This is a genomic window from Paraburkholderia tagetis, from assembly GCF_022213065.1.
Lineage (GTDB): Bacteria > Pseudomonadota > Gammaproteobacteria > Burkholderiales > Burkholderiaceae > Paraburkholderia > Paraburkholderia tagetis.
Window position 1 is genome coordinate 1 of the sequence record NZ_JAKLJA010000015.1, and the last position, 57,671, is coordinate 57,671.

Consider the following 57,671-nt stretch of genomic DNA (forward strand, 5'->3'; position numbering starts at 1 on the left):
GAACCACTTCGCTTAACGGCAAGAGGTGTACTGCGTCACACTGGCGGTGTGAGCCGCTTTCTTTTGCCTACTTTTCTTTGCGGCTGCAAAGAAAAGTAGGTGCCGCCCCGCACAGGGGCAACGCTAATAGACCGACGCGAATACAAGGAAACGCGAAAAAGCCCGCGACGGAAACGCGAAAAAGCCCGCGACGGAAACGCGAAAAAGCCCACAACAAAACCACAATCCCTACTTCGATTGTTTCTTCGGAATTTTGGCGCCCGACTTACGGGCCTGATTCAAAGCGATCGCAACCGCCTGCTTCTGCGATTTTCCCTGCTTCATTTCCGTCTTGACGTTCTTCGAAATGGCTTCGCGTGTTTTTCCCTTGGTGAGAGGCATGATGATTCTCCGTTGAGAAACACCTTCATTCACGCATGACTCGTGCCTGCGCGCGTTACAGCGCGCCACCCACCGACCCGTTACAACTCCCCCCGCGCCGCAAGCACGCCGATCCGGTCCGCCGTGCGGCAGGCAACCGCCTGAATCGTGAGCGACGGATTCACGCCGCCCACGGTGGGAAACACAGACCCATCGCAGATCCACAAATTCGGAATGTCCCAACTGCGGCAATCAGCGTTCACCACGCTCGTGCGCGCATCGCTGCCCATGCGCGCGGTGCCGTTCAGGTGGCAGGTGTCGTCGTCCTGGGTCCAGATGTCGTGCGCGCCCGCCGCGTCGAGCGCGCGGCTCATGTAATCGAGCGCGTGACGCACGAGCCGCCGGTCGTTATCGCACATCGACCATGTCACGCGCGCGATGGGCAGCCCGAGCGCGTCCTTCTCCTCGGCCAGCGTGACGCGGTTGCGCTCCTGCGGCAGGGTTTCGCCCACGACCTTCAGGCCGGCCTGATGGTTGTACAGGCGCATCTCGTCCATCAGCGCGTCGCCCCAGAGGCCGCGGCTCGTCTGCGTCACGGCCCACACGAGCGGCAGCGGCCCCTGGCTCATGTAGCAGTAGCCGCCGTGAAAATCCTTGCCTTTGTCCTCGTAATTCCAGTGCTCCGTGAGCGCGAGCGAGGGCGGGCCCTTGTACCAGCGGATCTCGTCGTCCATCGTGCCCCACGCGGCCTGGTTGGCCTGCACCATCAGGTTCTTGCCGACGAGCCCGGAACTGTTCGCGAGCCCATCGGGATAGCGCGAATTCGCGGAGAGCAGCAAGAGGCGCGGCGTTTCGATGGCGTAGCCCGCCACCACCACGTTACGCGCGCGCTGGAATTGCCAGCGCCCCTCGCGATGAAAATGCACGCCGCTCGCGCGGCCTTTTGCATCCGTTTCGATGCGGCCGACCATCGCGAGGTCGCGGATCTCGGCGCCGGCGCGCACGGCGCGCGGTATCCACGTGACCAGCGCGCTCTGCTTGGCGTTCGTCGAGCAGCCGGTGACGCAAAAGCCGCGATAGACGCACTGGTGCGCGTCGCCGCGCGGCGCGGAGAGCGTGGCGAGCGGCGTGGGCGACCACGGTATGCCGAGCGCTTCGCAGCCGCGCGCGAGCACGAGGCCCGCCGCGTTGATTTCGTGCGCGCGGTAGGGGTAGCGCGGGCGCTTCGGGCCCCACGGGTAGCGTACCGGCCCCGCGATGCCCAACGCCCGCTCGACTTCGGTGTAGTAGCGCCACATCTCGCGCCAGTCGAGTGGCCAGTCCGCGCCGTAGCCGAGCCGCGTGCGTGCCTGGAACCACTCGGGCCGAAAGCGCAGGGACACCATCGCGAAGTGCACCGTGCTGCCGCCCACCGCCTTGCCGCTGTTGTTGCTGCCGAGTTGCAGGGGATTTTCGCCGTCGCAGAGGCGTTCGTCGGTCCAGTAGAGCTTGGCCTGGTCGGTCTCGTCGGAGGCGAATTCCTCGAGCGGGCGCCACCACGCGCCCGCGTCGAAGGCCACCACGCGAAAGCCCACTTCGGCCAGCCGGCACGCGAGCGTCGCGCCGCCCGCGCCGGTGCCGACGATGGCGAAATCGACCGCGTCGTCGGGCGAGTATTCGCGCATCGGCATCCAGCCGCCGCGCCGGAACACGTCGGGTGCGCGGCCGTGTCTGCCGCGCGGCGCTTCGCGCGCGTCAGCGCACACGCTGGTTCTCCCTGCGCACGGCTTCGTAGGCGCTGGCGTCGTCGGCTGGGTCGTTGTCCTTCGTTCCGGGCGCTTCCACGGCCTCCCAGGGGTCGCGCCGGTTGAAGTAAAGGCGCACATAGCCGCGCGGATTCGCGGGTCCGCCAAAGCCGAGTTCGCTCCAGGCCGCGGGATGCGACCAGTACGCGGCGCTCAGGTCATGCAGCACGCGTTTGGCGAAGAACACGCTGGAGGGCATGCCACGCCACGCTGCGCAGCGCAGCTCGCCGCGCTGCATGTGGGCGATCAGCGCGTGGCGGTCCTCCGTACCGAGGCGATGAAATGGTTCGCCGAACGCGGCTTCGCTTTCGGCGTCGAGCGCGGCGAGCCCCGTTTCCCATGCTTCGCGCAATGGCGGCAGGCGCGCGTCGCGAAAGCCGTCGCGGCGGTCCGCGAGCAATTTGCCGTCTAGCAGCGCCGCGAGCGGGACGGCGGGTGCGGCGCTTTCGGGGATTACCGTGCCGGCGGCGTGAGCGGCGTGAGCGGCGTGAGCGGCATGGTCGGCATGAGCGGCATGGTCGGCATGAGCGGCATGGTCGGCATGGTCGGCATGAGCGGCATGGGTGGCATCGGCGGCATGGGTGGCGTGAGTGGCATGGTCGGCATGAGCGGCACTGGTGGCACTGGTGGCTCGGTCGGCACTGGTGGCCTGAGCGGCATGAGCCGACACGCCGTTGAGTGCGGCGCCGTTTCCCGGTTCGCCGTGCTGCGGGATGACGCACGCGCAAAGCGCCAGCAGCGTTTGCCAGCGCGCTGCGTCGAGATGGCGTGGCGCGTGGGGCGTGCCAAGGCGCGCGTCGATCACGGCGCGCGTGGGTGCGTCCCAAGAAGGCGTGTCGCGTTTGGCGAGGACATCGTAGCCGGGGTAGCGCGGCGCTTTGCTCATCGTTCGGTCTCCCGCATGCGCAGCGCGGCGAGGCCGGCGAGCGCCAGCGCACTGAACGACGGCGGTGCGGGCAGCGGCGGCCCGGCGAAGAGATTCTGCGACCAGTTGCGCCAGCCGCCTTGCGCGCGCGCCACGCCTTGCGCATGAAAGCCCGCGCCCGCAAAGCCGAGCGCAGTCGTGATGCGCAGCCACGCGCGCGCGAACGCGCTCGCCCGCGCGGCGTGCCGCGGCGGCGCGAGGGCGGCGTGCATCAGCAGCGCGCCGCCCACGGGCGCGATCGTGACCGGCGCGTACATCGCCGGATGCTGGTAGGCACCGCGAAAATGCAGCAACGCGGCTTCTGCCGCCGTGCCGAACAGGCCCACCCCGGCCACCAGTGCGAGCGCCTTGCCGGCCGGCATGCCGAAGAGCCGCGGGTCGTGCTCCGGCTGGTCGCGCAACTGCTCGGCGACGCTGCCCAGCACCCCGGAGAGCAGCAGTGCGAAGGGCGCGCCCAGCGGCGCGGCGTAAAAGAGGTTGTGCCAGCTCAGCGCGCCGGGGCGCTTCGTGACGTTGTAGAGATGGAACGCGGTGCCCGCCGTGCCGGTGGCTGCACTGCCGATCTGGATGGCGTGGCGCAGATGGTGCGAGTACGCGCGCTGATCCGCGCCGCCGTGCAGCGCCGCGCCAAGCGAGGCGAACGCGACGGTGGGCGCGACATACATCGCACGATTCTCGAAGCCGCCCCGGTAGTGTTCCATCGTGCTATCGGCGAGGGTCGAAAGCGCGAGCAGGGCGGAGCCGTAATTGAACGCGCGCGCGGCGGCCACGTGCTTGCCCGGCGCGTCGGCGTGCCGGGCGTGGCGCAGATTGCGCGTGGTCCAGAACGCGAGCACCGCGCCGGCCGCGACGCTGACCATCCCGGTGGCGACGCGAGTCGCTTGTGACATGGCGCGTTCTCCTGTCGTGGCCTGTCGTGACATGCAGTGACCCGTCGTGACGTGCAGTGGCATGCCGTGACCGGTCCGGGTGAGTCGGTGCGCTTGCCCCCATGCGTCGTCCGAAAAAACGGGCAAGCCCTCGTCGGCACCTCACGTTCCGGCGTGCTCAGCGCGGCAACGCGCGCCGTGCCGTGCCCGCAGCAAGCTGCGTGCCGCGCGTCAGAGCTCGCGGTCGCCGCGTTCGACCGATCCCGGCGATCCCGGCGATCCCGGCGATCCCGGCGATTCGGGCGATTCGGGCGGCACGTCCTCGCCGCGTTTGGCGAGCAGACCGTTTTCCCAGTACCCAGGCGTGCCGTAGTACTCGTGCACGGCCGTGCCCCACTCGAGATCGGCCATTGCGGGCCAGTGATCCTTGTCGAAGCCCGGTGCGTTCTTGACCCGCTCAGCGGCCACGTTCAGCACGAAGCATTTGTGGGTGGTGTCGAGCGTGAGCGCCGACCAGGGCAGCGCGAGCAGCTTGTCGCCGATACCGAGAAACCCGCCGCTCGACATGACGGCGTAGACGATGCGTCCGCTCGCGACCTCCAGCATGATCTCCTTGATCTTGCCGATTTCCTGGTTATCCGAACTGAATACGCGGTCGCCGTCCAGCGTGCTTGCCGCCATGACATAGGGGCCGGGGCCGGCCGCGGTTTCGCTGCCTTTGCCGACGATGCGAGCGCCGGTTTGCGGGGAATCGGGATGCATGGCCATGATGTGCTCCTCAATTGAGCGGTGAGTGGACGCAAAGCGCCCGGGCCGGCAGCCTCCGGATAGCGTGGGCGAGGGCGCCAGGCGTTGCAGCCGGATTTCAGCAACGCGCGGGCCTGGCGGCGCCGAATGAACGTAACCGTGGACGTAACCGCGAACCCGACCGCGGGCGTAACCGCGAACGCAATCGTGCGCGAGACATGAACGCAGGAATGCGCTTCAGAGGAATGGCGGCACGATTCCCGGTGAACGGGCGTGGCTTTTGCGAATGCGCAGTGAGACGCGCGCACGACGCGCGTTGGCCGATATCCGCACGTATGGAGGAGCAACCATGCAACCGGTACAACAGGCGTTACCCGAAACGATGCGCGCGTGGCGCGCCACGCGGTTCGGCGGGCTCGACGCGCTGAATTGCGAGAGCACGTCCGTTCCGCTGCTATACGGCGACGAGGTGCTTGTCGAAGTGCAGGCCGCCGCGCTCAACCCCGTCGATCTGAAGACGTTGCATGGGCTCTACCCGGCCGTCGCGCAGCACGATTTGCCGTTCACGCTAGGGCGCGACGTCGCTGGAGTCATCGCGCAAGGCACGCGGCGCGCGGCGGGGTGGGAGCCGGGCACGCGCGTCTGCGCGTTCGTGGGCCAGGGCCCGGGCGCTCTCGCCGATTATGTGAGCGTCAGCGCAAGCGCGCTCGCCAACGCGCCGCGCGCGGGCGCCGTCGATACGGCGGCAGCCATCCCGCTGGCCGCGCTCACGGCGTGGCAGGGGCTGTTCGACTACGGCAAGCTCGAGCGCGGCCAGCGGGTGCTGATTCACGGCGCGAGCGGGGGTGTCGGACGCTTCGCCGTGCAGTTCGCGCGCCACTGTGGCGCGCATGTGATCGTGACGGCTTCCGCGCCCACCCACGATGCATTGCGCGCGCTAGGGGCCAGCGAAGCAATCGATTACCGGCACGACGGCTTCGAGGATCTCGCGGGCGAGGTCGATCTCGTTCTCGATCTCGTGGGTGGCGCGGTTCAGGCGCGTTCGTGGGGCGTGCTCAAGCACGGCGGCGCGATGGTTTCCGCGCTCGATGAGCCGTCGCAGATTGAAGCCGATTCTCATGGCGCGTTTGCTGCGCGCTATACCGCGCGCCCGGATGGGGCGCAGCTCGAGCATATTGTTGCGCTGTTTGATCAGGGGGCGATCAAGGTCGAGGTTGCCGAGCGGTTTAATTTTGGGGATGTAGGGGGCGCTTTTGAGCGGATGGAGAAGGGGCATCTGCATGGCAAGCTTGTGGTTATGAGGGAGTGGCATCAGGTGGTTTGAAGTGGCCTGGGTTTTTTGTTTTTGCTGGGTTTCTGGTTTTCTGGTTTTCCTGTTTTCGTGTCGGTCTATTAGCGTCGCCCCTGTGCGGGGCAGCACCTACTTTTCTTTGCAGCCGCAAAGAAAAGTAGGCAAAAGAAAGCGGCTCAAACCGCTAGTGTGACGCCGTCCACCTCTTGCCCGTTATCGAAGTGGTTCCGGGGCATCCGTCTCCTCGCGCCACACAACTCAGTGACAAAGGGCTCTTTCATCCGGCGGCGCTTCGCGCGCCGTAGGGCATAACTAATTAAACCGTTGGGGTGCCTGTTCTGTCGGTTGCCCCCCCGCTCCATTTCAAGCGTGACATGTAAGGACTACATAGATGCGCATTCAGCTCGTTCCGGTGGCGCCTTCGACGGCGGGTCGCCTTCGGGCAGCGGTGGCGGTTCGTCGTCCGGTCGCGGCGGCGGGGGCGGAGGCGTGCGTTCTGGGTCGTCCACCGGGTCCGTCGGCGGTAAATGGAGGGATGGGTTCAAGGCGTTCGATACGTTCGATACGTTCGATACCTTCAAGGTGTCAATGGTCGTCATGGCGGGTTCCGGAAATTGCTGGGTGTTCGGTGGCGGGCATCTGCGAAGGCGTTCTCAGATGAGCGGTGTGCCGCCGGTCACGGCGAGCGTTGCGCCGGAGATGTAGCTGCCTTCGCATGAGGCAAGCAGCACATAGGCGCCGGCGAGTTCGGCGGGCTGGCCGGGTCGTTTCATCGGCGTGGCCTGGCCGAACTCGCGCACGTGCTCGGGTGGCATCGTGGAGGGAATCAGCGGTGTCCAGATCGGTCCGGGCGCCACGCAGTTCACGCGTATGCCGCGCTCGGCCACGAGTTGCGCGAGCCCGCCCGTGAAATTCTGGATCGCACCCTTCGTGGCCGCATAGGCGAGCAATGTCGGCTTGGGCCGGTCGGCGTTGATCGACGCGGTGTTGATGATTGCGCCGCCTGGCTTCATGTGCGCGATCGCTTCGCGCGAGATGCGAAACATCGCGCCGATGTTGGTGTCGAAGGTGCGGTCCCATTCGTCGTCGCTGATCGACTCGGCCGATTCGTGTGTCATCTGATACGCGGCGTTGTTCACCAGCACGTCCAGTTTGCCAAAGGTGTTCACGGTGGTGAGCACGAGTTCGCGGCACCATGCGCGATCGCGCACGTCGCCAGGCAGCAGCAGCGAGCGTCGTCCGGCTTCCTCGACCCAGTCCGCGGTTTCCTGCGCATCGTCGTGCTCGTCGAGATACGCGATGGCGACGTCGGCGCCTTCGCGCGCGTAGGCGATGCAGACCGCGCGGCCAATGCCGCTGTCGCCACCCGTGACGAGCGCGATTTTCCCGGCGAGGCGGTTCGAGCCGCGATAGCTCTTTTCGCCGTGGTCGGGCTGCGGATGCATCGGCGCGGTGAGGCCAGGCGTGCGGTGCTGTTGCTGCTCGGGCAGTGGCGGGGTGGAGTGCTTTACGGACATGGCGCTTCCTCGTGATTCTGGATTGGATCTTCAATGTGGCCGCATTAGCTGTGCCACGAATCTGCATGGGCACAGCATGAGCACGCACGAGCACAGCACGAGCACGGCGCGAGCACAGCGCGAGCGCTCCGGGCATCCTCGGGAGCGGCGGTCCGTCCGGGCACGGCATGGACGTTGCGGAGGTTCCGCATGAACCATCAGGAGTGCCATGTCATGGAGCGAACCGAGCGAACGCAGAACAGGATCGTCCTGGTGACAGGAGCCGGTGCCGGCGTGGGACGCGCCGTCGCGGAGGAATTCGCGCGCGCGGGCTACGACGTGGCGATGCTTTCGCGTGAGCCGGAGCGTCTCGCACGCGCCGCCGCGCAGTTGCGCGGCTATGGCGTGCGGGTGCTCGCGATTCCAACCGACGTGGCCGACGCGCAGGCGGTCGAGTCCGCCGCCTCGCGGGTGGAAAGCGAGCTTGGCGCGATCGGCGTCTGGGTGAACGTTGCAATGGCAACGGTCTTTGCGCCGGTCTCGGCGTTATGCGCGCGCGATGTGGAGCGCGCCACGCAGGTCACGTATCTCGGCCAGGTCTACGGCACCATGGCGGCGCTCGCGCGCATGCGCCGGCGCAATCGCGGCACGATCGTGAATGTGGGGTCCGCGCTCGCATCGCGCTCGGTGCCCTTGCAGGCTGCCTACTGCGGCGCGAAGTTCGCGGTGCGGGGCTTCACCGACGCGCTGCGCTCCGAAATTCTGCACGACGGCCTCGACGTGCAGCTCTCGCTCGTCGATCTGCCCGCTATCAATACGCCGCAATTCGACTGGGCGGCCAACCGCACCGGAAAGCGCGCGCGCCCCGTCGCGCCCGTCTATCAGCCCGAAGTGGCGGCGCGTGCGATCCGCTTTGCGGCCGAGCATCGGCGGCGCACGCTGTGGCTCGGCTGGTCGACGGCGCGCGCGATCGCGGCGGACCTGCTGGCGCCTGGTCTCGTCGATCGCTATCTGGCGAGCGCCGGCTATCGCGGCCAACTGACCGACGAGCCGCGTGCGAGCGATGCACCCGATAACCTCCATGCGCCAGTGCCGGGCGACTTCGACGCGCACGGCCGCTTCGATAGCGAAGCGCGCAGCGCCGGGGCGCCGCTCTTTACAGAGCGCCATGCGCAGGCGCTCAAGGGCGGCGTGGCGCTGGGGCTGCTGGGGCTTTTCGCAGCGGCCTTGCTGGGTACGCGCTGGGGTGAGCGCCGCCAGGTGCGGGACCCATCGTGACGTGGCGTGGTACTGGGCCGCACATTGCGAGTCCGACCCAGTTTGTAGCGATTACCTGTAATGCTTGAAGCGCATTTGCGAGGCGTCGAAACCAGTTATGGCACCGCCACGCGATTCAATGCATGCGAGCCGCGCGGGCATGAACCGGAATTGCAAGGCACGACTGTTGCGTAAAGGAAGACGTGGCCATGCGACGCAGATTGATTCGTCCTGGCGGCAGTTTTTTCCGGTTCGGTGCTTGCGCACCGCATTATTCAGGAGCCGACAATGCTTTATTACGCCGTCGTGTTTTTTATCATCGCCGTGATCGCGGCTATCTTCGGGTTTGGCGGGATCGCAGCCGGCGCGGCGAGCATCGCCAAGATCCTGTTTCTGGTCTTCGTCATCCTGTTTATTGTCAGCCTGCTGTTTGGCGCTTTGCGGCGTTAGTGACGTTAGTGACGTTCAACGCAAGCCATCGAGCTTTGACTGTCGAAAGGAGTGAGCACTATGACGGAATCCAGAAACAAAAGCGGTTCGGAAGCAAACTTGACCACCCCGACGGACCTGGGGCAGGACGCCCGCAAGGAGGTGTCGGCGGGTCTCACGAAGCTGCTCGCGGATGTCTTCGCGCTCTTCGTCAAGACCAAGAACTTCCACTGGCACGTGAGCGGCCCGCATTTTCGCGACTATCATCTGCTGCTGGACGATCAGTCCACGCTCGTCTTTGCGATGATCGACCCCGTTGGCGAGCGCGTGCGCAAGCTCGGCGGAACTACGCTGCGCTCGGTGGGCGAGATTGCGTCGCTCAAGCGGATTGCCGATAACGACGAGGCGTTCGTGCAGCCCGAAGCGATGCTCGACGAACTGCGTCGCGACAACGAGTCGCTCGTGCGGTTCATGCGCGAGCTTCATCAGGTATGCGAAGAAAAGGAAGATGTCGCGACGGCCAGTCTCATCGAGAACTGGATCGATCAGACTGAGGAGCGCGTCTGGTTCTTGTTTGAGACCACGCGGCATACTCGGTGAGGTGTGGTGGGGCGCGCGTGTTGCGCTCGCTCGGCGCGCGTTCGAGCCGCCTTTTTTTGCCGCCCGCCGCGCGTCGTGGAAGACCGATGATTTAACGGGGGGCCGGCTGACCCGGCCTATTCGTATTTCGTGGGGACTGGGTTTGTCGCGTTTCCCTTCGCGTTTCCTTGTATTCGCGGTGGTCTATTAGCGTTGCCCCTGTGCGGGGCGGCACCTACTTTTCTTTGCAGCGGCAAAGAAAAGTAGGCAAAAGAAAGCCGCTCAAACCGCTAGTGTTACGCCGTCCACCTCTTGCCCGTGATCGGAGCGGTTCCGGAGCGTCTGCCACCACGCGCCATCCAACGGAGTGACTAAGGGCTCATTCCTCCGGCGGCGCTACGCGCGCCGTGGGGCATAATCAAAAACAATCAGGATGCCTGCTGATCGGTGCTGTTCATGCGTCTTCGAGTGCCCAGGCAGAACCCTTGGTTTCCCATGCAGACCCGACCGCTGCGCGCGTAGCGAGCAGCGGGATGTGCGGGCCCTTTGTCACTCAGTTTGAAGGTGCGAGGTGACGGATGCCCCGGAACCACTTCGATTAACGGCAAGAGGTGTACTGCGTCACACTGGCGGTTTGAGCCGCTTTCTTTTGCCTACTTTTCTTTGCGGCTGCAAAGAAAAGTAGGTGCCGCCCCGCACAGGGGCAACGCTAGCAGACCGACACGAACACAAGGAAACGCGAAAAACCCAGCACCGCCATAGCTTCATGATCGCCACATAGGCAAGCACTGCCACGAGCAAATCGATAGCCAGCATCACCGGGACATAAACATCATCGGCTTCACGCAGACCCAGGCCATTGGCGATACTCAACCATCTAAGTGCATCCCTCTCCGGCATCGGCCCATTCCGACCAATACAGCGCACGGATAGAAGGAACAGGCCGATAAATAGCGCGATCTTGAAAACCCTACGGGCAAGCGTTGCCATACGTGGTGTGCAGTAGTGCGTTACGGATTCTCAGAAAATCGACGCGGCTCGGCAGGGTAATGCAACCGAGCGAGAGCCCATCGCCGCCCATTGGATGAAGCCGAAGCTGTCCGCGCTCAACTCCATTGATCCAAGTGGTGTCGTCGATTTTACCGTCGTCCCGATACAGCGCGAACCATTCAGAATGGTAAGACAGCCTGAACGAATACCACCCGCAGGCCGGTCAACAATCCAATATTTGCCGGCCGGGAGTGGTCCGTTTTCGGGCATCGCAGAACATGCGGCGACGCCGCCGCCGCGACGCGTTCCAGTCGCTCACAGCTCTAACTAATGCGCCTGGCGGTGCGCGTGTTGCGCTCGCGCGGCGCGCGTTCGAGCCGCCTTTTTCGCCGCCGCCGAGCGGCCCGTTGCGCCCTTGGTCTGCACGGCCTTCTTCGCCGCTGCCGAGCGACCCGCGGCGCCCTTCGTTTGCACGGCCTTTTTCGCCGTCGCCGAACGGCTTGCCGGCGTGCGTCGCGCTGCGGCGCTTTGCGCCTGCTTCGATATCGCCTTCTCCGATGCGCCGGCCTTGCTCTCGCGCTTGAGCGCTGCGGTGCTCGCGCGTGCGCGTTTCGCCGGCGACTCGGTGCTGGCGCTGCTGCGCTTCTTGTGCTGGCCCGCAGCGCTGTCCTGCGCGGCCTTCTTGCGCGTTGCCTCGCTGGTTTTTCCCTTGGCAGGCGGCTTCAGGTCGACGCCTGCGCGCCGGGCCTTCGACAGGCCAATCGCCACGGCCTGCTTCGCGGAGCGCACGCCGTGCTTGCCGGCACGCACCCGGTCGACTTCTTCCTTGACGAACTCGCCTGCCTGAGTGCTGGGCGCCTTGCCTGCGCGCTTGTCGGCGCGCGCACGCTCGATCGTTTTGTGCTCGGGCATATGAGGTCCTCCTGCGGAGTGAGTTTCACCGACGATGCGCGCAACCGCTGTGCCGCGCGCTTCGTTCGCGCACTCGTGGGCGGGGTGGCGCATTCGCAGCGAAGGTCACTCGGCGCGGCGGAACAGGCCTTGCGCGCCACGGCGGGGCTATCAGGAAGATGAGGAAGACGGGGGGATGAGGAAGATGCCGATGCATGAGCGCTTGCAGTATCCGGCGACGCTGGACCGCCGCGCCTCGCTCGTCGCGGCGGCCGTGCTGCTGGGCGTGCTCTACGCGGGCAGCACGCTCGTCACGCCGCTCTATCCACTTTATCAGCGCGCGTTTGGTCTCGCCGATCTCACCGCCACGCTCGTGTATGCGACCTACGTGATTGGCAACCTCGGTGCGTTGCTGTTTTTCGGCGGCGTATCCGACCAGGCGGGGCGCCGTTTCGTGAGCCTCGCTGTTCTCGCAATGGCGGGGCTTAGCACGCTGTTGTTTCTGTTCGCCGAGTATCCGGCGCTGTTGTTCGTTGCACGCGCGGCGAGCGGTCTTTGCATCGGCGTGGGCGCGGCCACCGCGACGGCCTGGATCGCGGAGCTGCATCCGGGCGCCGACAAGGCGGGCGCCAGCCGCCTCGCCGCCGCCGTCAATCTGGCGGGCCTCGCGGCGGGCGTGCTGATATCGGGGCTGCTCGCGCGCTATGCGCCCTGGCCGCTTCATACCGTGTTCGCGGTCTATCTGCTCACGCTTGCCGGCACGGCGGCATGGGTGGCCCACGCGCGCGAAACCGTGCAACGAGCGCAAAGCGCGCATCCAATGCAGCGCCGCTTTTCAGGTGAATCCTCCGATGGACGCTCAGGTGGTCCCTCGCGTGCCTCCTCGAATGCACCCTCGAATACCTCCTCGAATGCGCCCTCGAATGCGCCCTCAAATGCGCCCTCAAATGCGCCCTCGAATGCACCCTTGCTCGGCGAGCTCAAGCCCCGCATTGGCGTGCCGCGCGAGCTGAGGGCGGCGTTCGTCGCGCCGGCCGTGACCGCGTTCGCCACCTTCGCGCTGCTGGGCTTCTACGCGGCGCTGTTGCCCAATCTGCTCGCGCGCGATATGCATCTGAGCAGCCCGGCCTGGAGCGCGGTGGTGGTCGCCGAGCTTTTCGCAGCGGGGGCGCTGACTGTCGTGCTGGCGCCCCGTTTCGCCGCGCACGTCACCATGTTCGTCGGCTTGTGGCTGCTGCCGCCGAGTCTCGCCATGCTGCTGTGGGCGCAGGTGGCGGGCTCGCTCGCGCTGCTGGTGGTGGCGACCGCGCTGTGCGGTGTCGCGTCGGCGCTCGGCTTTCGCGGCAGCTTGCAGGAGGCCAACCGGATCGCGCCTGCGAGCCAGCGCGCCGAGCTGCTGGCGGCCTGGCTGCTGTGCTGCTACAGCGGGAATTCGCTGCCCGCCGTGTGCATCTCGCTGCTCGCCCGCCGCATCGGGCCGCTGTGGGCCGATGTGGCGTTCGCGGGCGTCGCCGTTGCGCTGGCGTTCGCGGCGCTCGCCATCGGTGCGTGCCAGCGTCGCCGCGCCCGATAAACTAAATCTACCCGCCCCACGGAACCGCGCCGACCGCAAAGCGACCTCCGGTGCGGAAACGCGTAAATTCGTCGCCAAAGCCGCATCGCCCGCAGGCTTTCGGTGGCGCGCCTGGCCGTAACGGGTCCCATACGTACAGGCTGGAGAGGCGCTGTGCCCATATCCATTGCTTCCGGATTCAACTACGCTGTCCTTAAAGGTGGCTCAACGGACAGGGTCCCGGCGGCGGACACCGGACACCATAGCGGACACGACAGCGGCGGACACGACAGCGCCACAATGAAAAAATATTGTCTCGTGGTATGCGCGGGCATCGGCAATCTGCAGACGGTGCCCATTTGGCGTGGCGTCGTGAAGTTCGGCGTCACGGTATCGGCGTGGCGTGCCCACGTCGACAGAGAGCGGATCGAAGAATCGCTGACGCTCGAACTCACGGGAATCACGCCCGCACGGCTTGAAGAGTTCGTTTCGTATCTTACGGATGGCGACGCGCTGATTCGCGCTTCCATTACTTCCGTTAGCGTCTGATTCGCCGCGCACGCCTCGCACGTCTGGTTTATCCGGCGAATCTGATGTTGCAGGCCCTCTCTCTTGCCCACACGATTTTTTCCGTCTCACGCACGGAGTCAGCATGAACCGCGATAGCCCGGATGTCGTGACCGCCGATGCAGTGCTCGTTACCGAGGACCTTTCGCGCCGGCCCATCGCAATGCGTAACTATCAAGCCGAGTGCGCGGCGTTGAGCGGGCTCGGAAAGCAGATGGCCGTCAATGCGCGGCGCGTCCCGCAAACCGTGGCCGAACTCGCGCTGGACCGGTGCCGCGCGGATTCCGCCGGCGTGACCATGATCGAGCCGCGCATGACGGGTGAGCGGGGCGAGAAGGGTGAGCGGGGGGAAAGAGGCGAACGAGGTGGACGCGGCGGAAGAGATGAGGCGGAAAGCGTTCTGCGCCTCGTCGCGATTGCCGGTCCGCTTGCGTCCTGCGCCGGCCGCGGCGCGCGACTCGACGAGACGCCTTGCGGCACCGCCATCGAGCGCAACACGGTCCTGCTGGTTCGCGAGCCCGCGCGCTACTTTGCGGCGCTGCGCCGCGTCGAGCCGCAGATTCACGAAGCGTTGATCGTGCCCTGCGCCATCGACGGCGAGATCGTGGGCGCGGTCTGGGCGGCCACGCACACGTATGACAAAAGATTCGACGCTCAGGATGCGCGCTTTCTCGGCGACCTGGGCGCGTTCGTAGCCGCCGCGCAGCGAATGACCGGTGCGCTGGAGCAGGTGAACCTCACCCACCAGACCGATCGCCGCAAGGACGAATTTCTCGTGACGCTCGCGCACGAGCTGCGCAATCCGCTGGCGTCGATCAGCAACGTGGCGCAACTCTTGCTGCGCAATAACGCGGCTGCGCCAGCGCCCGAAGGCATCGCCGAGATCCTGAACCGGCAGGTGCATCAGGTGACCCGTCTCGTGGACGATCTGCTGGACCTCTCGCGCATCGCCCAGGGCAAGCTCGAGTTCGACATGCGGCCCACCGCGCTGGCCGATGCGGTGCGCAGTGCGGTGGAGTCGTGCAGGCCGTATTTCGATGAGAACCGGCAGACGCTCACGGTCTCGCTGCCCGAAGCGCCGGTCATGCTGACGGCCGACAGCGTGCGCCTCACGCAGATCATCGCGAATCTGTTGCATAACGCGGCCAAATACAGCGAACCAGGCGCGCAGGCATGGCTGACCGTGACCCGCGACGGCAGCGACCAGGTGCTCATCTCGGTGCGCGACAGCGGCGCGGGGATTCCGAAGGAGCAGCTTGGGCACGTCTTCGAGATGTTCGTGCAGGCGCACCGCGATACGGCGCGAGGCAAACGGGGACTCGGGATCGGGCTCATGATGGTGAAGCAGCTCGTTGAGCATCACGGCGGGCGCGTCGAGGCGCGCAGCGCGGGCCCCGGGCTCGGTAGTGAGTTCGTTGTGTCGTTGCCGGAGCGTTGATGGATTGGAAGGGGTGGCTTTTTCGCTTTTGCTATTGTCGCGTTTCCTTGTGTTCGTGTCGGTCTATTAGCGTTGCCCCTGTGCGGGGCGGCACCTACTTTTCTTTGCAGCGGCAAAGAAAAGTAGGCAAAAGAAAGCCGCTCAAACCGCTAGTGTTACGCAGTACACCACTTGCCTTTAATCGGAGCGGTTCCGGAGCGTCTGCCACCACGCGCCGTATAACAGAGTGACTAAGGGCTCACTCCTCCGGCGGCGCTACGCGCGCCGTGGGGCATAACCCAAAACCATCAGGATGCCTGTGCATCGATGCTGCGCAAGCGTATTCGAGTGCGCAGACAGCACGCGTGGTTTCCCATGCAGACCCGACCGCTGCGCGCGTAGCGAGCAGCGGGATGGATGAGCCCTTTGTCACTAACATTGAAGATGCGAGGTGACGGATGCCCCGGAACCACTTCGATAATGGGCAAGTGGTGTACTGCGTCACACTAGCGGTTTGAGCCGCTTTCTTTTGCCTACTTTTCTTTGCGGCTGCAAAGAAAAGTAGGTGCCGCCCCGCACAGGGGCAACGCTGGCAGACCGACACGAAAACAAGGAAACGCGAAGGAAACGCGAAGCAAACGCGAAGGAGAGCCAAGGAAACCCCACCAATAGGCTCCGGCACGCGCGTTGCGCACTCCCCACTACGCCAAACACAATCCAGGAGGCAACGGCTATGCCCCGGCTATGCCCCCTCATTCCGAGGGCAGTCCGCATCGACAGCAACGCCGGGCACCGCTTCATCAATGTGGGGAAATCAGATTCCGGACCATGAACGGGCTTGCGGGGTCTCGCCCCTGAGCGGCGACGCCACGCGTGGCGCGTTCGCCGTATCGCCCGATATGTCGCCCGACACCGATGCGCCTCATCTGCAGGTCCTGCATGCCGGCGAGACGTGTCGCTCGATTTGCCACGCGGCGCGCTTGCGGCTGCTCGTCGACGCCGCCGATTATTTCGCCGCCGTGCGCTCGGCCATCGTGCGGGCGCGCCACAGTGTGACCATCGTCGGGTGGGACATCGACAGCCGCCTCGAACTGGTGCCCGGCGGCGCCGGCGACGGCTATCCGCAGCCGCTCGGCGATTTTCTGGCCGCTGTCGCCGCCGCGCGCCCGGCCTTGCGCGTGCGCATTCTCGCGTGGGACTTCGCCATGCTCTACGCGCTGGAGCGCGAATGGCTGCCCGCGTTCAAGCTCGGCTGGCGCAGCGGCAGGCGCATGCACTTCCGGCTCGACGGGCAGCACCCGCCAGGCGCTTCGCATCATCAAAAGCTCGTGGTCGTGGACGATCGGCTCGCCTTCGTGGGCGGGATCGATCTCACGCGCTCGCGCTGGGATACGTCCGCGCATGCGCCGCACGATCCGCGGCGCCGCAACGGGACGCGTCAGCCCTATGCTCCGAGCCATGACGTGCAGGTCATGTTCGACGGCGACGCCGCGCGCGCCGTGGGCGCGCTCGCGGCCGAGCGCTGGCGCCAGGCGCAGGTGGTCGGGCGCCACGCCGCCGCGCAGGACATCGACGATCTGCAAGACACCTCGCTTGCGGACGCTGCCGCAGCACGCGCGCAGCACGGATCAGGCGCGCAGGACAACGCGAGCGTTCCGAACCACGGGGGCAACCCGAGCAACCCGAGCGACTCGAACAACCAGGACGACCCGAGCAACCAGGACGACCCGAACAACCAGGACGACCCCAGCGACCAGGCTCTCTGGCCGCCGGCTTTTGCGCCGGACATCGAGGACGTCTGGCTCGGCATCGCGCTCACCTGCGCGCCGCACACGTGCCGCACGGGTTGCCAGCAGATTCATGCGCTCTACCGGGCGGCGATTGGGGCGTCGCGCAAGACGATCTATATCGAGAACCAGTACTTCACGGCGAGCGCGCTGGCCGACGCGCTGCAAGCGCGGCTCGCGCGGCCCGATGCGCCGACGGTGGCCGCCGTGCTGCCCCGCGAGCAGACGGGCTGGCTTCAGTCCGCGACCATGGGGACGCTGCGCGCGCGCCTGTACCGGCGCTTGCGCGAGTCCGATAGCCTGGGCCGGTTGCAACTCTACGCGCCGTGGATCGAAGGGCTCGGCGACGCCTTCATCAACGTGCACAGCAAGCTGATGATCGTCGACGACGAATTGCTCGTGATCGGCAGCGCCAATTTCAACAACCGCTCGATGGTGCTCGACACCGAATGCGATGTCGCGCTCGAGGCGGCGGGCGATGCGCGTGTGCGCCGGGCCATCGCGGCGATGCGCAACGGCCTGCTCGCCGAGCACCTCGGCGTGACGCGCGCGCAGGTGGAAGCCGCGTTCGAGCGCTTCGACGGCGATATTCACCGCGTGATCGCGAGCCTCGGCGGCGGGGCGCGCACTTTGAGCACGCTTGAGCCGAGCGTGTCGCCCGGCCTTGAGCAGTGGGTGCCGGAGAGCGCCGTGGTCGACCCCGAGCGGCCCGCCGTGCCCGATGAAGTGGTGCGCCAGTTCGTGCCGGGGCGCGGCGGCCGTCCGGTCACGGCGCGTCTGCTGCTGCTCGGCCTGTGCGCGCTCTTCGCGGTGGCGATGACGTTGGCCTGGCATTACACGCCGCTCGCGCAGTTCGTGAGCCTTACGCGCGTGGGCGAGGCGGCGCGCGCGCTCGCGGCGACGCGTTTCGGTCCCGTGCTCGTGGTGGGCGCGTATGCGCTGGCGGCGATTGCCTCGGTGCCGGTCACGGTGCTGATCGTCTGCGCGGGGCTCTTGTTCGGTGCGCTGGCGGGCAGTCTCTATGCGCTGGCGGGCTCGCTTCTTGCCGCGCTCGTGAGCTATGCCATCGGCCGCTGGGCCGGGCGCGAAGCCGTGCGGCGGCGCGCGGGTTCGCGGCTGAACCGGCTCTCGAAGCGGCTCGGGCGCCAGGGGCTCGCCGCCGTGGTCGTGCTGCGCCTGCTGCCGCTCGCGCCGTTCGTGCTCGTCAATCTCGCGGCCGGCGCTTCGCATATCGCGCTGCGCGACTATCTGCTCGGCACGCTCATCGGCATGGGGCCGGGCATCGTGCTGGGAACCGCTTTCGCGCAACAGCTCGCCGCCGCGGTGCGCCATCCCGCGCCGGGCTCGGTCGCGATGCTGGTCGCCATCGGCGTTGCGCTCGTGGGGTTTTCGGTCGCGCTGAAACGCTTTCTGGGAGGGCGCCAATGAGGTCCGTGAATGACACCGCACGCGACATCGCAAGCAACACCGCAAGCAACATCGCAAGCGACACCACACGTGACCCGTCGATTCCCGCCACTGCGCGCGCCGCTGTGCGGGCCAAGGCGGCCGCGCCCGATGCTGCGGCCGCGCCGCTGCGCCTCGTCACCTGGAACATTCACGGCGCGGTGGGCACCGACCGCGTGCGCGCGCCCGAGCGCATCGCGCGCGTGCTCCAGGAGATCGACGCCGACGTGGCCGCGCTCCAGGAGGTGCCGCTCGGAGGCGCGACCTCCGCCGCGTCCTCGCCGGTGCTCGCGGCCTTGAGCGAAGCCACGGGTGCCCAGGCCGTGGCCGGCCCGACGCTCGACACGCCCTCGCGGCGCTTCGGCAACGCGGTGCTCACGCACTGGCCGATCACGGAGACCCGCACGCTCGATCTCTCGTTCGGCCGCCGCGAGCCGCGCGGCGCGCTCGACGTGGACATCCTCGTGGACGGCGAGCCGCTGCGGGTGGTGGCGACGCATCTCGGCCTGGGCCTGCGCGAGCGCAGCGCGCAGATCGCGCAACTGCTGGCCGCGTTCGACCGGCCGGGGCTGCCGGTGATTCTGGCGGGCGACATCAACGAATGGCTGCTGTGGCGGCGCGCCTTTCGCATGCTCACCGAGCATTTCCGCGCCGCGCCCGCGCCGGCCACCTTCCACACGCGCTGGCCGCTGCTCGCGCTCGATCGCATCTGGATGCACCCGGTGGCGCGGCTCGTGAGCGTGCGCGCGTATCGCGACGGCGAAGCGCGCGTGGCATCCGATCATCTGCCGCTCGTGGCGGAAATCGCGGCAGCGACGCACGCCGTCGAGGCGGCGCAGGGGGAGGCGATGGCCGATGAGGCGCAGGTAAGCGGCTGAGGGCGGCTGAGGGCGGCGGGGGCGGCTGGGGGCGACTGAGGGCGTCTACGAGACAGGCACGCGCGATGCGTGCGCTGTTGCATTCGACGAACGCACCACTCAACGCACCACTCAAGTTTCGGGGAAGCACCATGGATCTCAATGTCGCTCAGAAACTCATTGAAGCTCACCTCGTGCACGGCCGGATGCAGGCCGGCGAGGAAATCGGCATTTCGGTCGACCAGACCCTGACCCAGGACGCCACCGGCACGCTCGTGATGCTGGAGCTGGAAGCCATGGGGCTCGACTATGCGCGCACCAAGCTGAGCGTTCAGTATGTCGATCACAACCTGATCCAGGAGGACTACCGCAACGCGGACGATCATCTGTTCCTGCGCAGCGCCGCCCAGCGCTTCGGCCTCTGGTATTCGCGGCCGGGCAACGGCGTGAGCCATCCGTGTCATCAGGAGAATTTCGGCAAGCCCGGCTGCACGCTGCTGGGTTCGGACAGCCACACGTGCGCGGCGGGCGCCATCGGCATGCTGGCGATTGGCGCGGGCGGCCTGGAAGTGGCGCAGGCCATTGCGGGCGAACCGTTTTTCACGCGCATGCCCGAGATCTGGGGCGTGCGGCTCACCGGCAGCCTGCCCGACTGGGTGAGCGCCAAGGACGTGATCCTGGAGATGCTGCGCCGCCATGGCGTGGACGGCGGCACGTGCCGGATCATCGAATACCACGGGCCGGGCCTCGACGGCTTGAGCGCGATGGACCGTCATGTCATCGCCAACATGGGCGCGGAACTGGGCGCGACCGCCAGCGTCTTTCCGTCCGACCGCGAAACCCGGCGCTTCCTGCATGCATGGCAGCGCGAGAGCGACTGGCGCGAACTACTCGCGGATCCGCACGCTTCCTATGACATCGAAGAGGAAATCGATCTCGCGTCGCTCGAACCGCTGATCGCGCTGCCTTCGAGCCCCGGCAACGTTCGCGCCGTGTGGCAGGTGTCGGGCGAGCCCGTGCACCAGTGCTATATCGGCTCGTCGGCGAACCCCGGCTACCGCGATTTCGCCGTGGCGGCCGCCATCATGGACGACAAGGTCGTGCATCCGCGCGTGTCGTTCGACATCAATCCCACCTCGCGCGCGCAACTCGAATTGCTGACCCGCGAGGGCTGCGTGCTCGAACTGCTGCGCGCGGGCGCGCGCCTGCATCAGGCCGGCTGCAACGGCTGCATCGGCATGGGCCAGGCGCCCGCCACCGACACGTTTTCGCTGCGCACGGTGCCGCGCAACTTCCCGGGCCGCTCGGGCACGCCCGAAGACAAGGTCTGCCTCGTGAGCCCCGAGACCGCGGCCGCTTCGGCGCTCACGGGCCAGATCACCGACCCGCGCACGCTGGAGATGACCTATCCGCGCATTGCCGACCCCGATGCGCCAATCGTCAACCGCGCGCTGTTCGAAAAACCGCTCGCGCGCGGCGAAGCGGCCACGGTCGCGCTGCACAAGGGCCCCAACATCGCGAGCCTGCCGGAGTTCGACGCGCTGCCCGACGCGTTCGATCTGCCCGTGCTCCTGAAGATGGGCGACAACGTATCGACCGACGAGATCCTGCCCGCGGGCGCGCGCGTGCTGCCGTTTCGCAGCAATATTCCGAGGATTGCGGAGTTCGCATTCGAGCGCATCGACGACGCCTATGCACAGCGCGCGCACGACACCGGCGACCATTGCGTGGTGGGCGGGAGCAACTACGGGCAAGGATCGAGCCGCGAGCACGCGGCGCTGGCGCCACGCTTTCTCGGCCTGCGCATGGTGATCGCGAAGCGCTTCGCGCGCATTCATGCGCAGAATCTCGTGAACTTCGGGGTTCTCGCGCTGACTTTCGCCGATGGCGGCGATTACGACGCGATCGAGTCCGGCGACGTGCTGCACGTCGAGGACATTCACGCGGCGCTCTCGTCGGGCAGTCCGTTGATCGTCAGGATCGCTGCGAAAAATCGCCAGATCGAAGTTCGCCATGCGATGACGCCGCGGCAGGTCGACTATCTGCTGCATGGCGGCGCGCTCAACTGGACGAAAGCGCGGCTGCACGCGGCGTGAAGCGCGAGGCCAGGCCCTGAATGGTGGAAGAAGCACTGTGGTTTTTGGTTGTCGGCGTGCTGTTGATGTTCGTGGCGCTGGCGCGCGGGCCGATCGCACGGCTGCCGCTCACGGGCGCGATGATCTATCTGGCGGTGGGCGTGGTCGTCGGACCGGGCGGCCTTGGCCTCGTGCATGCCGATCTCGCGCAGGGCGTGCGCACGCTCGTCGTGATCGCCGAGGCCGGGCTCGTCATCTCGCTGTTCTCGGTGGGCATGCACCTGCGGGTGCCATTGCGCGACCGCCTCTGGCGTTTGCCGCTGCGCCTCGGCGTGCCGGCCATGGCGCTCACCGTCGCGCTGATGTTCGCGTTTGCCTGGGCGAGCGGCTTGCCGCCCGGCGTCGCGCTGTTTCTTGCGGCGGCGCTCGCGCCCACCGATCCGGTGCTCGCCAACGAACTGCGCGTGCACGAAGCCGGCGACGCCGAACCCGTGCGCTTCGCGCTCTCGGGCGAAGGCGGCCTGAACGACGGCGCGGCGCTGCCGTTCGCCATGCTCGGCCTTGCGCTGTGCGGCGTGCGCGTGAGCGGCATGCAAAGCGTGGCGGCGTTTGCAGGGTCGCTCGCGTGGGGCGTGGCGGGCGCCGTGCTGACCGGCGTGGCGTTCGCCATGCTCTGCGTGCGGCTGGTGTTGCATTTGCGCACGCGCTACGGCGAGGCGGTGGGGCTCGACGGCTTTATCGCGATCGGCCTCATGTCGGTGGTCTATGGCGTGGCGCTGCTCGTGCATGCCTATGCCTTCGTGGCGGTGTTCGCCGCGGGCGTCGCGCTGCGCCACGAGGAATTGCGCGCGACGGGCGCGCAACGCCCGGCCGAGGCGCTCGGCAACGTGCAGCATGGCGAGCGCACTGAAGTCGCGAAAGATCCGCAGCGCGCGCATGCATGGCTCGCGCAGGGCATTACCGACTTCACGCTGGAAATCGAGCGGTTCGCCGAGTTTTCCGTCTTGCTGATTATCGGCTGCGTGGTCTCCGCGCATTGGCGCGAGATGCTGGAACCGCATGCCGTGCTCTATGCGCTGGTGCTCGTGTTTCTCGTGCGGCCCGTGGCCGTGCTCGCGGCCATGACCGGAGCACGCGCGGATGGGCAACAGCGCCGCCTCATGGCATGGATGGGCATACGCGGCGTGGGCGCGTTTTACTACGCGCTGTGGGGGATCGATCAGGCGGGCGAGACGCTGCGCGCGGTGCTGCCCGCCGCGCTCGACGCGATCGTGATTTCCGTGGTGCTGCACGGCTCGACGGCGGGGTATGTGCTGGGGCGTTATCTGCGTGAAAAGCAGAGCGCGCAAGGGGCTGCGCACGCGCGCTGATGGTGCGTATTCAGGCGCTTTTGGGGTGCTTTTCAGCGTTTTCGTGCGCTCGCTGCTTGCCGTTAGTGCGAGGGCTTGCCGACCTGGAGCGCGTTGGTGACCGATGTCACGCCGTCCATCTCCTGCACGACGCTGGCGGCGCGGCGCTTCTGTGCATCGTCGGCTACTGTGCCCGTGAGGGTCACGACGCCGCGATTCGTGGTGATTTGCACGTCGTTTGAGTTCAAACCGTCGGTGCCGAGCAATGCGGCTCGCGCGCGCGCCGTGATGATCGTGTCGCTTGCGTTGGTGCCGGCGGATGGGGCGCCGGCGACCAGGCCGTGTGGTGGTGGGACGTTCGGGTGGGGTGTTCCTGGGCTGGACTGGGCCAGGGCGATTGCGCTTGCGAGCAAGAGGCTCGTGCATGTGGCTGTGACCGCGTAGCGCGGATATCTTGAGATGTAATGTTGCATGTCGGGCTCCTGATTAAAGGGGCGTGTGGTAAGCGCGCATTGGGCGTGCCTTGGGGTGGGTTTTTTTTTGCGCTCGGTGTTGCTTGTAGCGATTACGTGTAGTGCCTGGTTTATTTTTTTCGCGTTTCCTTGTATTCGCGGTGGTCTGCAAGCGTTGCCCCTGTGCGGGGCGGCACCTACTTTTCTTTGCAGCGGCAAAGAAAAGTAGGCAAAAGAAAGCCGCTCAAACCGCTAGTGTGACGCCGTCCACCTCTTGCCCGTGATCGGAGCGGTTCCGGAGCGTCTGCCACCACGCGCCATACAACGGAGTGACTAAGGGCTCATTCCTCCGGCGGCGCTTCGCGCGCTGTGGGGCATAATCCAAAACAATCAGGATGCCTGTGCATCGACGCAGTGCATGCGCATTCGAGTGCCCTGGCAGAACCCTTGGTTTCCCTTGCATACCCTCCCGCTGCGCGCGTAGCGAGCAGCGGGATGCATGAGTCCTTTGTCACTCAGTTTGAAGGTGCGAGGTGACGGATGCTCCGGAACCACTTCGCTTAACGGCAAGAGGTGTACTGCGTCACACTGGCGGTGTGAGCCGCTTTCTTTTGCCTACTTTTCTTTGCGGCTGCAAAGAAAAGTAGGTGCCGCCCCGCACAGGGGCAACACTAATAGACCGACATGAAAACAAGGAAATGCCAACACCCAACGATCCACACCAAAAAACCAACTTCAATACACCGACACCACGATCCGATCAGCCAGCATCCCGAGAATACGGCTCAGCGCGGCGGCCTGCGCCACTGCATCATTACCTGCGATTGGCGTTTCGAGCTTCACCTGTCGCATCAGCGTGGCACTCCCACTTTGCTTCCGATCCAGCACACTCCACGCCGCCTCCAACTTCAATGTCGCGCCCGCATTAGCCTGGGCGCTCAACACTGTGACGATCAGCGTGCGCGTGCCGGCCGGAGCTGGCGCATCCGGAAACACAAACGCACCGGCTGGCAAGCGCATCACGAGGTCTTCGGCGAGCGTGCGCCGTATCATCCTGGCAAGCGGCGCACCCCAGCGGACGTTGTCGTCGATCGTCAGCCGATTGGGCGCGACCTGCGTCACCACTTCGGGTCGATCGAGCTCGGCGGGAATGTGAACCGCCGTCAGTTGCAGCGGCGATATCGTGCGCATGCCGCCAGCCACTTCACCAGGCACTTCACCAGGCGCCGCGCTCAGCGTGACATAACGCGTTGGCGGGCTATGCCCACAGCCCGCAAGCACAAGCATAACCACGAGCATCGCGCTCACCGACGCCGCAGCAACGGCCGCAGCAACGGCGGCAGCCACGTCCGCAGCCACGTCCGCAACAACGGCCACCACGCCGTCCGCGCGTCCCGCCGCTCTCACGAAGCCGCGCATCATGACCGCTACTCCTCGCGCCGGCCACGCACCAGCGCTTCGGGATGACGGTCGAGATAGTCGGCCAGCGCCCGCACCGATCGCGCCGTGTCGGTCAGCTCGCGCAAGGCCGCGGGCAGATCGTCCTGGCTCGATGCATCGCCGCCGAGCGTGCGGTTCGCGGCGGCGACGGTGCTGTCGGCCGCATTCGCGGTCTCGCGCAATTGCGCTACCAGCGGTCCGATCTGCGGCGATACCTGCTGTAGCGTGCGGTCGATCTGCGCCACCGAGCGGTCGATGTGCGTGAGGCTTTCGCGAATTTGCGGCGAGCCGCTCAAGGCATCGATGTGCGCCGCGATGCTACGCACCTGGTCGCCGGTTTCCTTGATCGGCAGCGCGTCGATCTTCGTGATCACGTCGTTGGCCTTCGCCGTGATGCTGTCGAGGTCCGGCGACGCCACGTCCGGAATCACGGGCACGCCGTTTTCGGCCGTGAGCGTGGCGGCGGGCGCGCCGTTCGTGCCGTTCCCGCCGTTCACGATGTCGAGTTCGACCTTGCGCGGCCCGACGAGCGGCGGGTCCTGCGCGAGACGCGCGCGCAAGCCTTGGGCGACGAGGCGCTTGAGCATGCTGTCGACAATCGGCCGCCAGTCGCCGTTGGCAGGTGCTTTGACGCCCACAATGCCCAGTTGCGATGGGTCGAGCTCGATTTGCACGAGCGTGCCCAGCGTGCCCGTTCGAGCGTCGTAGTTCAGGCGCACGCCAGTGACCGTGCCCACGCGAAAGCCCCGCAATTGCACGTCCGCGCCACTTTTTAGCTCGCCGGCGGCGCCCGCAAAGCGCACGGCATAGCTCACCATCGGTCCGTGCAGCGGCGCCAGCGCAGGCCGGCGGTCGCCGCCGTCGAAGTGTGTGGCGGGTTTGCCGGAGCCGGGCTCCATGACGATTTCGGGTCCGGCTAGCAGTGCCTTCATCGACGAGGGGTCGCTCAGATCCACCTGGGCGCCGCGCAGAAAGAACTGCGTGCCGGCGCGCAAATACTGCTTGTCCGTGCGGTCGATTTCGAGTTTCGCTTCCACGCGCCGTCCATCGGGCGTGAGCGCCACGCTGGAGACTTCGCCTATCTTCACGCCGCGCAGCGTGACGATTGTGTCGTCGGCCTTCATGCCATACGCGTTGTCGAACGTGACGATGACGGTTTCCCCCTGGTGCACGAGCGCCCGTATGCCGAGCCACCCCGTTACCGCGAGCGCCGCGATTGGCACCGCCCAGATCCAGCCCGGCCAGGCGCTGCGCCGGACTTCGGCCTGGGTGCGATGCGCTCGCGCGCCCGTCATGACCGGCTCCGGCTATGCACGTCCCACATCATGCGCGGGTCGAACGCGTGCGATGCCGCCATCGTCAGCACCACGGCCAGCGCGAATGCCGTCGCGCCAATCGCGGGCCGTGCCCACGCCATGCCGTCGAAGCGGATCAGCGGCACGAAGGCGGCAATCGTGAAGACGTCGACGTTCGACCAGCGGCCCAGTTCGTCGATCCAGCGATACAGATGCGCTTTCGTCCGCAGATGCCGGCGCGAGCGCCGCCGCACGGAAACGATGAACCAGCCCATGCCGATGACCTTGGCCACCGGAATGATGATGCTCGTGCAAATGATCAGGATGCCGAACGGCCAGAGGCCCGAGTCGAAGAGCTGATAGACGCCGTCGACGATCCGGTGGGCGCCGTGCTGGCCGAGTTGCAGCGATACCGTCATCGGATAGAGGTTGGCCGGCACTGTGAGCACGAGCGCCGCGAGCGACAGGGCCGCCGCGCGCACGACGGCGTCGGGTTTGCGCTTGTGCAGCTTCAGTCCGCAGCGCGGGCACGGCTGGTTTTCGTGCGTGACGGGCATGACCAGATCGCAGACCGTGCACGACAGGGCACGCTCGCCCGCGCGCAGCGTGTGTTCCGCGCCGAGCGCGCGCCAGAGCGTGCGGCGATCGAGCGTGGCGCGCGTGAGCATCGACATCAACGCCGCGACGATGAAGCAGTAGCCGCCCGCGCCGATTGTGCCGGTGAGGTTTTGCGTCACGCGCGCATAGCCGACGAAGCAGCCCACGAGATACACATCGGGCATGGACCACGCGTCGAGCCGGATCGTCCAGCGCAACAGCCGCCCCATGCCCCTGAAGCGCCAGCCGAAGCGTACCGCGGCCAGCACGAGCGCGAGGCCGCCGAAGCGCACGAAGGGCAGGACGATGCCGAACGCGCCGAGCAGCAGGGCCAGCATGAGCCAGCCGTCGCGCCATATCGACACGATTCCGGAAGCGAGGAGCGATGAGCGCTCCGCGCCCAGCATATGAACCGTCATCAGCGGCGCGAGATTGGCCGGAAACAGCAGAACAAACGTGGTGGCCGCGCAGGCGAGGGCCGCGTCCACGCTGCGGCCGCTGCGCCGCTCGAGCGGATAGCGGCAGATGCGGCAGCGCGCGACGCTGCGCGGCGCGAGCGGCGCAATGTCCTGGAGTGCCCCGCACTCGGGGCAGCCGATCGTCATGCGATTTCGTCCTTTGGCGGTGGCGCTTCAAGCTCATGCCCGCGTCGAGACCGGCGTGGCTTCGCGGTTTCACTCGTCCGAGCAACGAGTGTGCCCGCGTGGCACAATGCCCAACGTACACAGGAGCCGTTCAATTGGGCGGTACAGCGGGTTGTACAGTGGGTTTTATAGCGGGTCGCACAGCGGGTCGCACAGCGGGTCGCACAGCGGGTCGCACAGCGGGTCGCACAGCGCGCGCGGAATGCGCCGCTTTCGGCATGCGCGGAATGGCGCTTGCGCTCGAACCTCCTATGGCACGCGTGCCGGTCGTCGGCCGGACGACACCCCATCGTGGATCACCCTCGCCGGATCCGCCAACGGCGCGAATCGCACGGTGAATGAAGGCGATCAAGGAGAATCGCATGAACCAAGCATGGCCCGAGCGCGAAAACTGCTGGGAGAGGGCACTGGTCGCGAGCGTTTCCGAGTATGCGATTTTTCGCTTGACGAAGACCGGCGAAGTGGCGAGCTGGAATGCTGGCGCTGAGCGTATCAAGGGCTACGACGCAGCCGACATTATCGGGCAGCACTTTTCGGTCTTTTATCCGCGCGAAGATCGTGAGGCCGGCGTGCCCGCAGCGGCGTTGCGAAAGGCCCGCGAGACGGGCCAGTTCGAGGCTGAGGCATGGCGCTTGCGCAAGGACGGCACGCGTTTTTGGGCCAGCATACTCATTACGCCGCTGCGCGACCCGGACGGCACGCTTACCGGATACGCCAAGATCGTGCGCGACGTGACCGACAAACGGCTCGCCTACGACGCGCTCAAGGAAAGCGAGCGCAAGTTCCGGCTGCTCGTGCAGGGCGTCACCGACTATTCGATCTTCATGCTTTCGCCCGAAGGCAACGTGACGAACTGGAATACGGGCGCGGCACGTATCAAGGGATACCAGGCGAGCGAGGTCATCGGTACGCATTTTCGGCGCTTCTATACGCTTGAAGACATCGAGCAGGGCCTGCCGGAACGCAGTCTGGAGATCGCCGCGCAGGAGGGGCGCTTCGAGACCGAGGGCTGGCGCGTACGCAAGGACGGTAGCCGCTTCTGGGCCAATGTCGTGATCGACGCGATTCGCGACGAGCACGGCAAGCTGGTGGGCTACGCGAAGATCACGCGCGACGTCACCGAGCGCAAGGCGGCTCAGGAGCAGCTCGAACATGCGCGCGCCGCGCTGCTGCAAGCGCAAAAAATGGAAGCGATCGGCAAGCTCACCGGGGGTGTCGCGCATAATTTCAACAACGTCCTGCAAGTGTTGCGCGGCAACCTCGAACTGCTCGAACGGCGTCACGGGCACGATCCCGCCTCGCGCGAGCGTCTGTCCAAAGCCATCGGCGCCGTGGAGCACGGCGCGAATCTCGCTTCGCAACTGCTCGCATTTGGCCGCCGCCAGGCACTGCAGCCTCGCGTGGTGAACCTCGCGAACATGCTGCGCAATATGGAGGACATGCTGCGGCGCGCATTGGGGGAACTGACCGAAGTGGAGACCACCGTCGCCGACGATCTCTGGAATACGCTCGTGGACCCCAATCAACTGGAGACGGTCGTCCTCAATCTCGCCATCAACGGGCGCGACGCCATGCCCGAAGGCGGGAAACTTACGCTGGAACTTACTAACGTCACGCTCGATGGTGAGGGCGGCCCCGTTGCGACCGACGTCGCAGCAGGGCACTACGTGATGCTCGCAGTGAGCGATACGGGCACGGGCATGGACCCCGAGGTGCTCGAACGTGCGTTCGAACCGTACTTCAGCACCAAACCCGAGGGCGAGGGCACGGGCCTCGGCTTGAGCATGGCTTACGGCGTCATCAAGCAAAGCGGCGGCGACATGCGCATTTACAGCGAGCCGGGGCACGGAACGACCGTCAAGGTGTGGCTGCCGAGGTCGACGCAGCGCGTCGTCGAACTGGAGCCGGCGCAGCCTTTGCGAATCGCGGGCGGCACGGAAACCATTCTCGTGGTCGAAGACGACAGCTACGTACAGGCAGCCGTGGTCGAAACGCTCGACGAACTGGGCTACACCGTGCTCAAGGCGGACGATGCGCAAAGCGCCATGGCCATCGTGAGAAGCGGCGTGAAGATCGACCTGCTCTTTTCCGATGTCGTCATGCCGGGCCCCCTGAGCAGCACGCAACTGGCGAGCATGGCGTCGCACGCGGTGCCGGGCCTCAAGGTGCTGTTCACGTCCGGGTACGCGCAAAGCGCCATCGTCCATAGCGGACGGCTGGACGAGGGCGTGCATCTGTTGAGCAAGCCGTATAGCCGCGCGCAGCTCGCGGGCAAGGTCCGTTATGTGCTCGGTTTGGCGGCTGCGAATCAGGCTGCGAGTCAAGCCTCGGCCCAAGCTGCGACCCAAGCCGGGGATCAATCTGCGAATCAGTCCACGAGTCAAGCCGGGACCCACGCCGCCGGCGAGCAGCCGGATGCTTGCGCTGGAGTGCAGGCGCGGCCGACCCTCCTCGTGGTCGACGACGAATCCGCGTCTCGCGAAGCCGTGTGCGAGCTGCTCGCGGAAATGGGCTACGACGTGCGGCAGGCAGGCGACGAGCAAGAGGCGATGCGCGAATTGGAGGACGATGCGGTGCAGGTGCTTATTGCCGATATCGCCTTGCGAGGGGGCTCGGGAATCGATCTCGCGAAAGCCGCGCTGCGGCTGCATCCGCGGCTGAATGTGATATTCGCTTCGGGGAATGAGGCGCCGCCGGCCGAGGAAACCGGGCTTCAATGCGCTGCCCTGCGAAAGCCGTTTACTGCTGGGCAGCTTAGCGCGCTGATTGAAAGCGTCTGCGGTTCTGCGCTCAAGGCGGGATGAAGGGGGATTGAGGGCGGGCCGAGTGTGCCCGTTCATGTCTGGCTGCTTTTACAATCGAATATGGGTTTTCTGGTTTGGTGGCTGTGTCGTGGTTCCTGGTTTTTCGCGTTTCCTTGTATTCGCGGTGGTCTATTAGTGTTGCCCCTGTGCGGGGCGGCACCTACTTTTCTTTGCAGCCGCAAAGAAAAGTAGGCAAAAGAAAGCGGCTCAAACCGCCAGTGTGACGCAGTACACCTCTTGCCGTTAATCGAAGTGGTTCCGGGGCATCCGTCACCTCGCACCTTTAAACTGAGTGACAAAGGACTCATGCATCCCGCTGCTCGCTACGCGCGCAGCGGTCGGGTCTGCATGGGAAACCAAGGGTTCTGCCTGGGCACTCGAAGGCGCATGCACTGCGTCAATGCACAGGCATCCTGATTGTTTGGAGTTATGCCCCACGGCGCGCGTAGCGCCGCCGGAGGAATGAGCCCTTAGTCACTCTGTTGTACGGCGCGTGGTGACAGACGCTCCGGAACCGCTCCGATGATGGGCAAGAGGTGTACTGCGTAACACTAGCGGTGTGAGCGGCTTTCTTTTGCCTACTTTTCTTTGCCGCTGCAAAGAAAAGTAGGTGCCGCCCCGCACAGGGGCAACGCTAATAGACCGACACGAATACAAGGAAACGCGACAATAGCCACCGCGACAATAGCCACCGCGAAAAAGCCACCACGCCTACAAGGAACCGCGAAAAAACCATCCCCACGAAATACAGGCTGCCCCTACGCCGGATGCTCGCCAAGCTCACTCAATTCAGGCTCGAAAAAAATCCAGCGCGCGGCAGGAAAAGTCTCCTGCAAGCCATTCTCGATGCGATCAATGGTGCGCACGAGATCATCAGCACTGCCGTGTGCAACGAGTCGCGCCTGCACGGCGATCACAAAGCTATCCGACCAGCGCAGCACAACCAGACTCACAATATGCTCGATTTCGGGACACTTTTCGAGCCACCGGCGTATCGCCTCGCGATCGCGAAGGCGCGCAGCCTCGCCGACGATCAGCGACTTGATCTCCCGTAACGACACCATGGCCGTCGCCATCATCACGATGCCCACGCCGATGCTGCCGAGCGCATCGAACACCGTCTGGCCGGTGAGCGCCGCAAGGCCAATGCCGACGAACGAGATCAGCACGCCCGCGAGCGCGGCGGCGTCCTCGCCAATCGAAAGCATCACTTCGAGCTGGCCGGTCTCGTGAAACCAGCGCCATAGCCCGGACGTGCGTCGTTTCCTGTCGATCGAGCGAATCGTGGCCCGCAAGGCGCTGCCCTCGACCACGGCCGACATCGCCAGCACGCCGATGGCGACCAGCGCGTGTTCGAGGCCGGCGGGCCGCCATAGCCGCCAGACGCCGATGCCCACGGAACCGAGTCCGCCGACGATAAAGAATTGCAGCGCGACGAGCATCGCGTAGAAGTGCGTTTCGCGTCCGAAACCCAATGGGTGCAGATCGTCCGGGGCGTTCACGGCCGCGCGCCGGCCGCGGATCAGCAAGACCTGATTCACACAATCCGCGCTGGAGTGGACGGCTTCGGCAAGGGTCGCGCCCGAGTTGGTCCAGGCCGCGGCGGCGAATTTGCTGAGCGCGACGACGACGTTCGAAGCGAGTGCGTAGTAGACCGCGCGGGGGACCGAGCCGGACGCAGGGCGATGCGCTGCCCCAGGATGTTCGCCGCGTCTCTCTGGCCCTGACATGGCAAGAACCTCGTTGACACCCTATGCGAGGCGAAGGCGCAAGCGTTGAGCCTGGGGTTGAGCCTGGCGTTGATCCCGTGTTGAGCCTGCGGTTGAGCCCGCGCCGCTCAGGGTTTGCGGCCGAACGCCTCGCGCAGCTTTCCCTTCGCTTTTTGAAGCGTGTCCCGGCGCGACTTCGGCAGATTGCGGCCGGCGCGATTGATATAGAAGTTCAGCATGGACATGGCCGATTGAAATGGCGTGCCTTTGCGCCGGCGGCTGCGCAGTGCCGATTCCTTCAGCGAGAGCGCAATCGCTTCGGCGCTGCTGGATTTGAATATGCCCGATTCGAGATCCAGAACGTCGCTCGAATCGGTCACCTGTTGTGACCAGCGTTTCGTGGCGCCGTTCGTATCTTGCGCGCGCGCCTTTGCGGAACTGGCCTGCGCATGGCGCTGCCGCGCCGGGCGGCCGCCTTTGCGCCGCGTGGAAGGGTGATCTGCTTTCTTCATGAGTCGACCTGATCTAAACGTTCAGCGCGATCGCATGGGTTGCTATGGGTCGCTGATGAAGCAGGAGGCAAATCTCATGCCGCGACGCCCGCCGCCGCGCGCGTTGCTTTGTATTGCCTAGCTTCGCTTGCCTTCCCTAAGCAGCAAGGGACGGACCGCCCATGCGAGCGTTCAAGGCTCGCGCGGCGCGTTGAGGCGTTCCACCAGCGCGCTGAGCAGATCGATCGGCAGCGGGAACACGATGGTCGAGTTTTTGTCGGCGGCGATGGTGGTGAGCGTCTGCAGATAGCGCAGTTGCATGGCCTGCGGCTGCTGCGCGAGACGCTGCGCCGCTTGCAGCAGTTTTTCGGATGCCTGCAGTTCGCCTTCCGCATGGATTACTTTGGCGCGGCGCTCGCGCTCCGCTTCGGCCTGGCGCGCAATGGCGCGGATCATCGTCTCGTTCAGGTCCACGTGCTTGATCTCGACCGTGGAGACCTTGATGCCCCATGCGTCGGTCTGCGAATCGAGCGTCTTCTGGATATCGGCGTTCAACTGGTCGCGCTCCGCGAGCAGCGTGTCCAGTTCATGCTTGCCGAGCACCGCGCGCAGTGTCGTTTGCGCGAGCTGACTGGTGGCCTCGAAGAATTTCGCGACCTGAATCACGGCCTTTTCCGGATCGACCACGCGGAAGTAGACCACCGCGTTGACTTTCACGGAGACGTTGTCGCGCGTGATCACGTCCTGCGAGGGCACGTCGAACACGACCGTGCGCAGGTCGATGCGCACCACCTGCTGCACGACGGGAATGATGAGCACGAGTCCCGGCCCCTTGACCTTCCAGAAGCGGCCGAGCATGAACACCACGCCGCGCTCGTACTCCCTGAAGATGCGAATGGCCGAGACGACGAGCAGAATGGCCAGCACGATCAAAAGACTCGTGAAGCCGAAGGTGTAGCCGATCATGGATGTCCTCCCTGATGTGCTTCGTGTGCGGGTTTCTCGTCCGCGCGCCCGCTTCGCCATCTGCCACGCTTGAGCGGCTGCGGCGGTGCGTCTTGCAGCGGCGTGACGGTCAGCATCAGACCGTTGCGAGCCGTCACGCGCACCTGGCTGCCCGCCGCGAGCGGCACCGCGCAGGCGACGCGCCAGCGCTCGCCATGCACGCGCGCCCAGCCCGAGGCCAAAGCGGCATGGCTGGCGGCGCCGGGCGACTGGGCGCGGGCCGCGTTGGTGTTGGCGTCGGCGTCGGCGTTGGTCTTGGCGTCGGCGTCGGCGTTGGTCTTGGCGTTGGCATCGGCATCGGCAGAGCGGCGATCGGGCTTCAGGCCGTCGTCCATGATTTCGCCGATCGCGCCGACCATGGCTTCCGATCCGGTCACGACGGGCCGCCGCCGCGCGCGCAGCGCCACGCTCGAGACGGCCGCGACGAACGCCGCGCCGCCTAGCGCGAGGCCCGCGATCAGCGGGATCGGAATGCCGTAGCCGGGCACGTCGGTGTTGATCAGCATGAGCGCGCCCACCGCGAACGCGACGATGCCGCCGAAGCCGAGCACGCCGAAGGTCGGCAGAAACGCCTCGGCAATCAGGCACGCGAGCCCCAGCATCACGAGCCCGAGCCCCGCGTAGTTGATGGGCAGGAGCTGCATCGCGAACAGGCCGATCAGCAGACAAATCCCGCCCGCCACGCCGGGCAGCACGAAGCCCGGATTCGCGAATTCGAAGAAGAGGCCGTAAATGCCGATCGTCAGCAGGATCAGGGCGACGTTGGGATCGGCGACGATGGAGAGGAAGTGATTGCGCCAATCGGGCACGACGTACACGAGCGGCGCGTGCGCGGTCGCGAGGCGCACCGTGCCGGCCTGGGTGGCGATCGCGCGGCCGTCGAGCTTGTGCGCGAGATCGACGGGATCTTCAGCGATGAGATCGATTACGTGCTGATCGAGCGCCTCGCTGGCGGACAGGCTCACCGCCTCGCGCACCGCGCGCTCCGCCCACGCGACGTTGCGCCCGCGCAGTTGCGCGAGGCTGCGAATATACGCGGTGGCGTCGTGCATGACCTTGCGGGCCTCGGTGGAGGCGTTGTCGTTGGCGTTGTTGGTTGCGTTGTCGTTGGCCTTGGTGCCGGAGGCCGCGCCCGGGATACCCGGATTACCGGGACTACCCGGCCCCCCGCCAATGCCGCCGCCGATCCCGAGCTGCACTGGCGAGGCGGCGCCCAGGTTGGTGCCGGGCGCCATGGCCGCGACGTGGCTTGCGTAGACGATATAGGTGCCCGCGCTCGCGGCGCGTGCGCCGCCCGGCGCGACGAACGCGGCCACCGGCACGGGCGAGCCGAGAATCGCCTTGATGATCTGGCGCATCGAGGTATCGAGGCCGCCCGGGGTGTCGAGCTGGAGAATCGCGAGCTGCGCGTGCTGCTGCGCCGCACGCTCGAGCGTGCGCACGATGAAATCGGCGCTGGCGGGGCCGATGGCGCCGCTGACGGTCATCACGACCACCGCGCCCCGCGCTGCCGCCGGGGCCGGCTGGGCTTGAGCCACGGCGCTCAGCGCTGCCACTGCCGCGCAAACGACCATCAGCGCCGCGAAGAGCGCGGCGCGCGCGATCCGCGCCGGTAGCGAGTGGCGGGGGTGGCGTGCGAGGCTCGGGTGGCGAGCATGGGGCGGAGGCGCGTCGTGCTCCGCCGCCCGGGTGGGGCGATGACCGCGCATCGGAACGTCCGGACGGGCAAAGGGCCCGATATGCCATTAAGAGTAGGTGGTTTTGGGGGAAAGCGCGAAGTGGGGGCTCAAGCAGGGCTCAAGCAGGGTTCAAGCAGGGTTCAAGCAGGGTTCAAGCAGGGTTCAAGCAGGGTTCAAGCAGGGGCTCAAGCGGGGCGCAAGCAGGGGCTCACGCAACCACGCGCAGCATGCTCTCGTTGCGTTGCTGCTGCTCTTTTCCCCGCGTGACGAGCCAGCGGTGAAAATTACGGCAATGGGGCGTGTCGAAGGCGTTCGGCTTCCACGTGAGGAAGTAGGGCGAAGGCAGCGAGAGCCCGACTGCGAAGGGCATGACGAGGCGGCCGGCGGCCAGGTCGTCGCTGATCATGGCGCCTTGCGCGAGCGTGAATCCATAGCCGTCGATGGCCGCCTGAATGGCCACGCTCGAAAGCGAGAACACGAGGCGGTTCTCGTCGAACTCGCCGCAATCGACCTCGTTGGCGACGAACCAGTCGCGCCACGACGGCGGCGATGCGAACTTCGGCAGCCAATCCACCGATATCAGCGGGTAGGCCAGCAGATCCGCCGGGGTCTCGAGCGGCGCGCCCGACGCCAGCAGGCCCGGACTGCACACGGGCACCACGCAATCGCGGAACAGCTCGACGGCGTTCTCGGCATTCACGACCCGCTCGCCGTAGCTGATGCGAAAGTCGATTTCATAACCGTCCGGCGACGGCTCCGTATGCGTGCCGTCCAGATACACACTGAGATCGGGGTGCTGGCGCTGCCATTCGAGCATGCGTGGTGCGAGCCACTTCGACAGCAGCGAAGGCAGGGCGCTGATGCTCAGATTGCGCGTGTTCTTCGCACGTTCTATTTCGGCGTGCGCCACGCGCAGGCTTTCGAATGCCGCCGCGCAACTCTCGTGGTACTGCCGCCCAATGGCGGTGAGGCGCAGCCGCTTGCCGTCCTTTTGCGTGAGACGCAGGCCCAGCGTGTCTTCAAGCAGCTTGATCTGCTGGCTGACCGCGCCGGCGGAAATGCCCAGGCGTCGCGCCGCTTCGGTGATGCCGCCGCAACGGCCGACTGCCTCGAAGACCTGCAGCGCGCGCAATGGAGGAAAGCTGTTCGTCGTCATTTCGTCATTTCGTCATTTCGTCATCGTCTGAAGCGTCGGGTGGGTGTTCACGTTTTAGAAACTCTAAACGAACGGTCAGGTTTTTACATCTATTCTTTTGTGTTTTGGCTTTTTATCCTTGGAAACGAGTTAGCGAAACCGAAACCGAAACCTGGAAAGAGGCAATGCAATGTTTCTAAGGAATGCGTGGTACGTCGCGGCATGGGATGCAGAAGTGACGCGCGAGCTGGCGCCCGTGACCCTGCTGGGCGAATCCGTCGTGCTGTATCGGCGCGAGGACGGCACGCCCGTCGCGCTCGAAAACGCCTGTCCGCATCGCAAGCTGCCGCTTTCGATGGGGCGGCTCGTCGGCGATCATGTCGAGTGCGGCTACCACGGCCTGACCTTCGATTGCGAGGGCGCTTGCGTGCGCGCGCCGGGCAGCCCGAGGATTCCGCACGGTGCGAAAGTGCGCAGCTACCCATTGGCCGAATGTTATGGGCTGCTCTGGATCTGGATGGGCGAGCCCGAAGCGGCCGATCCCGCGAAGATCGTGCAGATCGACGAATGGGGCAACCCGGCGTGGGGCATGAACCCCGGCGATGCGATGACGGTGGATTGCCACTACCTCTACGTCACCGACAATCTGCTGGACCCGTCGCACGTTGCGTGGGTGCATCGCTCTTCGTTCGGTAATGTGGCCTGCGAGGCCGAGCCGCTCAAGACGGAGGTGGCGGCGCACGGCGTGACGGTCTCGCGCTGGATGCGCGACGTGGAGGTGGCGCCGTTCTATGCGCAGTTCGTGCGCTTCGAAGGGCGTTGCGACCGTAAGCAGCATTACGAGGTGCGCTTTCCGTCCCACGCGATCATCAAGGCCGTTTTCACGCCGGCGGGCACGGGCGGCGACGACGCGCCGCCCCATGCCGATGTGTTCCTGATGAACTCCTATAACTTCATGACGCCGGTGGACGCCTCGCATACGCGCTACTACTGGTTCCAGACGCGAAACTTCGCGCCGGACGACGCGCAGGTGTCGCGCCAGTTCGACGAGGACGTGCGGCATGCGTTCGAGGAAGACCGCGCGGTGTTGACGGCCGTTCACGCGGGCATGCAGAACGCGCGCACGCCGAATATCGACCTCGCCATCGACGCGGGACCGCTGCGCTTTCGGCGCGCGCTCGGGCAGATGATCGAGCGCGAGCAGGAGGCCGCGAAACAAGCCGAAAAGCAGCTACAACCGCAACCGCAACCGCAACCGCAACCGCAGACGCAGACCGAAAAGCCGGAGCGGCCCGTGCTTGCGCCGATTCACAGGGTGAATCGCGAGCGTGTGGGGCCGTGACATGAGCGATGTCGTCAATAGGGAGGCGGGGGTATTGGAATTGCCTGGCCGCGCGCCCACGGGCTTTCGCCGCTTGCGCGTGAACGCACGCACGCGCGAAAGCGCCTCGATCGTTTCGTTCGAGCTTGTGCCTGCCGATGGCGAGGCCTTGCCGCCGTTCGTGGCGGGGCAGTTCGCGACACTGCGTTTGCCTCTGCCGTCCGGAGAGCGATTGCTGCGCACGTACAGCCTCTCGGGAGACCCCGCCGACGCCGCGCGCTGGCGGATCTCGGTCAAGCGCGAGCCGGCCCCGGCGGGGCGCGAGGACCTGGCGGCGGGACGCGGCTCGTCGTACCTGCACGATGCGGTGCAGGTCGGCGACGAACTCGAAGTGGCCGGACCGTCGGGCGCGTTCGTGTGCGGCGACGACACCACGCGGCCCGTCGTGCTGATGAGCGGCGGCGTGGGCCTGACGCCGCTCGTCAGCATGCTGCATCGCTTGCGGACGATGGAAGGGGCGCAGGACCGGCGCGTGTATTTCATTCACGGCTGCGAGAATGGCGCGGTGCACGCGTTCGGGCGCGAAGTGGCGGCGGTGGCGGCCGAGTGTGTGCACATCTGCTATCGGCAGCCATCCGCGCACGATCGCCTGGCGCGGGCCTTCGACAGCGAGGGGCTCATCGCGCGCGAAACATTGCAAGGCTTGCTGCCGCTCGACGACTACGAAGTGTATCTATGCGGACCGCCCGCATTCATGCAGGCGAACTGGCGGCTCCTGCGCGGCCTCGGTGTGGCGCGCGAGCGCATCCACTATGAATTCTTCGGCCCGGCCACCGTGCTGGAGGCCGACGCCGACCAGGAACCCGCGCGCGAAGCACCGTCCGAGCCAACCGAAAGCGATAAGGCCGAGCGCGAAATAGATGCGCACGCAACGACTGTGCGATTCCATCACCACGCGACACCCGTGGCCTGGGACGCCCGCTGCGAGTCGCTGCTCGAACTGGCGGAGCAGCATGGCTACGCGGTGCCGTTCAGTTGCCGCGTCGGCATTTGCAATACCTGCGTGACGCCGCTGGCGGAGGGCCAGGTCGAATACGCCACCGCGCCGCTCGACCCGCCTCCCGAGGGCGCGGTGGTGCTCTGTTGTGCGAAGCCTTTGGGCAACGTTACGCTGGCGTTGAGCGACGTGCCCGCGCACGCCTTTAAGGCGGCCGTTTGAAACGGCGCGGTTCACTGCCCACCCGACACATTTGATGACCCGCAGAGGATTCCATGAAGACCGGCTTTCCCGTCGAACCTGATTTCGACGCCCAGCGCGAGCATTTTCTGCACGCCGCACAAATGGCTGGCGCAACGCTGACGAGCTATGCGCATCCGCTCAAAGGCCCCAACGGCGAGGCGCTTGCGACAGACGTCGCGTGGCTCGGCGACCCGGCCGCGCGTCGCGTGCTGGTTGCCGTTTCGGGCACGCACGGGGTGGAGGGCTATTACGGCTCGACATGCCAGACCCAATGGCTGCACGAACTGGCTGCCCGAACCTTGCCGCAAGGCGTCGCCGTGATGATGGTGCACCTGATCAATCCGTGGGGCACCGCATGGGTCAGGCGCGTGAATGAAGACAATGTCGATCTGAATCGCAACTACGTCGATTTCGGCGCGGCCCTGCCAGTCAATTCGCGCTATGAGGAACTGCACGAAATCTACGCGTGCCGCGATATCGACGGCCCGCAGCGACAGCACGCCGATGCGCAGCTGGCGCGGCAGGTCGAAGCGCTCGGCTGGTCGGGCGTGCAGGCGATCGTGGGCGCGGGCCAGTATCGACATGCCGATGGACTTTTTTACGGCGGCCAGGCGCCCACATGGTCCAACCGGACGCTGCACGAGATCGTGCAGCGCTTTCTCAAGCGCGCCCAGGTCGCGATCTCGTTCGATCTGCACACGGGGGCGGGCGCATTCGGCCACCCGATGCTGATGGCGATTGCGCAAACGGCGTATCCCGCGCTGGCCGACGCGCAGCGTCTTTACGGGCCGTGGCTCTATACGCTGCTTACGCACGCGGATGCGGCTATTAGCGAGACTGGCGTGGTCGCTCGGGCGACGGGATACGCCTCGCAGGCGCTGCTGGACGCGTTGCCGGATACGCACTTGATGCAGCTTGTGATCGAGTGCGGCACTTATCCGGAAGCGCCCATGCATACGGCGTTGCGCGATGACCACTGGCTGCATTTGTATGGGGATCCGCGCGACGCGCGAGGCCGGGCGATCAGCCGTGCGCTGTTTGAATCGTTTATGCCTGTTGATGCCGACTGGCGTGAGCTTGTGTGGTTGCGCACGCGGCAGATATGGGAGCGCGCGCTCGCGGCGATCTAGATGGTTTCTTGCTTGGCGCGTTTCCTGGTTTTTTCGGGTTTCCTGGTTTTTTCGCGTTTCCTTGTTTTCGTGTCGGTCTGCCTGGGTTGCCCCTGTGCGGGGCGGCACCTACTTTTCTTTGCAGCCGCAAAGAAAAGTAGGCAAAAGAAAGCGGCTCAAACCGCCAGTGTGACGCAGTCCACCACTTGCCGTTAAGCGAAGTGGTTCCGGGGCATCCGTCACCCCGCACCTTTAAACATAGTGACAAAGGGCCCGCACATCCCGCTGCTCGCTACGCGCGCAGCGGTCGGGTCTGCATGGGAAACCACGCGTGCTGTCTGCGCACTCGAATACGCTTGCGCAGCATCGATGCACAGGCATCCTGATGGTTTTGGGTTATGCCCCACGGCGCGCGAAGCGCCGCCGGAGGAATGAGCCCTTAGTCACTCTGTTGTACGGCGCGTGGTGACAGACGCTCCGGAACCGCTCCGATGATGGGCAAGAGGTGTACTGCGTAACACTAGCGGTGTGAGCGGCTTTCTTTTGCCTACTTTTCTTTGCCGCTGCAAAGAAAAGTAGGTGCCGCCCCGCACAGGGGCAACGCTAATAGACCGACACGAATACAAGGAAACGCGACAATAGCCAGCACGAAAAACCCACCCTCTAAAAAAAATGATGAACACCAGCCAACACGCCAGTCTGCGATCGTGAAGACGACGCACCGATCCCCAGCGTGTCCGCAACGGCACCCGATGAAGCTCGCTCAACCATCACATCCACATAAAGCTGGGTGCGCTTCGAAAGCGAGTAGACATTGGCGAGCGTCGCCTGCGTCCAGCGCTTGCCGGAAAGCATCGTGGTCCACGCGCCCGCGCCCACGCTATAAGCAGGCGTGACCTGAACATTCACACCGCCATCGATGGTGCGGTAATTCTGCGCCTCGCCGTGCCGTTCGATGCGCACCTGGGTAACGAGCGCATGCAACTGAACTTGCCCCCACTGATAGCTGCCCCCGATACCCGCATTACGCACGCTATCGGCTACAAACGGCGCGCCGTGAGACAGATTGACGCCTTCGAACGCATCGAGGCCCAGCCCGCCGGCCAGATTGAACGTGCGGTCGTGATACTCCGACCACGCCGCAGCCAGCTTCAGAGGGCCGTAGCCATAGGTCGCGCCGAAGCTGATCGTGCGTCCCGTCGTGCTGCTGCTCGAATTCGTGAAACCATAGAGCGCACCAATAGTCAGGCCTGCGAACGGACGGCTCACAAACTTGGCGGTATTGGAGAGTTCGACGGGGACGGTATTGGCGAGCCCATCGACATTGCCGGGATGAAACGCAGAGAAGTCGCCGAGCGACTGGGCGGTCGAAAGCGGGCCGAGCATTTCGAAGTGGAAGTCGGTCTGGCGTCCGAGGGTGACGGTGCCGATGTCGTTCTTCGAAAGGCCCACATAGGCTTGCCGGTTGAATATCGTCCCCGCGCTCGACATCGCACCGCTGATCGTCGAAAAGCCCGACTCCAGCTTGAACACCGTCTTCAGCCCCGAGCCCAGATCCTCGGTGCCCGTGATGCCCCAGCGATCGGCCTGAAACGTGCCTTGTTCCGCGATGAACGCGTGCGAGCCATGCAGATTGCTGACGTAGCCGACGCCCGCATCCATGCTGCCATACAACGTGATGCTGCTCTGTGCATATGCACTGGACAGACTGGCGATACTGAGCGCCACACAGGCGGGCGCAAACAGATACTGCTTCATGGGGTGGTCTCCTCGCTATGCTCTATTGGATGAGCCGGCCCTGTCCGGGCCGACGGTGCTTGCGCTTACATCAAGGTCTGGTACAGGATTGCCGCGCCTGAAACGATCGCGAAGCCCATCACGCTGATGCGCAATGCCTTGCTATTCAGGCGCTGATGTACGTGCTGGCTGATGAAGGCGCCGAGGATGACGGGCGGCACGAGCAGCAGCGCGGAAACGAACCGTCCCGAGGTGATCTGACCGGTGACGCTGAGCATCACGAGCGAGACGGCCTCGCCGATGGCGAAGCACAGCGCGATGGTCGAGCGCAGGGCGGGTGCCCGATAGTGCTGGAAGACCATCGCGAGTGCCGGACCGCCAATACCGGTTGCGGTTTCGGTAATGCCCGTCACGGCGCCGGCCGTGATCAGTGCGTTGCGGCCTGGCGCGAATGTGGGCGCGCAAAGTGTCGCGACGGCGGCGGCAATCGTCGATGCCCCGATGAACAGATTGAGATCGTGGGTGGAGATACGGGAGATGATGAGCACGCCGCCGACTGCGCCCACCGTGCGCCCGACGGTGATCCACAGAGTGCCGTTGGAATCGAGCGCGGGGCGCTCGCGCCATGCGAGATAGACATTGAGCGGGAGCATGAGGATCAAGAGCGACACGGGCAGGAGGCCGGGGTCGATCAAACCGATCACGGGTGCGCAGATGAGCGCGAAGCCCACGCCGACCGCGCCTTGAATGAACGAGGCGATCGTCACGGTAGTGGCGAGAACAAGGAATACGGTCAGACTCATAAATTGGTTATCCTGAGGATAATTGATTGGGGAACACGCATTGAATGACAATCACGGGAGCAGAAAAAGCATGCGCCCCACTGGGTTGAAGTTATGCCCCACGGCGCGCGTAGCGCCGCCGGAGGAATGAGCCCTTTGTCACTCCGTTATACGGTGCGTGATGACAGACGCTCCGGAACCGCTCCGATAATGGGCAAGAGGTGTACGGCGTAACACTAGCGGTGTGAGCGGCTTTCTTTTGCCTACTTTTCTTTGCCGCTGCAAAGAAAAGTAGGTGCCGCCCCGCACAGGGGCAACGCTAATAGACCGACACGAACACAAGGAAACGCGCAGAGCAAATCAGGAAATACAAATCAGCCCCTTACCGTCATCGCGCGCAGCGCAATCAACCATAGGGGCTCCCACATGAACCCGCTGTATAGGCGCCCGAGCAACAACATCACCCGCGACTTCATGGATCTCGCGCAGCAAAGCGCGCCCATCCCAATCAACGGGCCAGCCATGCCACAACCGCATAGACCCCGCAACAAACACCGCCTCGATCTGACTACGATTAGCGAGCCTCACGAGCTCCCATTCGAGCTCCCAGGATGGCTGCATTTCCGGCACATCGAGATCCACGAGCAGAAAATCGGCGGCCTTGCCAGGGGCGATCTCGCCAATCAACGCACCCAGGTTCAGCGCATCGGCGCCGCCGCGCAACGCATGATCGAGCCACAGCTTGCCCCCGCCGCACGACGAATCGCCAGTCGCCAGACCAAACGCGAAGCGCTGCGCAGTCTCGGCCGCATCGAGCAGCCTGAACGCGTCGCTGCGCGTGCCATCGGTGCCAAGTCCAAAGCGAATGCCGAGCGCGGCCATCTGCATGGCCGGGGCCACTGCGTTGCCCTTCCACGAACTCGCGACGGGGTTATAGCTCACGGCCGCGCCCGTATCGCGCAGCAGATTCAGTTCGGAGGGCGTGACGAGCGTCGCGTGCGCGATCAGGGTTTGCGGCCCCAGTGCGCCCGCATGATGAAGGTGCTCGATGGGCCGCATCTTGCGCGCGACGATCGAGCGCTCGACCGAGGCGAGGTGTTCGTTGGCATGCGTCTGGAACACGGCGCCGGCCTCGGCGCACAGCGCGGCGGCGGTTTGCAGCATGCCATCGGAACCGGCTTCGGGCACCGAAATCGCCAGCGACGGATGCACGAGCGCATGGCCGCTCCACTGCGCAAGATGGGCTTGCGCACGCACGACGATGGCAGCGCGCTCGCGCGCATCGATATCGCCGCCCAGGTCGTTGCAGATCATGCCGAGCACGCAACGCACGCCCACTTCCTGGGTGGCCGCGGCGATCGTCGATACGTCGCTGTCCGAGCGCGTGCCGGCGTCGCATACGGTCGTGAAGCCGCCGCGCAGCGCTTCGAGCGCGGCGAGTTTGGTCGATAAGTACAACAGATTGTCGTCGAGGCAGTTTTCGAGCGGGACCCAGATGCGGCGGTAGATTTCCGAGGGCTCGCCGAATGCGAGCGCCTTGCCGAACGACTGCGTGAGGTGATGATGCGCATCGATGAACCCGGGCATCAGCAGCTTGCCCGGCAGCACGAGCGGCGTCAGAAGCGGGTAGCGCGCAACGAGTTCTTCGGCGGGGCCGATGTCGAGGAACCGTCCGTTGGCGACCACGACCGCGTGCTCGCGCACCGGGCCATCGGCGAGCAGCACGGTGTCGGGCAACAGCAGCAGTTCGTCGGCGCACAGGTCGGTGCGGGCTGCGGAGCGGTGCGGAGCGGCAGTGGTGCGAGTTTGCATGATGAGGGTTGGGCTGTCCGGGTTTAATGGCAGGAGGGGTTTTCGTTGACGGCGGCTTCGAGCGCACCTGCGCGATGGCTCGCGCGAGTGCGCCAGTGCAGGCTCAGATGTTCGAAGATCAGGTTGACGATGACGGCGGTAAGCGCGCCCATCGCGAGCCCGTTGCCGAGCACGATTTGCAGCGTCGCGGGAAAGCGGTGGTAGACGCCGGGCACGACAATCGGCAGGATGCCCATGGTCAGTGCGGCGGCGAGCGTGTACATATTGGCGCGCGTGCGCAGGTCCACCTGGCGCAGCAGGTTGATGCCCATGACGCCGATGATCGAGAAGACGATCAGCGCCGTGCCGCCCACGACGGCGGCGGGAATCGCGTTGGCAAGGCGGCTCAATGGCGCGAGCAGTGCGATGGCGATCAGCAGCGCGCCGGCCACCGCGGTCACGAAGCGCGAGCGGATACCCGTTGCCTCCACGATGCCGATGTTCTCGCTGCTCGTGATGATCAGCGACGTGCCGAAGAGTCCGCCAAGGATCGACATGAGCGCGTCGGCGCGAATGGTCTGCGGCACGGTTACGCGCGGGTCGATCTCCTTGCCGACGATTTCAGCAATCGCCAGGGTCTGGCCGGTCGCTTCCGCCATCGAAATCACGCTGAAGATCAGCAGCGGCAGTGCGGCGACGAGATCGAAGTGCGGCATGCCGAAAGGCAGCGGCGTGGGCAGGGTGATGAGGGCGCCGGTCCACACATTGGCGAAGCTCATGAAGCCCAGCACCGAGGCGAGCGCGGCGCCCGCGAGCAGGCCGAGCAGCACGGCGAGCTGCCCGAGCATGCCCTTGAAGAGCTTCGCGAACAGCACGGTGAAGGCGACGGTGGCGAGCGCAAGGCCGATCCCGGCGGGGCTGCCGAATTCGGCGGTGCCGGGGCGGCCGACGATCACCACGCCGTAGATGCGGATCAGGTTGACGGCGACGAGGATCAGCATCGCGCCAATCACGATGCGCGGGAAAAAGCGCAGGCAGCGCCTGAACACGGGCAGCAGCAGAAAGTAGAAGAGGCCCGTGAGGATGGTCGCGCCGGTGGCCGTGCGCAGGTCGGTTTGCTGCGCGATCAGCACGAACAGGACCACGGGTGCGCCGCCCGGCACCATGATGAACGGCAGGCGCGCGCCAAAGCGCAACGGGCCGAACGACTGCAACAGCGTGCCGATTCCGCAGACGAGAAACGTCGCGCTGATCAGGTCGACGGTCAGCGCGGACGCGAGGCCGAGCGCCTTCGCGACCAGAAAGACCGCCGTGATGGGCGATGCCGCCACGACCAGCACGTGCTGAAGGCCGAACAACATCAGTTTGACGAGCGGCAGCCGCTCGTCGACAGCGTGAACCTGCTGGGCTTTCCTCATGACTTCGTGTCTCCATGGGTCGCAGACCGCCTCACGTCTGCGAGGGTGTGTCGTTGTTCTGGAAAATCGAGCGCGTCTCAAACTTCATCCAAATTTCGCCCCAAATCGATTTGGGGCGAGGTGCAAAAAAATGGGCGGGCGCCCCAAATCGATTTGCTATCGTAGAATGGTGCGTCACTAAGGCCTTGTCAAGCCGGATTATTTATCGACCGAATGGTCGCGATAGCACGCGAACCAGCGACTCCTCCAGCGAGAGAACCAGCATGCAAAGCCCAGCGCCGCCGAAGTCGCGGCCGACCATTGCCGATGTCGCCCGTGCCGCGGGCGTCTCCACGACCACCGTCTCGCACGCATTGAACGACAAGGGCTACGTCGATCCGCAAACGCGTCAGCGCGTGAAGGACGTGGCGCGCGAGCTGGGCTACCGGCCGAGCGTGCGCGCGCAGCGGCTGCGCACGGGCGAAGCGCGCACCATCGCGCTGCTTTCGTCGATGCCGTTCGAGATCGCCGGCGGCGCGTCGCGGCTCGGGTTTCTGATGGAAGTCGCCGCGGTCGCGGCAGCCGCCGCGCTCACGCGCGGGCTCGCGCTGGTGCTCGTGCCGCCCGTGATGGCGGGGCGGCTGCCGCTCGAACAACTCGACATCGACGGCGCCATCGTGATCGAACCCACCGCCGACGATGCGAACGTGACCCATCTCCAGGAGCGCGGCCTGCCCGTCGTGTGCCTGGGGCGCTTGCCGGGCAACGACGCGGTGCCTTATGTCGACATCCATTCGTTCGCCACCACGGCGCTGCTGCTGCGCCATCTGCACGAGCAGGGCAGCCGGCGGATTGCGTTGTTGATCGGCGCGCAGCAGCGCAATTCGTATGTCGAATCGCGCGCGGCCTATGAGCGATTCTGCGCGGAGCACGATATGACGCCCGTGATTGGGGTAGCCGACGAAGCGGGCGGCGAGGAAGCGGGCCGCGCGGCATGCGCGGCGCTATTGCGGGAGCACCCGCAGCTCGACGGACTGTGCGCGCTGGTTGACGCGTTCGCCGTGGGCGCCGTGCAAGGCCTCGCCGATGCAGGCCGGCGCGTGCCCGACGACGTCAAAATCGCGACCCGCTACGACGGGATTCGCGCACGCAGTTGCCGTCCGCCGCTCACGGCAGTCGACCTTCACCTCGACGAAATGGCGTCGCAGGCCGTGGCGCTGCTGTTCGATCATCTGGCCGGCAAGGGCGGGGCACGCTGCGCCACGCCGCCTGATCCGTCATTGGTGGTACGCGAGTCTTCGTTGCGCTGAACCGCTGATGACACGCGAATGCCATTTTCGGGGGCGTTCTTTATAAGCCATTAGAGAATTAAAAAACGCCTCGCGATGTTAGATATCGTTAGCTAACCGTGACTAAAAGCGCGCGAGTAAGCGCGATAAGTGCGACTAAAAGCACCATTGGCCGAAGACAATATTTCCATCTGGATGGATATATAAATCAACCGGGTTTTCCCTCGTGATGAAAAATACCCGGATTGCATATTCTATTTTTCTATCTTCGATAAGATGTGCGGCGGGCGTCCTTATCGGGTTCCCGCGGTGATACGGGGTCGAGCGAAGCAATGTCTTCGCTTCGTCAAAAATGGGGACGCGATTCGCGGAACCCTTAAAAACAGTATTGAATAAGTTTGCGAAATGAGACGACGCTTCAATACCGTCGTTTGCCGGTTTATCCGGGGGGCAGGCGCTCGCCGCCGCGTGAGGAGATGGGCCACGCCGCTGGCTTGTGTCGTCCTGCTGCTGTCCTTTTTCTGGACGCATACGCTCGCGGATTCTTACGCGCCACGCCAGTCCGTGCTGCGCGTGCTCGCATGGCCCGGCTATGCGGACGACGACTGGGTCCGCGCGTTCGAGAAGCGCTTCCACGCCAGGGTCGAAGTCACGTTCGTCGATTCCGACGAGGCGCTATGGGCGCGCATGCATAGCGCCGAGCCGCAGCCGTTCGACGTGCTGGCGGCCAATACCGCGGAGATCGAGCGCTACGCGCGCGCCGGCATGCTCACCGTGCTCGATCTCTCGCGCATTCCGAATCGCCGCTGGCAGCAAGCGTATTTTCAGCGGCTCGCCAGCATTCGCGGGCTCGTGGACGCGGGCCACGCCTATGCGATTCCCTTCACCTATTCGTCGATGGGGCTCATCTACGACCGCAAGCAGATTGCGGTGGCGCCGCGCTCGATGCGCGCCCTGTGGGATCCGCAGTATCGCGGCAAGGTGCTCGATTTCAACAGCGCGCAGCACAACTTCTCGTTCGCCGCGCTGGCGCTTGGCTATGCCGATCCGTTTCACCTGACGCCCGAGCAGATGCGCACCGTTGCGCGCGAACTCGTGCGCTTGCGGCGTAATCTGCTCACGTACTACACGCTGCCGGAAGAGGCGACCGAGCAGTTCGTGCAGCATCACGTGGCGCTGATGTTCGGCAATTACGGCACGCAGCAGGTCGAGCAACTGCGCCAGGCAGGCGTGGACGTGGGTTACGTCATACCAGACGAAGGCGCGCTCGCGTGGCTCGATTGCTGGGCCATCACGCGCAACGCGAGCAATCCGGCGCTGGCTTACGAGTGGATTAACGCCATGCTCGCGCCGGATATCGGCAAGCAATTGACGAAGCGGCAGGGGCTCGCCAACACGATGACGCCCGTGCCCGGCGACGCGGCCAGCGAGGCTTCCGGCGCGGGACCGCACCTCGTCTGGATCCAGCCTGTCGAGAACATCGGCCAGCGCGAAGCGCTGTGGCAGCGGATCGAATCGGGCGACCGGTTGAGGAGCTTTCCGCAATGATCAAGCTCGGTTTGACCTCGCGGCTTTCGATCCTGCTCGTATGCATCGGCGTTGGGGCGTCGGGCGCGACGGGCTATTCCACCTATCGGGCCAATCGCGAGATGCTCATGCACGAAGCGGAGCGCAGCCTGCTGACCTCGACGCACTTGCTGAGCCAGCGTTTCACGGCGGCGCTCGGCGATATTGCGGACGATGCCCTCGTGCTCACGACGCTGCCTTCGTCCGTGGCGGTCGCGCGGGGCGAGGCGCTCCATCCCGCCGACGCCAGGCTTAAGCAGGTGTTCAGCGGCTTCATGCGGCACCACCCCGAGTATGTGCAAATACGCCTGATTTCTCGCTCGCATTACGGCCTGGAGCGCATTCGCGTCAATCGCGGCGAGCACGGCACCGTTGCCGTGCCCGATAGCGAATTGCAGGAGAAGGGCCAGTTTCCGTATGTGTTCGACACGCTCGCGGCGGGGCCGGCGCGCGTCTATGTTTCGCCCATCAGCCTCAAGGTCGGGCCGGGCTCGGGCCAGGGCAAGCCGGTGGTGATGATCGGCGCGCCAATCGTCGATGCAAGCGGCGACAAGGTTGGCGTGCTCGTGATCGACGTGGATCTGACCCGCGTGTTCGAGCGCATCGAGCGCGACTTGCCCGCCGACTACGTGGTGTACATGGCCAACGAGTGGGGCGATTTTCTCGTGCATCCGGATCCCACCCAGACCTTCGGCTTCGAGCGCGGCCGCCGCGTGCTGATGCAAAAGAGCTTTCCCGCCACCGCGCCGCTCTTCGAGGGCGGGCCGGCGACCCTGACATTCAACGGCTTTGCGCACGGGCAGGAGCCGCCGGCCGAGGTGTTCGCGTTCGTGCGCTCGCCGTTCGGCCTCGTGGACGGCAAGCGCTTTATCGCGCTCGGTCTCGCCCGGCCGCTCACGGATGTGCTCGCGCCCGCCAACGAACTCGGCGCGCAGATCGTGCGCCTCGTGCTGATTTCCAGCACCATCGCGATCGTGCTGGCGGTGCTGTTCGCGCGCGCGTTGGCGCGGCCGCTGCGCACGCTCGCGTATGCGGTCACGCATGTCTTCGACGAAGAGGCCATCGAGCGCCTGCCCGTTCGGCGCTCCGACGAGATTGGCGTGCTCGCGCGCTGCTTCGACCGCATGCGCTTCGAGATCCGCTCCCAGGTGGAGGCGCTGCATATGCGGCAGCAGGAGCTCACGCATCTCGCGGGCCACGATACGCTGACCGGCTTGCCCAACCGCATGCACTTCATGGAGCAGCTCGAACTGGCGATACGTCGCGCGGCGCTGAGCGACGAGCCGCTGGCCCTCATGTTCGTCGACCTGAACGGCTTCAAGCAAATCAACGATCAACTGGGACACTCGGCCGGCGACGAGACACTCGTTGTTGTCGCGCAGCGACTGCGCGCGGCGCTGCGCGGCACGGATGTGGTCGCCCGCTTCGGCGGAGACGAGTTCGTCATTCTCGTGACCGGCATGCGCTCGCCCGACGCGCTGCGCGTGGCGGCGGGACGCGTTCAGTTGGCGATGGACGCACCCGTGCCGCTCGGCACGAACCTGATGAAGGTAGGCGTGAGCATCGGCATCAGCGAATATCCGGCCGATGGCAACCACGCCGAGGAACTGCTGGCGAAGGCCGATACCGCCATGTACGCCGCGAAAACCTCAGCAGAATCCCACTACGTCCGCTATCAGGATGTGACGGATGCATCGGTGGAACTGAGCCGGGACCGGCTTGCATCGGGCGACGAGTAAGACCTTCTTTGGCTTAAGTTTGTCGCATTATGTCTTGGACAGACTGAACTGGCGATCCTAGACTTGCGCTACCGACTCAAACAAAGGAGCAAGTCGATGAGCATCAAAGACAAATTGCCCGCTGGCACGCAGCTGGGCTTTGGCGCGGCACCGCTGGGCAACATGTTCCGCAACATCCCCGAAGACGAAGCGCTGGCGACCGTCAAGGCCGCCTGGGACCAGGGCGTGCGTTATTTCGATACGGCCCCGCTTTATGGCGCAGGCCTCTCGGAAATTCGCCTGGGCGATGCGCTCGCCGGCTACAAGCGCGACGAATACGTGCTGAGCACGAAAGTGGGCCGCGTGATTCTCGATGAGATCGAGGACGTGGGCGCACGCGATCTGGGTGAGAAAGGCGGCGTGTTCGCGTTCGGTCGCCCGAACAAGATCGTCAACGACTATACGGCCGACGCCACGCTGCGCTCGGTCGAGGACAGCCTCAAGCGCCTGAAGACCGACCGCCTCGACATCGTCTGGGTGCACGACGTCGCGCAGGACTTCTACGGCGACGAATGGCTCTCCGTGTTCGAAACGGCGCGCAAGGGCGCGTTCCGCGCGCTCTCGCGTCTGCGCGACGAAGGCGTCATCAAGGCGTGGGGCCTCGGCGTCAATCGCGTCGAGCCGGTCGAACTGCTGCTCGATCTGAGCGAAACGAAGGCGGACGGCTTCCTGCTCGCGGGCCGCTATACGCTGCTCGATCACGAGCGCGCATTGCAGCGCGTGATGCCTGCCGCGCTCGCGCAAGGCGCCGAGATCGTGGTTGGCGGTCCGTATAGCTCGGGCGTGCTCGCTGGCGGCCAGAACTTCGAGTACCAGAAGGCCTCGCCGGAAATTCTCGCCAAGGTCGAGCGCATCAAGGCCGTTGCCGCGCGCCATCACGTGAGCGTGAAGGCCGCCGCACTGCAGTTCGCGTTGGCCAACCCGGCGGTTGCCGCTGTGATCCCGGGCGCGAGCAAGCCGCAACGCATCGCGGAAGACCACGCCGCCGTGAAGGAAGCGATTCCCGCTGGCTTCTGGCGCGATCTGCGCGAGCAGGGTCTCGTGGCCCCGAATGCGCCGCTGCCTGGCGACCTGATCGACAACGCCTGATCGGCAACGCTTAAGGAGAGCGACATGGCACAAGCCAATGCTTCAATCAGGATTCCTGATTCACCGGATGCCGTATGGCAACTGATTGGCGGCTTCAATTCGCTGCCGGACTGGCTGCCCTACATTCCGTCCAGCGAATTGAGCGAAGGCGGCCGCGTGCGGCACCTCGCCAATCCGAGCGGCGAAACGATCGTCGAGCGTCTGGAAGCGTTCGATCACCGCGCGCGCAGCTATACCTACTCGATCCTCGAAGCGCCGTTCCCGGTCACGGGATACCGCTCGACGTTGCAGGTGCGGGAGATCGAAGGCGGCCGCGCAGCGCAGGTCGACTGGTCCGGCGAGTTCACGCCGAACGGCGTGACGGACGAAGCAGCCTCGCGCCTCTTCGAAGGCATCTACCGCGACGGCTTGCAGGCATTGGCGGCGTCGTTTGCCGGGAAGGGCCAGGCCTGAAGGTGGTGCTGGGTGGGGTTGGAGCGGGCAACCTGCTCCAACCCTGTCGACGCACTTCAGCTTTCGCCGCCATCCTCGCCGCGCAATTGCTCGATCAGCAGTTTCGCTCCGGCTGAGAGCGGCGCGCCTTTTCGGGTGACCAGTTCATAAGGCTCGCTACGCGAGGCCAGATGGAGCGGGAGAATGCAGGTCATTTCGTGACGCGCAAAGAACTGCGCGACATCGATGGACACCAGCGCGACGAACGATGGATTGCTTTGCAGCACCGCCAGCGTGGCGAACGCGGAAGTCGTTTCGAGCAGATGCAGCGGAAAGCGGATCTCGGCGTCGCGGAATTCGCGCTCGAGCAAAAGCCGCATCGGCATGTTCGCGCGGTACACGACCCACCGGTATTCCGCGAGATCCTGGAGCGCGAGCTTCTTTGCGCGCCGGAGCGGATGCTGCACGTTCGCGACAACCGCGAGCGTCTCGTCCTGAAGCTTGATCGACTCGTAAAACTGCGGCGTCTGGCTGATCGTCGTGCGGCAGATGGCCAGATCCAGCCGGCCCGCATCGAGCTGGCTCAGCAAGGCCGCGCTCGTGTCCTCCACGATCTCGACCGACATATCCGGATTGCGCGCGATCACCGCGGTAATCGCGTCGGTGAGGCGCGGCACCGCGCCCATGATCACGCCCACTGCCACGCGGCCGCCCTGGCCGCGCTCGATCCCCACCATTTCCTCGCGCATGTGCGAGAGGTCCGTATGAATCAGGCGCGCATAGCGGATCACGCAATGCCCGGCCTCGTTGGGTTCGAGCCCCCGGTTGGTGCGATGGAAGAGCGGCGTGTCGAAGGTGGTTTCGATTTCCTGTAGCGCCTTGCTGGCGCCGGGCTGCGTGAGCGCGACCTGTTGCGCGGCCTTGAGCAGCGAGCCGTGGTCGCCGAGCGCAATCAACAGCCGCAATTGCTTCAGGTGGAGCCGGGAGATGATGGAATTGAGCGGGGGTGTCATGGGCTTGAGGAAAAGTTATATCCGTATCAAAACTTCTCAATTACGGCTTAATAAGCCTCTCCTTATACTGGTTCAATACTACGACTCCGCAAGCGCCAGCGCGTTGCCCGAGTCTGGCTTGTCAGCGCGAGGCGCGACAGCAAACGCATCCACTATAACTGAAGCTCATTGCCATGTCTCTCATCAACTACATCACGCAGATTCAGTTCGAATTCGGCGCCATTCGTTTGCTCAAGGGCGAATGCGAACGCGTGGGCATGCGCCGGCCGCTGATCGTCACGGACAAGGGCGTTCGCGCAGCGGGCATCATCGACACCGTGCTCCAGGCACTCGAAGGCGCCGCGCCCGCGACGATCTATGACGGCACGCCGCCGAATCCGAACGAGGCCGCCGTGCGCGAAGCCGTGGCCGCTTACCGGGCCGGCGATTGCGACGGCATCATCGCCGTGGGCGGCGGCTCGGCAATCGACCTCGCCAAGGGCGTGGCCGTTTGCGCGACGCATGAAGGTCCGCTGCAACGCTTCGCCGTGATCGAAGGCGGCGTGGCGAACATCACGGCGAAAACGGCGCCCGTGATCGCCGTGCCGACGACCGCCGGCACCGGCAGCGAAGTAGGCCGTGGCGCGATTCTGATTCTCGACGATGGCCGCAAGGTGGGCGTGATCTCGCCGTTCGTGGTGCCGCGCGTGGCGATCTGCGACCCCGAGTTGACGCTCGGCCTGCCGGGCGCGTTGACGGCGGCCACGGGCATGGATGCCATCGCGCATTGCATCGAGACCTTCCTTGCACCCGCATTCAATCCGCCCGCGGACGGCATCGCGCTCGACGGCCTGTGGCGCGCGTGGCGCCATATCGAGCGCGCGACCCGCGAGCCCGGCGACCGCGTCGCGCGCTTGAATATGATGAGCGCGTCGATGCAAGGCGCGCTGGCGTTCCAGAAGGGTCTCGGTTGCGTGCACAGCCTGAGCCATTCGCTCGGCGGCATCAATCCGCGCCTTCACCACGGCACGCTGAACGCAATCTTTCTGCCGGCCGTGCTGGCCTTCAATCAGGACGCGCCTTCCGTGCGCGACGAAGACAAACTCAACCGCCTCGCAACGGCGATGGGCATTGGCAGCGGCACCGAGGTGGCGGCTTCCGTGCGCGCCATGACGGAGCGCCTGGGCTTGCCGACGGGGCTCGCGCAACTGGGCGTCACCCGCGAGATGTTCCCGGACATCATCAAGGGCGCACTCAAGGACCATAGCCACAAAACCAATCCGCGCGAGGCGTCCGCCGAGGATTACCGCGCGATGCTCGAAGCGTCGATGTGAGACGCGGCAAGACAAGCGTTGCAACGCCGCGGAAGACGGCGTTCTAAAAAAGCGAACCGGAGACATTCAGCATGCAGGCGAGCAAGAAACTACGTCGGATCCAGCGTATTTCCATTTTCTTTTTGACGCTGGCGGGCTGCATCAATTACCTCGACCGTAGCGCGCTGTCGGTGGCCAACAGCACCATCAGCGGCGAAATGGGCCTGACGGCCGCGCAAATGGGGCTATTGCTTTCAGCCTTTTCGATGTCCTATGCATTCGCGCAATTGCCCATCGGCGTGTTGCTGGACCGTCTCGGCGCGCGGCTGATGCTCGGCGTGGGCATGCTGCTCTGGTCGGTGGCGCAGCTTTGCACGGGCTTCGTGCATGGCTTCCAGCAGTTCTTCTTCGCGCGGGTGTGCCTTGGCATCGGCGAGGCGCCGCAGTTTCCCGCTGGCGCGAAGGTGATCGGCGAATGGTTCGCCGTGCGCGAACGCGGCGCGCCCACCGGCATTTTCGTGGCCTGTACGACCATCGGGCCCGCCATTGCGCCGCCGATCCTCACGGCGCTCATGCTGGCGCTGAGCTGGCGCGAAATGTTCGTCGTGACCGGCGTGATCGGCATCCTGGTGGCGCTCGGCTGGTACGCGGCTTATCGCAATCGCAGCGAAGTGGAGCTCAACGCCGACGAGCAAGCGCACCTCGCCCAGGGCGCCGAAGAGGAAGTCACTGCGGCACCGCTCAATGGCGCGCAGTGGCGCAATCTTTTCGCGCAGCGCACGACGTGGGGCATGCTGTTCGGCTTCATGGGCGTCATCTACATGGTCTGGCTTTATCTCACGTGGCTGCCCGCGTATCTGGAGCACGAGCGCGGCATGAGCATTGCGCGCGCGGGCTGGGTGGTCGCGATTCCGTATTTCTTCGGCACGATCGGCATGGTGGGCAGCGGCTATATCGCCGACTGGCTCTATCGCAAGGGCATGGCGCCCATCACGAGCCGCAAGTGGCCCATCTGCGTGGGACTCGTGGGCGCAGCCGCGTTCACGGTGCCCGCTGCGCTCACTGCATCGGCGTGGATGGCCATCGTGTACATCTCGCTCGCGATGCTCTTCATCAACATGGCTTCGGGCGGCGCCTGGTCGCTGGTGAGCGTGGCCGCGCCGCGCAACGTGGTGGCCTCGCTCGGCGGGATCCAGAACTTCGGCGGCTTTCTGGCCGGCTCGGCCGCGCCCATCGTCACGGGCCTCGTGGTCGATCGCACGCATTCGTTCGTGAACGCCTTGATCGTGAGCGCCGCCGTGGCGCTGCTTTCGGCGGTCGCTTATGTGGTTCTGGTGCGGCGTCCCGTGGTCATCGCACAGCAGCCGGAGCAGGGCGCGATGCTCGCGGCGGCGCAGCCGGCCGAGTGAGTGCGCAGGTGTCGTGCAAGCGCGGGTTCAAATTCGTGGCTGGAAATCCGCGGTTTGGAATGCGCGGTTTGGAATCCGCAGTTTAAATTCCGCAATTTAAATTCCGCAGTTTAAGTTCGAAAGACAGTAGCGGGCAGGGATCGAATGTCAGTCATTACATGTGTTGAGGATTTGCGTCTGCTGGCGAAGAAGCGCGTGCCAAAGGCGTTTTACGACTATGTCGACAGCGGCTCGTATTCGGAGTCGACATACCGCGAGAATAGCCGCGCGTTCGACGACCTGAAGTTGCAGCAGCGCGTGGCCGTGAACGTGGAAGGCCGCAGCACGGCCAGCACGATGATCGGTCAGCCGGTGACGATGCCGGTCGCTATCGCGCCCACCGGCCTCGCGGGCATGCAGTGGCCGAACGGTGAGATGCTCGGCGCATTGGCGGCGAAGCGCTCTGGCGTGCCGTTCACGCTGTCGACGGTGAGTATCTGCTCGATCGAGGATGTCGCCCGCCATACCGGAGCGCCGTTCTGGTTTCAGCTCTATGTGATGCGCGACCGGGGCTTCAACGCGTCGCTCATCGAGCGCGCGAAGCTGGCCGGGTGCTCGGCGCTCGTGGTCACGCTGGACCTGCAGATCAACGGCCAGCGGCACAAGGACCTGAAGAACGGCATGACCGTGCCGCCGCGTCTCACGCCCGGCAATCTGCTCGATTTCGCCTCGAAGCCGGGCTGGATGCTGCGGGCGCTGCGCGGCGCGAAAACGTTCGGCAATCTGGCCGGCTACATCAAGGGCGGCGACGACGTCATCACGATCAGCAAATGGGTCTCGCAGCAATTCGACCCCACGCTGAGCTGGGACGATCTCGGCTCCATCCGGCGCGCATGGGATCGCAAGCTGGTTCTAAAAGGAATCCTTAGCGTCGAGGATGCGCGCATGGCTGCGTCGATTGGCGCGGACGCCATCGTCGTCAGCAATCATGGCGGGCGGCAACTGGACGGCGCGCCGTCGAGCATCGAAGCGCTGCCGGCGATTGTCGAAGCCGTGGGCGACAAGGTCGAAGTCTGGGTGGATGGCGGCATCCGCACCGGGCAGGACGTCATGAAGGCGCTCGCGCTGGGCGCGAAAGGCACCATGGTCGGGCGCGCTTTCATGTACGCACTGGGCGCCATGGGCGAGGCCGGCGTCGAGCGCATGCTGCAAATATTGAAAAGCGAACTCGACGTGAGCATGGCCTTGACGGGCGTGCGCACGATCGGCGAAATCGGTCGACACAATCTTTTTCAACGCGGCCAGGGCTTGCCGCCGGGCGGCAGCCACGGCGCAGCGCCGACCCGCGCTGAGATGGCAACTGTTTGAATCAAGGAGCAATCTGGATGGATCTGAATATCAAGGGGCGCTGGGCGCTGGTATGCGCGGCAAGCAAGGGGCTCGGCAAAGGCTGCGCGCAGGCGCTGGTTGCCGAGGGCGTGAACGTGGTCATCACGGCGCGCGGCAGTGAGGCGCTGGAAGCCACCGCGCAGGAACTGCGCACGCTCAATCCCGACGTCACAGTGAAAACCGTGGCCGGCGACATCACGACGAGCGAGGGACGTGCCGCCGCGCTGTCCGCCGCACCGTATTTCGATATCCTGATCAATAACGCGGGTGGTCCGCCGCCTGGTGATTTCCGTGACTGGTCGCGTGGGGACTGGGTTGCCGCAGTCGATGCCAACATGCTGACGCCGATCGAACTGATCAAGGCGACGGTGGACGGAATGACGGAGCGGGGTTTCGGGCGCATCGTCAATATCACCTCCGGTGCGGTGAAGGCGCCTATCGACGTGCTGGGGCTCTCGAACGGTGCGCGCTCGGGGCTGACGGGCTTTATCGCGGGGCTCGCGCGGCAAAAGCGCATCGCGCAGGGCAATGTGACGATCAATAATCTGCTTCCCGGGCTTTTTGAAACCGATCGACTGCGACAGTCGACGAAAGCCGCTGCCGATGCGCAGGGCAAGAGCTATGACACGGCGCTGGAGGCCAAGCGGCAGCAGGTTCCGGCCGGGCGATTCGGCACGGCTGAAGAGTTCGGGGCGTTTTGCGCGTTTCTGTGCAGCGCGCATGCGGGTTATCTAACTGGGCAGAATGTGTTGCTCGATGGTGGTAGTTATCCGGGTACGTTTTAAGCGTGGGATTGGTTGTCGCGTTTTCTTGTGCTCGTGGTGGCTTTTTCGCTTTTTCTATTTCGCGTTTCCTTGTATTCGCGGTGGTCTATTAGCGTTGCCCCTGTGCGGGGCGGCACCTACTTTTCTTTGCAGCGGCAAAGAAAAGTAGGCAAAAGAAAGCCGCTCAAACCGCTAGTGTTACGCAGTACACCACTTGCCGTTAATCGGAGCGGTTCCGGAGCGTCTGTCATCACGCGCCGTATAACGGAGTGACAAAGGGCTCATTCCTCCGGCGGCGCTACGCGCGCCGTGGGGCATAATCCAAAACCAGAGGAATGCATATGAATCGATGCAGTGCATGCGCCTTCGAGTGCC

46 protein-coding genes and 1 pseudogene are annotated in these 57,671 nt (G+C 65.3%); 24 read left to right on the forward strand and 23 right to left on the reverse strand.

Annotated elements, in window-relative coordinates:
• Nucleotides 1-228 precede the first annotated feature (228 nt).
• The 5 genes from L5014_RS18665 to L5014_RS18685 all read right to left on the reverse strand — a co-directional run bounded on the left by L5014_RS18665 (nt 229) and on the right by L5014_RS18685 (nt 4,706).
• Nucleotides 229-381, reverse strand: a complete 153-nt coding sequence (locus tag L5014_RS18665; RefSeq protein WP_238465225.1) for a DUF6496 domain-containing protein — start codon at nt 379-381, stop codon at nt 229-231.
• An 80-nt stretch (nt 382-461) separates the two neighbouring features.
• Nucleotides 462-2,105 (reverse strand): GMC family oxidoreductase, encoded by a 1,644-nt coding sequence (locus L5014_RS18670; protein ID WP_238465226.1) that lies wholly within the window; start codon nt 2,103-2,105, stop codon nt 462-464.
• A complete protein-coding gene (locus L5014_RS18675) occupies nt 2,095-3,030 on the reverse strand; it encodes a gluconate 2-dehydrogenase subunit 3 family protein (RefSeq protein WP_238465227.1) in 936 nt (311 codons plus the stop codon). Before L5014_RS18675 ends, L5014_RS18670 begins: the two co-directional genes overlap by 11 nt.
• Nucleotides 3,027-3,959 (reverse strand): hypothetical protein, encoded by a 933-nt coding sequence (locus L5014_RS18680; RefSeq protein ID WP_238465228.1) that lies wholly within the window; start codon nt 3,957-3,959, stop codon nt 3,027-3,029. The genes L5014_RS18675 and L5014_RS18680 overlap by 4 nt, the downstream gene beginning before the upstream one ends.
• 210 nt (nt 3,960-4,169) lie before the next feature.
• A complete protein-coding gene (locus L5014_RS18685; RefSeq protein ID WP_238465229.1) occupies nt 4,170-4,706 on the reverse strand; it encodes a PRC-barrel domain-containing protein in 537 nt (178 codons plus the stop codon).
• Nucleotides 4,707-5,034: 328 nt separating this feature from the next.
• Between L5014_RS18685 and L5014_RS18690 the strand changes: the two genes are divergently transcribed.
• A complete protein-coding gene (locus L5014_RS18690; protein WP_238465230.1) occupies nt 5,035-6,009 on the forward strand; it encodes an NADP-dependent oxidoreductase in 975 nt (324 codons plus the stop codon).
• Between the two features lie 620 nt (nt 6,010-6,629).
• Here the strand turns inward: L5014_RS18690 and L5014_RS18695 are convergent.
• Nucleotides 6,630-7,493 carry an SDR family oxidoreductase gene (locus tag L5014_RS18695; RefSeq protein ID WP_238465231.1) on the reverse strand — a complete coding sequence of 288 codons (864 nt, stop codon included), beginning with the start codon at nt 7,491-7,493 and terminating at the stop codon, nt 6,630-6,632.
• A gap of 189 nt (nt 7,494-7,682) precedes the next feature.
• On the opposite strand from L5014_RS18695, the gene L5014_RS18700 reads away from it, so the two are divergent.
• From L5014_RS18700 to L5014_RS18710, 3 genes are all read left to right on the forward strand, one after another.
• Nucleotides 7,683-8,750 (forward strand): SDR family oxidoreductase, encoded by a 1,068-nt coding sequence (locus tag L5014_RS18700; protein WP_238465232.1) that lies wholly within the window; start codon nt 7,683-7,685, stop codon nt 8,748-8,750.
• A 267-nt stretch (nt 8,751-9,017) separates the two neighbouring features.
• Nucleotides 9,018-9,179 (forward strand): DUF1328 family protein, encoded by a 162-nt coding sequence (locus L5014_RS18705; protein WP_238465233.1) that lies wholly within the window; start codon nt 9,018-9,020, stop codon nt 9,177-9,179.
• A gap of 39 nt (nt 9,180-9,218) precedes the next feature.
• The gene (locus L5014_RS18710) at nt 9,219-9,758 is read left to right on the forward strand and encodes a Dps family protein (RefSeq protein WP_476638958.1); all 540 of its coding nucleotides are present in this window, start codon (nt 9,219-9,221) and stop codon (nt 9,756-9,758) included.
• A gap of 600 nt (nt 9,759-10,358) precedes the next feature.
• Here L5014_RS18710 and L5014_RS38815 read toward each other — a convergent pair.
• From L5014_RS38815 to L5014_RS18725, 3 genes and pseudogenes are all read right to left on the reverse strand, one after another.
• Nucleotides 10,359-10,727 (reverse strand): hypothetical protein, encoded by a 369-nt coding sequence (locus L5014_RS38815; RefSeq protein ID WP_338019304.1) that lies wholly within the window; start codon nt 10,725-10,727, stop codon nt 10,359-10,361.
• Nucleotides 10,708-11,027: pseudogene (locus L5014_RS18720) on the reverse strand (DUF2778 domain-containing protein); the annotation flags it as partial. The pseudogene L5014_RS18720 and the gene L5014_RS38815, both read right to left, overlap by 20 nt.
• A 27-nt stretch (nt 11,028-11,054) precedes the next feature.
• A complete protein-coding gene (locus L5014_RS18725) occupies nt 11,055-11,639 on the reverse strand; it encodes a DUF6496 domain-containing protein (RefSeq protein ID WP_238465235.1) in 585 nt (194 codons plus the stop codon).
• A gap of 190 nt (nt 11,640-11,829) precedes the next feature.
• Here L5014_RS18725 and L5014_RS18730 point away from each other — a divergent pair, with 190 nt between their 5' ends.
• The 7 genes from L5014_RS18730 to L5014_RS18760 all read left to right on the forward strand — a co-directional run bounded on the left by L5014_RS18730 (nt 11,830) and on the right by L5014_RS18760 (nt 22,689).
• Nucleotides 11,830-13,191, forward strand: coding sequence for an MFS transporter (locus L5014_RS18730; protein WP_238465236.1), 1,362 nt, complete (start codon nt 11,830-11,832; stop codon nt 13,189-13,191).
• A gap of 279 nt (nt 13,192-13,470) precedes the next feature.
• Nucleotides 13,471-13,719 (forward strand): hypothetical protein, encoded by a 249-nt coding sequence (locus L5014_RS18735; RefSeq protein WP_238465237.1) that lies wholly within the window; start codon nt 13,471-13,473, stop codon nt 13,717-13,719.
• Between the two features lie 103 nt (nt 13,720-13,822).
• On the forward strand, nt 13,823-15,175 hold the full coding sequence (locus L5014_RS18740) for a GAF domain-containing sensor histidine kinase (RefSeq protein WP_238465238.1): 1,353 nt from the start codon (nt 13,823-13,825) through the stop codon (nt 15,173-15,175).
• A gap of 782 nt (nt 15,176-15,957) precedes the next feature.
• On the forward strand, nt 15,958-18,369 hold the full coding sequence (locus L5014_RS18745; protein ID WP_420800095.1) for a VTT domain-containing protein: 2,412 nt from the start codon (nt 15,958-15,960) through the stop codon (nt 18,367-18,369).
• Entirely contained in the window at nt 18,366-19,265 is a 900-nt protein-coding gene (locus tag L5014_RS18750) for an endonuclease/exonuclease/phosphatase family protein (protein WP_238465239.1), read from the forward strand. Before L5014_RS18745 ends, L5014_RS18750 begins: the two co-directional genes overlap by 4 nt.
• 131 nt (nt 19,266-19,396) lie before the next feature.
• Entirely contained in the window at nt 19,397-21,340 is a 1,944-nt protein-coding gene (locus L5014_RS18755; RefSeq protein ID WP_238465240.1) for an aconitate hydratase, read from the forward strand.
• A gap of 20 nt (nt 21,341-21,360) precedes the next feature.
• Nucleotides 21,361-22,689: a cation:proton antiporter domain-containing protein gene (locus L5014_RS18760; RefSeq protein WP_238465241.1), complete on the forward strand. Its 1,329-nt coding sequence runs from the start codon at nt 21,361-21,363 to the stop codon at nt 22,687-22,689.
• Nucleotides 22,690-22,751: 62 nt separating this feature from the next.
• Here the strand turns inward: L5014_RS18760 and L5014_RS18765 are convergent, their stop codons facing one another.
• From L5014_RS18765 to L5014_RS18780, 4 genes are all read right to left on the reverse strand, one after another.
• Entirely contained in the window at nt 22,752-23,141 is a 390-nt protein-coding gene (locus L5014_RS18765; RefSeq protein ID WP_238465242.1) for a BON domain-containing protein, read from the reverse strand.
• A 714-nt stretch (nt 23,142-23,855) separates the two neighbouring features.
• Nucleotides 23,856-24,542, reverse strand: a complete 687-nt coding sequence (locus L5014_RS18770) for a PqiC family protein (RefSeq protein WP_420800096.1) — start codon at nt 24,540-24,542, stop codon at nt 23,856-23,858.
• Nucleotides 24,543-24,547: 5 nt separating this feature from the next.
• Nucleotides 24,548-25,855, reverse strand: a complete 1,308-nt coding sequence (locus tag L5014_RS18775) for an MlaD family protein (RefSeq protein WP_238465243.1) — start codon at nt 25,853-25,855, stop codon at nt 24,548-24,550.
• Nucleotides 25,852-27,057, reverse strand: a complete 1,206-nt coding sequence (locus L5014_RS18780; RefSeq protein ID WP_238465244.1) for a paraquat-inducible protein A — start codon at nt 27,055-27,057, stop codon at nt 25,852-25,854. The genes L5014_RS18775 and L5014_RS18780 overlap by 4 nt, the downstream gene beginning before the upstream one ends.
• 401 nt (nt 27,058-27,458) lie before the next feature.
• Here L5014_RS18780 and L5014_RS18785 point away from each other — a divergent pair, with 401 nt between their 5' ends.
• Complete coding sequence (locus L5014_RS18785; RefSeq protein ID WP_238465245.1) at nt 27,459-29,900, forward strand: PAS domain S-box protein; 2,442 nt, start codon at nt 27,459-27,461, stop codon at nt 29,898-29,900.
• 758 nt (nt 29,901-30,658) lie between these two features.
• Here L5014_RS18785 and L5014_RS18790 read toward each other — a convergent pair.
• From L5014_RS18790 to L5014_RS18810, 5 genes are all read right to left on the reverse strand, one after another.
• Nucleotides 30,659-31,630 carry a cation diffusion facilitator family transporter gene (locus L5014_RS18790; RefSeq protein WP_238465246.1) on the reverse strand — a complete coding sequence of 324 codons (972 nt, stop codon included), beginning with the start codon at nt 31,628-31,630 and terminating at the stop codon, nt 30,659-30,661.
• 107 nt (nt 31,631-31,737) lie between these two features.
• Nucleotides 31,738-32,121, reverse strand: coding sequence for a DUF3175 domain-containing protein (locus tag L5014_RS18795; protein WP_238465247.1), 384 nt, complete (start codon nt 32,119-32,121; stop codon nt 31,738-31,740).
• A 171-nt stretch (nt 32,122-32,292) separates the two neighbouring features.
• A complete protein-coding gene (locus L5014_RS18800) occupies nt 32,293-33,066 on the reverse strand; it encodes a slipin family protein (protein ID WP_238465248.1) in 774 nt (257 codons plus the stop codon).
• Nucleotides 33,063-34,814 (reverse strand): NfeD family protein, encoded by a 1,752-nt coding sequence (locus L5014_RS18805; RefSeq protein WP_238465249.1) that lies wholly within the window; start codon nt 34,812-34,814, stop codon nt 33,063-33,065. The genes L5014_RS18800 and L5014_RS18805 overlap by 4 nt, the downstream gene beginning before the upstream one ends.
• A gap of 178 nt (nt 34,815-34,992) precedes the next feature.
• Entirely contained in the window at nt 34,993-35,940 is a 948-nt protein-coding gene (locus tag L5014_RS18810) for a LysR substrate-binding domain-containing protein (protein WP_238465250.1), read from the reverse strand.
• Nucleotides 35,941-36,109: 169 nt separating this feature from the next.
• Between L5014_RS18810 and L5014_RS18815 the strand changes: the two genes are divergently transcribed.
• From L5014_RS18815 to L5014_RS18825, 3 genes are read left to right on the forward strand one after another with little or no spacing between them, the layout of a single operon-like run.
• Entirely contained in the window at nt 36,110-37,261 is a 1,152-nt protein-coding gene (locus L5014_RS18815) for an aromatic ring-hydroxylating dioxygenase subunit alpha (protein WP_238465251.1), read from the forward strand.
• A 1-nt stretch (nt 37,262) separates the two neighbouring features.
• Nucleotides 37,263-38,459, forward strand: a complete 1,197-nt coding sequence (locus L5014_RS18820; protein WP_238465252.1) for a 2Fe-2S iron-sulfur cluster-binding protein — start codon at nt 37,263-37,265, stop codon at nt 38,457-38,459.
• A 53-nt stretch (nt 38,460-38,512) separates the two neighbouring features.
• On the forward strand, nt 38,513-39,610 hold the full coding sequence (locus tag L5014_RS18825) for a DUF2817 domain-containing protein (protein ID WP_238465253.1): 1,098 nt from the start codon (nt 38,513-38,515) through the stop codon (nt 39,608-39,610).
• Nucleotides 39,611-40,252: 642 nt separating this feature from the next.
• Here L5014_RS18825 and L5014_RS18830 read toward each other — a convergent pair.
• The 4 genes from L5014_RS18830 to L5014_RS18845 form a co-directional block, all read right to left on the reverse strand.
• Nucleotides 40,253-41,347, reverse strand: a complete 1,095-nt coding sequence (locus L5014_RS18830) for a porin (RefSeq protein ID WP_238465254.1) — start codon at nt 41,345-41,347, stop codon at nt 40,253-40,255.
• A 65-nt stretch (nt 41,348-41,412) separates the two neighbouring features.
• Nucleotides 41,413-42,129 carry a sulfite exporter TauE/SafE family protein gene (locus L5014_RS18835; RefSeq protein WP_238465255.1) on the reverse strand — a complete coding sequence of 239 codons (717 nt, stop codon included), beginning with the start codon at nt 42,127-42,129 and terminating at the stop codon, nt 41,413-41,415.
• A gap of 339 nt (nt 42,130-42,468) precedes the next feature.
• On the reverse strand, nt 42,469-43,920 hold the full coding sequence (locus L5014_RS18840) for an amidohydrolase family protein (protein WP_238465256.1): 1,452 nt from the start codon (nt 43,918-43,920) through the stop codon (nt 42,469-42,471).
• 23 nt (nt 43,921-43,943) lie between these two features.
• Complete coding sequence (locus tag L5014_RS18845) at nt 43,944-45,317, reverse strand: uracil-xanthine permease family protein (RefSeq protein ID WP_238465257.1); 1,374 nt, start codon at nt 45,315-45,317, stop codon at nt 43,944-43,946.
• A gap of 263 nt (nt 45,318-45,580) precedes the next feature.
• Between L5014_RS18845 and L5014_RS18850 the strand changes: the two genes are divergently transcribed.
• The 5 genes from L5014_RS18850 (at nt 45,581) to L5014_RS18870 (ending at nt 51,471) form a co-directional block, all read left to right on the forward strand.
• Nucleotides 45,581-46,606: a LacI family DNA-binding transcriptional regulator gene (locus L5014_RS18850; protein WP_238465258.1), complete on the forward strand. Its 1,026-nt coding sequence runs from the start codon at nt 45,581-45,583 to the stop codon at nt 46,604-46,606.
• 384 nt (nt 46,607-46,990) lie between these two features.
• A complete protein-coding gene (locus tag L5014_RS18855) occupies nt 46,991-48,133 on the forward strand; it encodes an extracellular solute-binding protein (RefSeq protein ID WP_238465259.1) in 1,143 nt (380 codons plus the stop codon).
• On the forward strand, nt 48,130-49,890 hold the full coding sequence (locus L5014_RS18860) for a sensor domain-containing diguanylate cyclase (RefSeq protein ID WP_238465260.1): 1,761 nt from the start codon (nt 48,130-48,132) through the stop codon (nt 49,888-49,890). Before L5014_RS18855 ends, L5014_RS18860 begins: the two co-directional genes overlap by 4 nt.
• 96 nt (nt 49,891-49,986) lie before the next feature.
• Nucleotides 49,987-51,018, forward strand: coding sequence for an aldo/keto reductase (locus tag L5014_RS18865; RefSeq protein ID WP_238465261.1), 1,032 nt, complete (start codon nt 49,987-49,989; stop codon nt 51,016-51,018).
• A 24-nt stretch (nt 51,019-51,042) separates the two neighbouring features.
• Nucleotides 51,043-51,471 (forward strand): SRPBCC family protein, encoded by a 429-nt coding sequence (locus tag L5014_RS18870; protein WP_238465262.1) that lies wholly within the window; start codon nt 51,043-51,045, stop codon nt 51,469-51,471.
• A gap of 56 nt (nt 51,472-51,527) precedes the next feature.
• On the opposite strand, the gene L5014_RS18875 is transcribed toward L5014_RS18870, so the two are convergent.
• A complete protein-coding gene (locus L5014_RS18875; protein WP_238465263.1) occupies nt 51,528-52,463 on the reverse strand; it encodes a LysR family transcriptional regulator in 936 nt (311 codons plus the stop codon).
• Between the two features lie 173 nt (nt 52,464-52,636).
• Here L5014_RS18875 and L5014_RS18880 point away from each other — a divergent pair, with 173 nt between their 5' ends.
• From L5014_RS18880 to L5014_RS18895, 4 genes are all read left to right on the forward strand, one after another.
• Nucleotides 52,637-53,776: an iron-containing alcohol dehydrogenase gene (locus L5014_RS18880; protein ID WP_238465264.1), complete on the forward strand. Its 1,140-nt coding sequence runs from the start codon at nt 52,637-52,639 to the stop codon at nt 53,774-53,776.
• Nucleotides 53,777-53,847: 71 nt separating this feature from the next.
• A complete protein-coding gene (locus L5014_RS18885; protein WP_238465265.1) occupies nt 53,848-55,164 on the forward strand; it encodes an MFS transporter in 1,317 nt (438 codons plus the stop codon).
• 144 nt (nt 55,165-55,308) lie between these two features.
• Nucleotides 55,309-56,511: an alpha-hydroxy acid oxidase gene (locus tag L5014_RS18890; RefSeq protein WP_238465266.1), complete on the forward strand. Its 1,203-nt coding sequence runs from the start codon at nt 55,309-55,311 to the stop codon at nt 56,509-56,511.
• Nucleotides 56,512-56,528: 17 nt separating this feature from the next.
• Nucleotides 56,529-57,317, forward strand: a complete 789-nt coding sequence (locus L5014_RS18895) for an SDR family oxidoreductase (protein WP_238465267.1) — start codon at nt 56,529-56,531, stop codon at nt 57,315-57,317.
• The last annotated feature ends 354 nt before the right edge of the window (nt 57,318-57,671 follow it).

Excerpts from the sequence above, each read along its gene's own strand:
- L5014_RS18760 (WP_238465241.1), top strand. The coding sequence starts at position 21,361 with ATGGTGGAAGAAGCACTGTGGTTTTTGGTTGTCGGCGTGCTGTTGATG.
- L5014_RS18705 (WP_238465233.1), top strand. The coding sequence starts at position 9,018 with ATGCTTTATTACGCCGTCGTGTTTTTTATCATCGCCGTGATCGCGGCT.
- L5014_RS18895 (WP_238465267.1), top strand. The coding sequence starts at position 56,529 with ATGGATCTGAATATCAAGGGGCGCTGGGCGCTGGTATGCGCGGCAAGC.
- L5014_RS18800 (WP_238465248.1), bottom strand. The coding sequence starts at position 33,066 with ATGATCGGCTACACCTTCGGCTTCACGAGTCTTTTGATCGTGCTGGCC.
- L5014_RS18690 (WP_238465230.1), top strand. The coding sequence starts at position 5,035 with ATGCAACCGGTACAACAGGCGTTACCCGAAACGATGCGCGCGTGGCGC.
- L5014_RS18880 (WP_238465264.1), top strand. The coding sequence starts at position 52,637 with ATGTCTCTCATCAACTACATCACGCAGATTCAGTTCGAATTCGGCGCC.
- L5014_RS18770 (WP_420800096.1), bottom strand. The coding sequence starts at position 24,542 with ATGATGCGCGGCTTCGTGAGAGCGGCGGGACGCGCGGACGGCGTGGTG.
- L5014_RS38815 (WP_338019304.1), bottom strand. The coding sequence starts at position 10,727 with ATGGCAACGCTTGCCCGTAGGGTTTTCAAGATCGCGCTATTTATCGGC.
- L5014_RS18825 (WP_238465253.1), top strand. The coding sequence starts at position 38,513 with ATGAAGACCGGCTTTCCCGTCGAACCTGATTTCGACGCCCAGCGCGAG.
- L5014_RS18850 (WP_238465258.1), top strand. The coding sequence starts at position 45,581 with ATGCAAAGCCCAGCGCCGCCGAAGTCGCGGCCGACCATTGCCGATGTC.
- L5014_RS18700 (WP_238465232.1), top strand. The coding sequence starts at position 7,683 with ATGAACCATCAGGAGTGCCATGTCATGGAGCGAACCGAGCGAACGCAG.
- L5014_RS18885 (WP_238465265.1), top strand. The coding sequence starts at position 53,848 with ATGCAGGCGAGCAAGAAACTACGTCGGATCCAGCGTATTTCCATTTTC.
- L5014_RS18780 (WP_238465244.1), bottom strand. The coding sequence starts at position 27,057 with ATGACGATCGGCTGCCCCGAGTGCGGGGCACTCCAGGACATTGCGCCG.
- L5014_RS18765 (WP_238465242.1), bottom strand. The coding sequence starts at position 23,141 with ATGCAACATTACATCTCAAGATATCCGCGCTACGCGGTCACAGCCACA.
- L5014_RS18735 (WP_238465237.1), top strand. The coding sequence starts at position 13,471 with ATGAAAAAATATTGTCTCGTGGTATGCGCGGGCATCGGCAATCTGCAG.
- L5014_RS18695 (WP_238465231.1), bottom strand. The coding sequence starts at position 7,493 with ATGTCCGTAAAGCACTCCACCCCGCCACTGCCCGAGCAGCAACAGCAC.
- L5014_RS18775 (WP_238465243.1), bottom strand. The coding sequence starts at position 25,855 with ATGACGGGCGCGCGAGCGCATCGCACCCAGGCCGAAGTCCGGCGCAGC.
- L5014_RS18685 (WP_238465229.1), bottom strand. The coding sequence starts at position 4,706 with ATGGCCATGCATCCCGATTCCCCGCAAACCGGCGCTCGCATCGTCGGC.
- L5014_RS18840 (WP_238465256.1), bottom strand. The coding sequence starts at position 43,920 with ATGCAAACTCGCACCACTGCCGCTCCGCACCGCTCCGCAGCCCGCACC.
- L5014_RS18890 (WP_238465266.1), top strand. The coding sequence starts at position 55,309 with ATGTCAGTCATTACATGTGTTGAGGATTTGCGTCTGCTGGCGAAGAAG.
- L5014_RS18755 (WP_238465240.1), top strand. The coding sequence starts at position 19,397 with ATGGATCTCAATGTCGCTCAGAAACTCATTGAAGCTCACCTCGTGCAC.
- L5014_RS18730 (WP_238465236.1), top strand. The coding sequence starts at position 11,830 with ATGCATGAGCGCTTGCAGTATCCGGCGACGCTGGACCGCCGCGCCTCG.
- L5014_RS18860 (WP_238465260.1), top strand. The coding sequence starts at position 48,130 with ATGATCAAGCTCGGTTTGACCTCGCGGCTTTCGATCCTGCTCGTATGC.
- L5014_RS18750 (WP_238465239.1), top strand. The coding sequence starts at position 18,366 with ATGAGGTCCGTGAATGACACCGCACGCGACATCGCAAGCAACACCGCA.
- L5014_RS18870 (WP_238465262.1), top strand. The coding sequence starts at position 51,043 with ATGGCACAAGCCAATGCTTCAATCAGGATTCCTGATTCACCGGATGCC.
- L5014_RS18745 (WP_420800095.1), top strand. The coding sequence starts at position 15,958 with ATGTGGGGAAATCAGATTCCGGACCATGAACGGGCTTGCGGGGTCTCG.
- L5014_RS18725 (WP_238465235.1), bottom strand. The coding sequence starts at position 11,639 with ATGCCCGAGCACAAAACGATCGAGCGTGCGCGCGCCGACAAGCGCGCA.
- L5014_RS18820 (WP_238465252.1), top strand. The coding sequence starts at position 37,263 with ATGAGCGATGTCGTCAATAGGGAGGCGGGGGTATTGGAATTGCCTGGC.
- L5014_RS18865 (WP_238465261.1), top strand. The coding sequence starts at position 49,987 with ATGAGCATCAAAGACAAATTGCCCGCTGGCACGCAGCTGGGCTTTGGC.
- L5014_RS18680 (WP_238465228.1), bottom strand. The coding sequence starts at position 3,959 with ATGTCACAAGCGACTCGCGTCGCCACCGGGATGGTCAGCGTCGCGGCC.
- L5014_RS18785 (WP_238465245.1), top strand. The coding sequence starts at position 27,459 with ATGAACCAAGCATGGCCCGAGCGCGAAAACTGCTGGGAGAGGGCACTG.
- L5014_RS18665 (WP_238465225.1), bottom strand. The coding sequence starts at position 381 with ATGCCTCTCACCAAGGGAAAAACACGCGAAGCCATTTCGAAGAACGTC.
- L5014_RS18790 (WP_238465246.1), bottom strand. The coding sequence starts at position 31,630 with ATGTCAGGGCCAGAGAGACGCGGCGAACATCCTGGGGCAGCGCATCGC.
- L5014_RS18815 (WP_238465251.1), top strand. The coding sequence starts at position 36,110 with ATGTTTCTAAGGAATGCGTGGTACGTCGCGGCATGGGATGCAGAAGTG.
- L5014_RS18805 (WP_238465249.1), bottom strand. The coding sequence starts at position 34,814 with ATGCGCGGTCATCGCCCCACCCGGGCGGCGGAGCACGACGCGCCTCCG.
- L5014_RS18855 (WP_238465259.1), top strand. The coding sequence starts at position 46,991 with ATGAGACGACGCTTCAATACCGTCGTTTGCCGGTTTATCCGGGGGGCA.
- L5014_RS18740 (WP_238465238.1), top strand. The coding sequence starts at position 13,823 with ATGAACCGCGATAGCCCGGATGTCGTGACCGCCGATGCAGTGCTCGTT.
- L5014_RS18830 (WP_238465254.1), bottom strand. The coding sequence starts at position 41,347 with ATGAAGCAGTATCTGTTTGCGCCCGCCTGTGTGGCGCTCAGTATCGCC.
- L5014_RS18835 (WP_238465255.1), bottom strand. The coding sequence starts at position 42,129 with ATGAGTCTGACCGTATTCCTTGTTCTCGCCACTACCGTGACGATCGCC.
- L5014_RS18845 (WP_238465257.1), bottom strand. The coding sequence starts at position 45,317 with ATGAGGAAAGCCCAGCAGGTTCACGCTGTCGACGAGCGGCTGCCGCTC.
- L5014_RS18875 (WP_238465263.1), bottom strand. The coding sequence starts at position 52,463 with ATGACACCCCCGCTCAATTCCATCATCTCCCGGCTCCACCTGAAGCAA.
- L5014_RS18675 (WP_238465227.1), bottom strand. The coding sequence starts at position 3,030 with ATGAGCAAAGCGCCGCGCTACCCCGGCTACGATGTCCTCGCCAAACGC.
- L5014_RS18810 (WP_238465250.1), bottom strand. The coding sequence starts at position 35,940 with ATGACGACGAACAGCTTTCCTCCATTGCGCGCGCTGCAGGTCTTCGAG.
- L5014_RS18795 (WP_238465247.1), bottom strand. The coding sequence starts at position 32,121 with ATGAAGAAAGCAGATCACCCTTCCACGCGGCGCAAAGGCGGCCGCCCG.